At 72.5% G+C, this 56636-nt stretch carries 52 protein-coding genes (1 of these 52 cut by a window edge); 22 read left to right on the forward strand and 30 right to left on the reverse strand.

What is annotated here, in order from left to right:
• Nucleotides 1–93 precede the first annotated feature (93 nt).
• Complete coding sequence (locus tag AB0937_RS25410) at nt 94–552, reverse strand: DUF6299 family protein (protein WP_366714484.1); 459 nt, start codon at nt 550–552, stop codon at nt 94–96.
• Nucleotides 553–796: 244 nt separating this feature from the next.
• Here AB0937_RS25410 and AB0937_RS25415 point away from each other — a divergent pair, with 244 nt between their 5' ends.
• A complete protein-coding gene (locus tag AB0937_RS25415) occupies nt 797–988 on the forward strand; it encodes a DUF5999 family protein (protein ID WP_366714485.1) in 192 nt (63 codons plus the stop codon).
• Nucleotides 989–1069: 81 nt separating this feature from the next.
• On the opposite strand, the gene AB0937_RS25420 is transcribed toward AB0937_RS25415, so the two are convergent.
• Nucleotides 1070–1468: a RidA family protein gene (locus AB0937_RS25420; RefSeq protein ID WP_366714486.1), complete on the reverse strand. Its 399-nt coding sequence runs from the start codon at nt 1466–1468 to the stop codon at nt 1070–1072.
• A complete protein-coding gene (locus tag AB0937_RS25425) occupies nt 1465–2790 on the reverse strand; it encodes an acyl-CoA dehydrogenase family protein (RefSeq protein WP_366714487.1) in 1326 nt (441 codons plus the stop codon). Before AB0937_RS25425 ends, AB0937_RS25420 begins: the two co-directional genes overlap by 4 nt.
• A 128-nt stretch (nt 2791–2918) precedes the next feature.
• On the opposite strand from AB0937_RS25425, the gene AB0937_RS25430 reads away from it, so the two are divergent.
• The 6 genes from AB0937_RS25430 to AB0937_RS25455 all read left to right on the forward strand — a co-directional run bounded on the left by AB0937_RS25430 (nt 2919) and on the right by AB0937_RS25455 (nt 9264).
• A complete protein-coding gene (locus AB0937_RS25430; protein WP_366714488.1) occupies nt 2919–4529 on the forward strand; it encodes an AMP-binding protein in 1611 nt (536 codons plus the stop codon).
• Nucleotides 4530–4544: 15 nt separating this feature from the next.
• Nucleotides 4545–5357, forward strand: a complete 813-nt coding sequence (locus AB0937_RS25435) for a PaaX family transcriptional regulator C-terminal domain-containing protein (protein ID WP_366714489.1) — start codon at nt 4545–4547, stop codon at nt 5355–5357.
• 218 nt (nt 5358–5575) lie between these two features.
• Nucleotides 5576–6358: a ribonuclease BN gene (locus tag AB0937_RS25440; RefSeq protein WP_366714537.1), complete on the forward strand. Its 783-nt coding sequence runs from the start codon at nt 5576–5578 to the stop codon at nt 6356–6358.
• Between the two features lie 160 nt (nt 6359–6518).
• Nucleotides 6519–7337, forward strand: coding sequence for a molybdate ABC transporter substrate-binding protein (gene modA, locus AB0937_RS25445; protein WP_366714490.1), 819 nt, complete (start codon nt 6519–6521; stop codon nt 7335–7337).
• Nucleotides 7334–8185 carry a molybdate ABC transporter permease subunit gene (modB, locus tag AB0937_RS25450; protein WP_366714491.1) on the forward strand — a complete coding sequence of 284 codons (852 nt, stop codon included), beginning with the start codon at nt 7334–7336 and terminating at the stop codon, nt 8183–8185. The genes modA and modB overlap by 4 nt, the downstream gene beginning before the upstream one ends.
• Nucleotides 8182–9264: an ABC transporter ATP-binding protein gene (locus tag AB0937_RS25455; protein WP_366714492.1), complete on the forward strand. Its 1083-nt coding sequence runs from the start codon at nt 8182–8184 to the stop codon at nt 9262–9264. Before modB ends, AB0937_RS25455 begins: the two co-directional genes overlap by 4 nt.
• A 21-nt stretch (nt 9265–9285) precedes the next feature.
• Here AB0937_RS25455 and AB0937_RS25460 read toward each other — a convergent pair whose 3' ends face one another.
• The 4 genes from AB0937_RS25460 to AB0937_RS25475 all read right to left on the reverse strand — a co-directional run bounded on the left by AB0937_RS25460 (nt 9286) and on the right by AB0937_RS25475 (nt 14763).
• The gene (locus AB0937_RS25460; protein WP_366714493.1) at nt 9286–10500 is read right to left on the reverse strand and encodes an FAD-dependent oxidoreductase; all 1215 of its coding nucleotides are present in this window, start codon (nt 10498–10500) and stop codon (nt 9286–9288) included.
• 114 nt (nt 10501–10614) lie between these two features.
• The gene (sigJ, locus tag AB0937_RS25465) at nt 10615–11565 is read right to left on the reverse strand and encodes an RNA polymerase sigma factor SigJ (RefSeq protein ID WP_366714494.1); all 951 of its coding nucleotides are present in this window, start codon (nt 11563–11565) and stop codon (nt 10615–10617) included.
• Between the two features lie 10 nt (nt 11566–11575).
• Nucleotides 11576–13951, reverse strand: a complete 2376-nt coding sequence (locus AB0937_RS25470) for a bifunctional salicylyl-CoA 5-hydroxylase/oxidoreductase (protein ID WP_366714495.1) — start codon at nt 13949–13951, stop codon at nt 11576–11578.
• Nucleotides 13936–14763 carry an enoyl-CoA hydratase family protein gene (locus AB0937_RS25475; protein WP_366714496.1) on the reverse strand — a complete coding sequence of 276 codons (828 nt, stop codon included), beginning with the start codon at nt 14761–14763 and terminating at the stop codon, nt 13936–13938. Before AB0937_RS25475 ends, AB0937_RS25470 begins: the two co-directional genes overlap by 16 nt.
• Before the next feature lie 320 nt (nt 14764–15083).
• Between AB0937_RS25475 and AB0937_RS25480 the strand changes: the two genes are divergently transcribed.
• Nucleotides 15084–15539: an ATP-binding protein gene (locus AB0937_RS25480; RefSeq protein ID WP_366714497.1), complete on the forward strand. Its 456-nt coding sequence runs from the start codon at nt 15084–15086 to the stop codon at nt 15537–15539.
• A gap of 63 nt (nt 15540–15602) precedes the next feature.
• Here the strand turns inward: AB0937_RS25480 and argF are convergent, their stop codons facing one another.
• The 5 genes from argF to AB0937_RS25505 form a co-directional block, all read right to left on the reverse strand.
• The gene (gene argF, locus AB0937_RS25485; protein WP_366714498.1) at nt 15603–16610 is read right to left on the reverse strand and encodes an ornithine carbamoyltransferase; all 1008 of its coding nucleotides are present in this window, start codon (nt 16608–16610) and stop codon (nt 15603–15605) included.
• 95 nt (nt 16611–16705) lie between these two features.
• Nucleotides 16706–17929 carry an arginine deiminase gene (locus AB0937_RS25490; RefSeq protein WP_366714499.1) on the reverse strand — a complete coding sequence of 408 codons (1224 nt, stop codon included), beginning with the start codon at nt 17927–17929 and terminating at the stop codon, nt 16706–16708.
• 208 nt (nt 17930–18137) lie between these two features.
• A complete protein-coding gene (locus AB0937_RS25495; protein ID WP_366714500.1) occupies nt 18138–20678 on the reverse strand; it encodes a polynucleotide kinase-phosphatase in 2541 nt (846 codons plus the stop codon).
• Nucleotides 20675–22138, reverse strand: coding sequence for a 3' terminal RNA ribose 2'-O-methyltransferase Hen1 (locus tag AB0937_RS25500; protein ID WP_366714501.1), 1464 nt, complete (start codon nt 22136–22138; stop codon nt 20675–20677). The genes AB0937_RS25495 and AB0937_RS25500 overlap by 4 nt, the downstream gene beginning before the upstream one ends.
• 157 nt (nt 22139–22295) lie before the next feature.
• Complete coding sequence (locus AB0937_RS25505; RefSeq protein ID WP_366714502.1) at nt 22296–23219, reverse strand: LLM class F420-dependent oxidoreductase; 924 nt, start codon at nt 23217–23219, stop codon at nt 22296–22298.
• Between the two features lie 470 nt (nt 23220–23689).
• On the opposite strand from AB0937_RS25505, the gene AB0937_RS25510 reads away from it, so the two are divergent.
• Entirely contained in the window at nt 23690–24196 is a 507-nt protein-coding gene (locus AB0937_RS25510; RefSeq protein ID WP_366714503.1) for a DUF6624 domain-containing protein, read from the forward strand.
• A gap of 21 nt (nt 24197–24217) precedes the next feature.
• Here the strand turns inward: AB0937_RS25510 and AB0937_RS25515 are convergent, their stop codons facing one another.
• From AB0937_RS25515 to AB0937_RS25530, 4 genes are all read right to left on the reverse strand, one after another.
• Nucleotides 24218–24688: a DUF6099 family protein gene (locus tag AB0937_RS25515; protein ID WP_366714504.1), complete on the reverse strand. Its 471-nt coding sequence runs from the start codon at nt 24686–24688 to the stop codon at nt 24218–24220.
• Nucleotides 24689–24885: 197 nt separating this feature from the next.
• A complete protein-coding gene (locus AB0937_RS25520; protein WP_366714505.1) occupies nt 24886–25245 on the reverse strand; it encodes a nucleotide pyrophosphohydrolase in 360 nt (119 codons plus the stop codon).
• Entirely contained in the window at nt 25238–26407 is a 1170-nt protein-coding gene (locus tag AB0937_RS25525) for an ATP-binding protein (RefSeq protein WP_366714506.1), read from the reverse strand. Before AB0937_RS25525 ends, AB0937_RS25520 begins: the two co-directional genes overlap by 8 nt.
• A 72-nt stretch (nt 26408–26479) precedes the next feature.
• A complete protein-coding gene (locus tag AB0937_RS25530; protein WP_366714507.1) occupies nt 26480–26875 on the reverse strand; it encodes a cell division protein SepF in 396 nt (131 codons plus the stop codon).
• Between the two features lie 192 nt (nt 26876–27067).
• Here AB0937_RS25530 and AB0937_RS25535 point away from each other — a divergent pair, with 192 nt between their 5' ends.
• The 5 genes from AB0937_RS25535 to AB0937_RS25555 all read left to right on the forward strand — a co-directional run bounded on the left by AB0937_RS25535 (nt 27068) and on the right by AB0937_RS25555 (nt 35128).
• Nucleotides 27068–31108 carry a bifunctional nitrate reductase/sulfite reductase flavoprotein subunit alpha gene (locus AB0937_RS25535; RefSeq protein ID WP_366714508.1) on the forward strand — a complete coding sequence of 1347 codons (4041 nt, stop codon included), beginning with the start codon at nt 27068–27070 and terminating at the stop codon, nt 31106–31108.
• A gap of 478 nt (nt 31109–31586) precedes the next feature.
• Nucleotides 31587–32930, forward strand: a complete 1344-nt coding sequence (locus AB0937_RS25540) for a hemolysin family protein (protein WP_366714509.1) — start codon at nt 31587–31589, stop codon at nt 32928–32930.
• A complete protein-coding gene (locus AB0937_RS25545; protein WP_366714510.1) occupies nt 32927–33952 on the forward strand; it encodes a hemolysin family protein in 1026 nt (341 codons plus the stop codon). The genes AB0937_RS25540 and AB0937_RS25545 overlap by 4 nt, the downstream gene beginning before the upstream one ends.
• A gap of 553 nt (nt 33953–34505) precedes the next feature.
• Nucleotides 34506–34736 (forward strand): hypothetical protein, encoded by a 231-nt coding sequence (locus AB0937_RS25550; protein WP_366714511.1) that lies wholly within the window; start codon nt 34506–34508, stop codon nt 34734–34736.
• A gap of 221 nt (nt 34737–34957) precedes the next feature.
• Entirely contained in the window at nt 34958–35128 is a 171-nt protein-coding gene (locus tag AB0937_RS25555) for a hypothetical protein (protein WP_234849582.1), read from the forward strand.
• Nucleotides 35129–35170: 42 nt separating this feature from the next.
• On the opposite strand, the gene AB0937_RS25560 is transcribed toward AB0937_RS25555, so the two are convergent.
• The 5 genes from AB0937_RS25560 to AB0937_RS25580 form a co-directional block, all read right to left on the reverse strand.
• Entirely contained in the window at nt 35171–35506 is a 336-nt protein-coding gene (locus AB0937_RS25560) for a DUF3140 domain-containing protein (protein WP_366714538.1), read from the reverse strand.
• Between the two features lie 5 nt (nt 35507–35511).
• Complete coding sequence (locus AB0937_RS25565; protein WP_366714512.1) at nt 35512–35742, reverse strand: DUF2945 domain-containing protein; 231 nt, start codon at nt 35740–35742, stop codon at nt 35512–35514.
• 55 nt (nt 35743–35797) lie between these two features.
• The gene (locus AB0937_RS25570) at nt 35798–36919 is read right to left on the reverse strand and encodes an acyltransferase family protein (RefSeq protein ID WP_366714513.1); all 1122 of its coding nucleotides are present in this window, start codon (nt 36917–36919) and stop codon (nt 35798–35800) included.
• A 191-nt stretch (nt 36920–37110) separates the two neighbouring features.
• A complete protein-coding gene (locus AB0937_RS25575; RefSeq protein WP_366714514.1) occupies nt 37111–38172 on the reverse strand; it encodes an N-acetylmuramoyl-L-alanine amidase in 1062 nt (353 codons plus the stop codon).
• 254 nt (nt 38173–38426) lie between these two features.
• On the reverse strand, nt 38427–39317 hold the full coding sequence (locus AB0937_RS25580; protein WP_366714515.1) for an NAD(P)-binding domain-containing protein: 891 nt from the start codon (nt 39315–39317) through the stop codon (nt 38427–38429).
• Between the two features lie 250 nt (nt 39318–39567).
• Here AB0937_RS25580 and AB0937_RS25585 point away from each other — a divergent pair, with 250 nt between their 5' ends.
• From AB0937_RS25585 to AB0937_RS25600, 4 genes are all read left to right on the forward strand, one after another.
• The gene (locus AB0937_RS25585) at nt 39568–42807 is read left to right on the forward strand and encodes a BTAD domain-containing putative transcriptional regulator (RefSeq protein ID WP_366714516.1); all 3240 of its coding nucleotides are present in this window, start codon (nt 39568–39570) and stop codon (nt 42805–42807) included.
• 576 nt (nt 42808–43383) lie between these two features.
• Nucleotides 43384–43836 carry a hypothetical protein gene (locus AB0937_RS25590; protein WP_366714517.1) on the forward strand — a complete coding sequence of 151 codons (453 nt, stop codon included), beginning with the start codon at nt 43384–43386 and terminating at the stop codon, nt 43834–43836.
• 117 nt (nt 43837–43953) lie between these two features.
• Entirely contained in the window at nt 43954–44475 is a 522-nt protein-coding gene (locus tag AB0937_RS25595) for a regulator component (protein ID WP_366714518.1), read from the forward strand.
• Complete coding sequence (locus tag AB0937_RS25600; protein WP_366714519.1) at nt 44462–45637, forward strand: MAB_1171c family putative transporter; 1176 nt, start codon at nt 44462–44464, stop codon at nt 45635–45637. Before AB0937_RS25595 ends, AB0937_RS25600 begins: the two co-directional genes overlap by 14 nt.
• A gap of 37 nt (nt 45638–45674) precedes the next feature.
• Here AB0937_RS25600 and AB0937_RS25605 read toward each other — a convergent pair whose 3' ends face one another.
• On the reverse strand, nt 45675–46508 hold the full coding sequence (locus AB0937_RS25605; RefSeq protein WP_366714520.1) for an SDR family oxidoreductase: 834 nt from the start codon (nt 46506–46508) through the stop codon (nt 45675–45677).
• A gap of 587 nt (nt 46509–47095) precedes the next feature.
• Here AB0937_RS25605 and AB0937_RS25610 point away from each other — a divergent pair.
• Together AB0937_RS25610 and AB0937_RS25615 are read left to right on the forward strand one after the other, a co-directional pair.
• Nucleotides 47096–47371: a DUF3253 domain-containing protein gene (locus AB0937_RS25610; RefSeq protein ID WP_366714521.1), complete on the forward strand. Its 276-nt coding sequence runs from the start codon at nt 47096–47098 to the stop codon at nt 47369–47371.
• A gap of 218 nt (nt 47372–47589) precedes the next feature.
• A complete protein-coding gene (locus AB0937_RS25615) occupies nt 47590–48030 on the forward strand; it encodes a VOC family protein (RefSeq protein WP_366714522.1) in 441 nt (146 codons plus the stop codon).
• 29 nt (nt 48031–48059) lie between these two features.
• Here AB0937_RS25615 and AB0937_RS25620 read toward each other — a convergent pair whose 3' ends face one another.
• The 6 genes from AB0937_RS25620 to AB0937_RS25645 form a co-directional block, all read right to left on the reverse strand.
• Nucleotides 48060–48851: an ABC transporter permease gene (locus AB0937_RS25620; protein ID WP_366714523.1), complete on the reverse strand. Its 792-nt coding sequence runs from the start codon at nt 48849–48851 to the stop codon at nt 48060–48062.
• Complete coding sequence (locus tag AB0937_RS25625) at nt 48848–49861, reverse strand: ATP-binding cassette domain-containing protein (RefSeq protein WP_366714524.1); 1014 nt, start codon at nt 49859–49861, stop codon at nt 48848–48850. Before AB0937_RS25625 ends, AB0937_RS25620 begins: the two co-directional genes overlap by 4 nt.
• Nucleotides 49862–49919: 58 nt before the next feature.
• Complete coding sequence (locus tag AB0937_RS25630) at nt 49920–50762, reverse strand: DUF4097 family beta strand repeat-containing protein (RefSeq protein WP_366714525.1); 843 nt, start codon at nt 50760–50762, stop codon at nt 49920–49922.
• A 95-nt stretch (nt 50763–50857) separates the two neighbouring features.
• Entirely contained in the window at nt 50858–51370 is a 513-nt protein-coding gene (locus AB0937_RS25635; RefSeq protein WP_366714526.1) for a hypothetical protein, read from the reverse strand.
• Between the two features lie 431 nt (nt 51371–51801).
• Entirely contained in the window at nt 51802–52557 is a 756-nt protein-coding gene (locus AB0937_RS25640; protein ID WP_366714527.1) for an HAD-IB family hydrolase, read from the reverse strand.
• Nucleotides 52547–53794: an acyl-CoA dehydrogenase family protein gene (locus tag AB0937_RS25645; RefSeq protein ID WP_366714528.1), complete on the reverse strand. Its 1248-nt coding sequence runs from the start codon at nt 53792–53794 to the stop codon at nt 52547–52549. The genes AB0937_RS25640 and AB0937_RS25645 overlap by 11 nt, the downstream gene beginning before the upstream one ends.
• Nucleotides 53795–53892: 98 nt before the next feature.
• On the opposite strand from AB0937_RS25645, the gene AB0937_RS25650 reads away from it, so the two are divergent.
• Entirely contained in the window at nt 53893–54486 is a 594-nt protein-coding gene (locus tag AB0937_RS25650) for a TetR/AcrR family transcriptional regulator (protein WP_366714529.1), read from the forward strand.
• A 47-nt stretch (nt 54487–54533) separates the two neighbouring features.
• Here AB0937_RS25650 and AB0937_RS25655 read toward each other — a convergent pair whose 3' ends face one another.
• The gene (locus tag AB0937_RS25655) at nt 54534–55499 is read right to left on the reverse strand and encodes a ScbA/BarX family gamma-butyrolactone biosynthesis protein (RefSeq protein WP_366714530.1); all 966 of its coding nucleotides are present in this window, start codon (nt 55497–55499) and stop codon (nt 54534–54536) included.
• Between the two features lie 334 nt (nt 55500–55833).
• On the opposite strand from AB0937_RS25655, the gene AB0937_RS25660 reads away from it, so the two are divergent.
• Complete coding sequence (locus AB0937_RS25660) at nt 55834–56493, forward strand: ScbR family autoregulator-binding transcription factor (RefSeq protein WP_366714531.1); 660 nt, start codon at nt 55834–55836, stop codon at nt 56491–56493.
• A gap of 88 nt (nt 56494–56581) precedes the next feature.
• Here AB0937_RS25660 and AB0937_RS25665 read toward each other — a convergent pair whose 3' ends face one another.
• On the reverse strand, nt 56582–56636 hold the final stretch of the coding sequence (locus AB0937_RS25665) for an MmgE/PrpD family protein (protein ID WP_176726169.1). 1499 nt of this gene lie beyond the right edge of the window; 55 of the gene's 1554 nt are visible here — the last part of the coding sequence; its start codon lies off the right edge, out of view; the stop codon is at nt 56582–56584.

A 56636-nucleotide genomic window follows, 5' to 3' on the forward strand; every position in this document is an offset into this window, starting at 1 on the left:
TGGCCGGGGCGGCCCCCGCCCCGCGCCCCCCCCCCCGGGGGGGGGGGGCCCCCCGCCCCCGCCCCCCCCCGCCGAGGGGGTTCACCGCCGTGCTCAGGCCTGGGTCAGGGTGATGTCCTGGCCCTGGACCGCGTGGAAGGCCGGCAGCGGCAGGCCGCTGGAGTGCAGCTCCATCAGGCCGGCCTCGACATGGGCCGCCCCGGCCACCAGTGCACCGGGCATGGTCGGGCCCGTGTTCACCCAGCGGTGCTCGGCGCCGTCGCACACCGCCTGCGTGCCGCCGATGCCGTGACGGGTCGTGGACACGCCCTGGCTCACGGAGGAGCTGACGAAGACCGGGCCGCTGGAGCCTGCGCAGCGGTAGGTGCCGGACAGGGTGACGGTGCCGTCGACGGCGATCCGGCCCACGGCGTCGACCGTCACGGAGCCGGCCGGGGCGGGGGCGGGGGCGGTCGGGTCGGGGACGGACGTGGTGGCGGGCGCCGTACCCGCACCCGTGAGCAGCAGCAGCGCGGCCCCGGCCGCCGCGCCGAGAAGAGGTCGTACACGCATGAGGGAAACCTCCCGACAGGGATGAATTGCGGCCTCCACTCGTACCGGCCCCGCGGGCCTGCGCCCGTCATCCTCACCCCTTCGGTGGCGAGTCCGCACCGGCCGTCGTGGAACCGTCCCGGGAATGTCCGGGGCGTGTCACGCTTCCCGCCGGGCCGTTCCGATCATCCGGGGACGGCGGGATGGTCGGTCCGTACGAGTCATACGAACCCTTCGGATGGCCCTACCGACGTGGAGGTGCGCCATGTGTGCCCACCAGCCCCAGTGCCCCGCGACCGACTCCCCCGCCGCGCACGTCGTCGCGGCCCACCCCGAGCAGGGCTGGAGCCTGCTGTGCGACGGGACGGTCGTGTTCGACGACACCGGCGAACTGCTTCCGGACGGGCGCGTGGTGCAGCCCCGCCGGGTGGCGGCGGGACTGGCCGTCGCGGCCTGAACGCAGCGCCGCCCGAGGCGGCACGGGCATCGCGCCAGGGCCTGTCGTTCGGCGTCTGCGGCGTGATCCGAACGACAGGCCCTAGGGCAGGACCGCGAAGCCGTCCAGTTCCACCATCGCCTCGGTGTCCCACAGCCGGACGACCTGCACGACCGCCATGGCGGGGTAGTCCCGGCCGGCCAACTCGCGCCACAGGCGGCCCAGTTCGGACGCGTGCGCGCGGTACGCCTCGATGTCCGTGGCGTAGACGGTGACACGGGCCAGGTCGGACGGGGTGCCGCCGGCCGCGGCGAGGGCGCTCAGCAGGTTGGCGAGGGCCCTTCCGAACTGCTCGGGCAGGGTGCTGCCGACCACCTTGCCGTCGGTGTCGAGGGCGGTCTGGCCGGCCAGGAACACCACCCGCGACCCGGAGGCCACCACGGCGTGGGAGAAGCCGGCCGGCGGGGACAGCTCGGGCGGGTTGACGCGCTCGGTGCTCACCGGGCCTCCAGACGGGCGTACAACTCCTTGGCGATGATGCCGCGTTGCACCTCGCTGGCCCCTTCGTAGATACGCGGGGCGCGCACCTCTCGGTAGAGGTGTTCGAGCAGATGGCCGCGCTGCAGGGCCCGGGCGCCGTGCAGCTGGACGGCCGCGTCGACGACGTACTGCGCGGTTTCGGTGGCGAGGAGTTTCGCCATGGCGGAGCGCCGGGGCACATCCGGGGCGTCCGCGTCGTACGCCGAGGCCGCCGCGTGGACCATCAGGCGGGCCGCCTCCGTGCGCAGGGCCATCTCGGCGACCTGGTGCGCGACGGCTTGCAGGTCCTTGAGTTTGCCCCCGAAGGCGTCCCGTCCGGCGGTGTGGGCGAGGGTGGCGTCCAGGGCCGCCTGCGCCATGCCGACCGCGAACGCGCCGACGCTGGGCCGGAACAGGTTGAGCGTCCCCATGGCGACCCGGAAGCCCCGGTCGGTTTCGCCGAGCACGTCATCGGCCGTCACCGGCACGGCGTCGAAGTCGAGGGCTCCGATCGGGTGCGGCGAGAGCATGTCGAGACCGCGGCCCGTCAGGCCCGGGCGGTCGGCGGGCACGAGGAAGGCGGTGACGCCCCGGGCCCCGGCGCCCGGGGTGGTCCGGGCGAAGACGGTGTAGAAGTCGGCCTCGGGGGCGTTGGAGATCCAGCTCTTCGCACCGCTGAGCCGCCAGCGTGCGGAGCCGTCGGAGGCAGCGGCGAGCACGGCGTCCTGCGGCGACGGGTCCCTCAGCGGACCGGTGTCCGCCGCTGCTGACGACCCGTCTTGCGGCACGTCGTCCTCATCCACCCGCGACGAACGGCCACCCTGCGGATCCGCAGCCGCCGCACCGTGCGGCCCGAGCGCCGCCACCCCCGCCGGCCGGCCACCCCCCGGATCGGCCTCCGCCTCCGCCCGCAACGCCAGCCCCGCGGCGTCCGAGCCCGCGCCCGGCTCGCTCAGGGCGAAGGCCGCGATCGCCGTGCCGGCGGTCACCCGGGGGAGCCACCGCTCACGTTGGGTCTGTGTGCCGTACGCGTGGACCGGGTGGGCGCCGAGGCCCTGGAGGGCCAGGGCCGTCTCGGCCTCCGTGCAGGCGTAGGCCAGGGACTCGCGCATCAGACACAGGTCGAGCGCGCCCGAGGTGAACAGACGCCCGAGCAGTCCGAGGCTGCCGAGTTCGGCGACGAGCGCGCGGTTAACCCGCCCCGGTTCGCCCTTGTCGGCCAGCGGGCGGAGCCGCTCCGCCGCCAGGGCACGCAGCTCCGCACACCAGGCGAGTTGTGCCGGTTCGAGTGAGAATGCGGTCATCGCCGGTCCCTTCTCCGCCACCCTGCGTTCCGGCTGGGCCACTCCGAGGCTATCGCGGACCGTTGACTGTCGTCACCAACACGATACGCTCCAGGGGCGAGCCCACCACGCCATAGGGGGCGAACCGTATGAATCCACGGGGCACGGCCCACGTCGACACCTTCGCCCGGGACCACCTCCCACCCCCGGACCAATGGCCCGAGCTCCGCTTCGACCTGCCGGAGCTGCACTACCCCGAACGGCTCAACTGCGCCGCCGAACTGCTGAACGGCCCACCCGACGAGCGCCCGGCGTTCCTCACCGGCACCGGCGAGTCCTGGACGTACGGCGACCTGCGCGCCCGGGTGGACCGCGTCGCCCATCTGCTCACCGGCGAACTCGGTGTCGTCCCCGGCAACCGCGTGCTGCTGCGCGGCCCCACCACCCCCTGGCTCGCGGCCTGCTGGCTGGCGGTGCTGAAGGCGGGGGCCGTGGCGGTCACGGTGCTCGCCCAGCAACGCCCGCACGAACTGAGCACCATGTGCGAGATCGCCCGGGTGCGGCACGCCCTGTGCGACATCCGGGCCGTCGACGACCTCGCCAAGGCCGAGGTCCCGGGCCTGCGGATCACGACCTACGGCGGGGACGCCCCGGACGACCTCCTGAAGCGCCCGGCACCCGGCACCCCGTACGAGGCCGTCGCGACGGCGGCCGACGACGTGGCACTGATCGCCTTCACCTCCGGCACCACCGGCCGCCCCAAGGGCTGCATGCACGTCCACCGGGACGTCCTGGCGATCGCCGACACCTTCTCGCGGCACGTCCTGAAGCCCGTCCCCGGCGACGTGTTCACGGGCAGCCCCCCGCTGGGCTTCACCTTCGGCCTGGGCGGGCTGGTGGTCTTCCCGCTGCGGGCCGGGGCGAGCGCACTGCTCCTCGAACAGGCGGGCCCCCGGCAGTTGCTGCCCGCCATCGCCCGGCACCGGGTCTCCGTGCTGTTCACCGCCCCGACGGCGTACCGCGCGATGCTCGACGAACTCGACGGGCACGACATCTCCTCCCTGCGCCGCTGCGTCTCGGCCGGCGAGAACCTGCCCGCGGCGACCTGGCAGGCCTGGCACGAGCGCACGGGCCTGCGCGTCATCAACGGCATCGGCGCCACCGAGCTGCTGCACATCTTCATCTCCGCGGCCGACGACCGGATCCGGCCCGGGACCACGGGCGTTCCGGTGCCGGGCTGGCACGCGCGCGTGCAGGACGAGGACGGCGAACCCGTACCCGACGGGCAGCCGGGGCTGCTCGCCGTGCGCGGACCGGTCGGCTGCCGCTACCTCGCCGACCCTCGGCAGCGGGACTACGTGCGCGGCGGCTGGAACGTCACCGGCGACACCTACGTCCGCGACCCCGACGGCTACTTCCGCTACGTCGCCCGCGCCGACGACATGATCATCTCGGCCGGGTACAACATCGCCGGCCCCGAGGTGGAGGACGCGCTGCTGCGGCACCCGGACGTGGTGGAAGCGGCGGTCGTGGGCCGGCCCGACGAGGCACGCGGGCAGGTCGTGCTGGCCTTCGCCGTCCTCAAGGAGGGCGCGCGGCGCGACGCCGATGCGCTGCGCGCCTTCGTGAAGGGCGAACTGGCGCCGTACAAGTGCCCGCGGGAGATCGTCTTCCTGGACGCGCTGCCGCGCACGGCCACCGGCAAGCTGCAGCGGTTCAGACTGCGTGCCCCGGGGGTACCGGAACGCGACCGGGAATGATCCGTACGACCTAAGATGATCAACGTGTCCGACCAGCATGCACCACGGTCTCTCATCGTCACGCTCTACGGCGCGTACGGCCGCTTCGTGCCGGGCCCCGTGCCGGTGGCCGAACTGATCCGGCTCCTGGCCGCGGCCGGCGTCGACGCCCCCTCCGTACGCTCCTCGGTGTCGCGGCTGAAGAGACGCGGACTGCTCGTGCCGGCCCGCACCGCCCAGGGCGCGGCCGGTTACGAACTGTCCCCGGACGCGCGCCAGTTGCTCGACGACGGTGACCGCCGCATCTACGCCGCCGCCCCGCCCGAGGACGAGGGCTGGGTGCTCGCGGTGTTCTCGGTGCCGGAGTCGGAGCGGCAGAAGCGGCACGTGCTGCGCTCCCGGCTGGCCGGGCTCGGTTTCGGCACGGCCGCTCCGGGGGTGTGGATCGCGCCCGCGCGGCTGTACGAGGAGACCCGGCACACACTGCAGCGGCTGCGGCTCGACGGGTACGTCGACTTCTTCCGCGGTGACCACCTGGGTTTCGCCCCGACGGCCGAGGCCGCCGCCCGGTGGTGGGACCTGGCGGCCATCGCCAAGGAGCACGAGGCGTTCCTCGACCGCCACGCGCGCGTCCTGCACGACTGGGAGAAGCGCGAGGACACCCCGGCCGAGGAGGCCTACCGGGACTATCTGCTGGCCCTGGACTCCTGGCGCCACCTCCCCTACACCGACCCCGGTCTGCCGTCCGAGCTGCTTCCCGCGGACTGGCCCGGGGTCCGGTCGTCGGCGGTGTTCCGGGGGCTGCACGAGCGGTTGCGGGACGCTGGGGCGGAGTTCGTCGGACTCTGACCCGGCGGGCGCCGCTCGGGCCGCACAGCGGGTGCCGCCCGGTTTGAGTGTGTTTGCTCCGTCGCCGAACGGTCAACGATGTCCGCGAGCGGACGGAGCACGGAGCGGGAGGCGGGCCGAGGCATGACCGTCACCACACCACCGGGAGAGGCGGGCGTCCGCGCGGACCGGCTCCCGGGAGCGGCAGGCGTCCGCGCGGACCGGCTCCCGTGAGGCGGCTGGGGCGCTCGGTGCACAGCGGGTGGGAACGGGCCGGCGCCCACACCCTCGTCCGGCAGGGCCGTGACGTGGAGTTGCTGCACCGGGCCACCGGGTTCGCCACGCTCGCGCTGGTCACGCTGGCGCCGCTGCTGATCGTGGTCGCCGCCGCGGATCCCCTGGGGCGGGGCGGTTTCGCCTCATGGCTGGCCGACGGCATGGGGCTGTCGGGGCGGTCCGCGCGGCTGCTCACGGACATCATCAGCCCACCGCGCAAGGTCATCGGCACCACGAGCGTGCTCGGCGGGGTGGCGCTCGCCGTCTTCGGCATCGCCTTCGGCGGGAGCGTGCAGAACGGCTACGAGCGGATCTGGGGCCTGCCCTCGGGGCCCTGGCACCGCGTCTGGCGGCAGGCGGTGTGGATGATCGCGATGACGGCGTACCTGTACCAGGAGGTGCAGACGCGCAGCCTCGTCTCGGGGCCGCAGCGGATCGCGCTGAGTTCGGCGTCCGGTGTGCTGTTCTTCTGGTGGGGGCAGCGCTTCCTGCTGGGCGGGCAGGTCCGCTGGCGTGATCTGCTCCCGGGGGCGGCGGCGACCATGCTGGGGCTGGGCGGGCTGCGCATGTTCTCCTACTTCGTCTTCACCCCCCTCATCGTCACCAACGCGATCAGCTACGGGGCGATGGGCGTCGTCCTCGTCGTGGAGTCCTGGCTCATCGGCGTGGGCTACGTCGTCTACGGCGGGGCGCTCCTCGGCCGCTGGGCTCTCGAACACCACGGACGGCGCGGCCACGCCGAGTAGGCCGCCCGGCCCGCCCCTCCAGCATCCCGGCCCGCTTCTCCGTACGAACGCACATGCCACCCCTGAGGATCCCTGCCCCGGCTCATGCAAACCCACAGGGGTGTTTCCCCCCGCATCTGCGGCATTATCATCGGCGCATGCCACCAGAGGGAGAAGACCCGTGCCGACCCGTACCGTGCGCCCGACCCGCCGCCCGCTCCAGGTGGCCGCGGTGGGAGCCGCCGCCCTGCTGGCCCTGAGTGCCTGCTCGTCGTCCGGCTCGGACTCCTCGGCGAAGCCGGACTCCCCGGGGTCGGGCAGGCTCTCCGGCGAGGTGACCGTGTTCGCCGCCGCCTCGCTGAAGGAGAGCTTCACGACGCTGGGCGAGCGGTTCGAGAAGGAGCACCCCGGCACCAAGGTCACCTTCAGCTTCGGCGGCAGCGACTCCCTCGCCGCGAGCATCACCGGCGGCGCCCCGGCCGACGTCTTCGCCGCGGCCAGCCCCAAGACGATGAAGATCGTCACCGGCGCCGGTGACACCTCGGGGACGCCCGCGGCCTTCGTCCGCAACAAGCTGGAGATCGCCACCCTGCCGGGCAACCCGCACAAGGTCACCAGCCTCAAGGACCTCGCCGGGCCGGACCTGAAGGTCGTGCTCTGCGACAAGGAGGTGCCGTGCGGCGCCGCCGCCCGGAAGGCCCTGGACGCGAGCAGGCTGAAACTCACGCCCGTCTCCTACGAGCAGGACGTCAAGGCCGCGCTGACCAAGGTCGAGCTGAAGGAGGCCGACGCCGCACTCGTCTACCGGACGGATGTGCGGGCGGCGGGTGACAAGGTGGAGGGCGTGGAGTTCCCCGAGTCCGCCGACGCCGTCAACGACTACCCGATCGCCCTGCTCAAGGACGCGCCGAACGCCGAGGCCGCCAAGGCGTTCATCGCCCTGGTGCGGTCCGCAGAGGGCCGGAAGGTCCTGAGCGGAGCGGGATTCCTCAAGCCGTGACGTCCCCGCTCGACAAGCCACGCACCACGGCCGACACCCTCCGGGGCGGTCCGCGGCGCCGGGGTGTCCGGACGGGCGTGCCGCTGCCCCTGCTGGTCCCCGCGCTGCTCGGCCTTGCCTTCCTGACCGTGCCGCTGATCGCCCTGCTGGTGCGGGCCCCGTGGCAGAGCCTGCCCGAGCAGCTGACCAGTCCGGAGGTGTGGCAGGCCCTCAGGCTGTCGCTGCTGTGCGCCACGGCGGCGACCGCGGTGAGCCTGGTCCTCGGCGTGCCGCTGGCGTGGCTGCTGGCCCGCGTCGACTTCCCCGGCCGCGGCCTGGTGCGCGCCCTGGTCACCCTCCCGCTCGTCCTGCCGCCGGTCGTCGGCGGTGTCGCGCTGCTGATGGCACTCGGCCGCAACGGCATCGTCGGGCAGTGGCTGGACGCGTGGTTCGGGATCACGCTGCCGTTCACCACGACGGGGGTCGTGATCGCGGAGGCGTTCGTGGCGATGCCGTTCCTCGTCATCAGCGTCGAGGGCACCCTGCGGGCCGCCGACCCGCGCTACGAGGAGGCTGCCACCACCCTGGGAGCGTCCCGCTTCACGGCGTTCCGCCGGGTCACGCTGCCGCTGATCGCGCCGGGCATCGCGGCGGGCGCGGTGCTCGCCTGGGCGCGGGCGCTCGGCGAGTTCGGGGCGACGATCACCTTCGCCGGCAACTTCCCGGGGCGCACCCAGACCATGCCCCTGGCCGTCTACCTGGCCCTGCAGAGCGACCCGGAGGCCGCGATCGCCCTCAGCCTGGTGCTGCTGGCGGTCTCGATCGCGGTGCTGGCGGGGTTGCGCGACCGCTGGATGCGTGCCGGATGACACAGACTCACCACCAGGACACCCGCTCCGGCGCCGCGGCGGACGGGCTCGACGCCCGTCTCGTCGTGGACCGCGGCCCCTTCCGTCTCGACGTGGCGCTGACCGTCGCACCCGGCGAGGTCGTCGCCCTGCTCGGGCCGAACGGCGCCGGCAAGACCACGGCGTTGCGGGCGCTCGCCGGTCTGACCCCGCTCACCGACGGCCATCTGCGGCTGGACGGCGCAGCACTGGACCGTACGCCGCCGGAGGCACGGCCCGTGGGGGTCGTCTTCCAGGACTACCTGCTCTTCCCCCACCTCACGGCCCTCGACAACGTGGCCTTCGGCCCCCGTTGCCACGGCGCGACCAAGGCCGAGGCCCGTGCGCAGGCCGCGGAGTGGCTCGACCGGCTGGGCCTCGCGGCGCACGCCGGCGCCAAGCCGCGCCGGCTCTCCGGCGGGCAGGCCCAGCGCGTCGCCCTCGCCCGCGCCCTTGCGACCCGGCCCCGGCTGCTGCTGCTCGACGAGCCGCTGGCGGCGCTGGACGCCCGTACCCGCCTGGAGGTGCGCGCCCGGCTCCGGCGCCATCTGGCCGACTTCGAGGCGGTGGCCGTGCTCGTCACACACGATCCGCTCGACGCCATGGTGCTGGCCGACCGGCTGGTGGTCGTGGAGCACGGCCGGGTCGTCCAGGAGGGCACCCCGGCCGACATCGCCCGTCACCCCCGCACGGACTACATCGCCCGGCTGGTCGGCCTGAACCTCTACCGGGGCGAGGCCGACGGCCACACCGTACGGCTCGCCGACGGCCCGGCCCTCACCACGACCGAGCTCCTGTCCGGCCCGGTCTTCGTGGCGTTCCCGCCCAGCGCGGTCACCCTGCACCGCGAGCGGCCCACCGGCTCCAGCGCCCGCAACCTGTGGCGTTGCGAGGTGGCGGGTCTGGAGACCCACGGCGACCAGGTCCGGGCCGACCTCACCGGTGAACTGCCCCTCGCCGCCGACCTCACGACGGTGGCCGCGGCCGAACTCGGCCTCCACCCGGGCGCGGAGGTCTGGGCCACCGTGAAGGCGGCGCAGACCCACGCCTACCCGGTCTGAGACGGCCGGCGTCCCCACGGGTCAGGCCGCCGTCCTGACCGGCGCGGCCTCCGGGACGACGGCGGTCTCCTGCACGACGCGGCGGCGCCGGACCGGCAGGAGCGTCGGGTGGGCGACGCCCCAGGCCGCGCCCTTGCAGATGATCTCCTTGTAGAGGGCGGCGAGCCGGCCGGTCAGGGCCGCGGACTTCGCGCGGTCGTCCGCGGTGACGTACTGGATCAGGCCGTCCTTGCGTCCCAGCGAGATGCACTGGTTGAAGTAGCGCACCGGCACGGTGGGGACCTTGCCACCGGTCAGCCGGGCCGCGACGGCGTCGGCGGCCTGCCAGGCGCCGGGGACGCCCGAGGCGCACGACATCCGCAGCGGCTTGTCCCCGGGGCCCATCGCCAGGGCCGCGTCGCCGATGGCGTACACGTCCGGGTGCGACACCGAGCGCATGGTCCGGTCGACCAGGATCTGGCCGGTGCCGGAGACCTCCAGGGTGGTGGCCTGTGCGATCGGGTGGACGGCGAAGCCCGTGGTCCACACGGTGACCGCGGCCGGGAGGGTCGTGCCGTCGGCGGTGGTGAGGCGGTCGGCGCCGACGGCGGTGACGGCGGTGTGCTCGTGGACGGTGATGCCGAGCCGGTCGAAGGTCTTCCGCAGGTGCCCGACGCCCTTGGGCGAGAGCCAGTCGCCGAATCCGCCGCGGACGGCGAGGGCGACGTCGAGGTCCGGCCGGGCCTCGGCGATCTCGGTCGCGGCCTCCACTCCGGTGAGACCGCCGCCGACCACGACCACGGTCTCCCCGGCGGCCAGAGCGGCCAGGCGCTCACGCAGCCGGAGGGCTCCGGGGCGGCCGGCGATCTCGTGGGCGTACTCGGCGGTACCGGGCACACCCTGGTCGTTCCAGCCGCTGCCGAGGGCGTACACGAGCGTGTCGTAGGGCAGGACCTCGTCCGCCCGCTGCCCCGCGCTGTCCGGGGCGGCGACAGTGACGGTCCTGCGGTCCACGTCGACGGCGGTGACCTTCCCCTGCTTGAGTGCGACGCCGGTGCCCTCGAACATCTCGGCGAAGGGCCGGGGCGCGAGGTCCTGGCCGACGGCGAGCTGGTGCATCCGGACGCGCTCGACGAAGTCGGGCTCGGCGTCGACCAGGGTGATGGCGACGTCTTCGCGGTGCAGTCGCCTGGCGATGCGCCCGGCGGCGGTGGCTCCGGTGTAGCCGGCTCCGAGGACGACGATGCGGTGCTGCATGGCGTGGCTCCTGTCATGACGGCTGTCTTCAGCGGGTTCGCCTCTTGAACCGGGCGGCCCGCCGTTTCCTGACAGGAACGCGATGTGACCTGCGTCACGCCATGGTGGGTCGGGTCAGAAGACCCTGAGCAGGGGCTCTCCATGGTCGATGGCGGCCCACAGCCGGGTCGCGCGTTCGAGCTTGTCGGGGTTGACCTGGTTGCGGAACGCGGCGATGCCGTCGGCGGCGACCTCCAGGCACATGACGCCGATGACCCGGCCGTCGAGGACCACCACAAGGGCGGGATCGCCGTTGGCGGTCCAGGCGTAGACGTCGGGCGAGCCGCCGACCAGGGCTCGCTTGGCCGCACCGGGCTTGAACAGGCCCCGCATGAACTTGGCGACCGCGAGGGCACCCTCGAACGCCCTGGCGCGCGCCGGGACCTTCCCGCCGCCGTCGCCGACCGCGATGGCGTCCCCGGTGAGGAGTTGCACGAGCGGCTCGGTCCTGCCACTGGAGGCGGCCACGAGGAACTCGTCGATGATCCGCCGGGCGGCGGCCTCGTCGATCTCGGTGCGGGTGCGGGCCCTGCCGTCCGCGACGCGCTTCTTCGCGCGGTGGAAGATCTGCTGGCTGGAGGCTTCGGTGATGTCGAGGATCTCGGCGATCTCCCGGTGCGGATAGTCGAAGGCCTCCCGCAGGACGTACACCGCCCGCTCGTTCGGGGACAGGCGCTCCAGCAGGACGAGCACCGCGTACGAGACCGATTCCCGCTGCTCGGCGGTGTCGGCGGGCCCGAGCATCCGGTCCCCGTCGAGCAGCGGCTCGGGCAGCCACTGCCCCACGTAGGTCTCACGCCGGGCACGGGCCGAGGTGAGCTGGTTGAGGCACAGGTTGGTGAGCACCTTGGTCAGCCAGGCCTCGGGGACCTCGATGCGGTCGGTGTCGGCAGCCTGCCAGCGCAGGAACGTCTCCTGGACGGCGTCCTCGGCCTCACTCGCCGACCCGAGCATCCGGTAGGCCACGGCCTCGAGGCGCGGTCGGGAGGCTTCGAACCGGTCCACGTCGTCCAGCGTCAGGGGCATGCCACGGATCCTAACGTCCGCGGGCGTCACCGCCTCCGAGATCCAGTCGCGGTTTCGGGGCGTCCAGGCGGCCCGTCTGCGGGCGGCGGCTGCCCGCCCGGTACGGCGCCGGCCAGGGAGCGCCCGGGCCCGTGTAGCCCTGTTCGGCCGCCGCGTGCAGGGTCCAGTGGGGGTCGTAGAGGTGAGGGCGGGCGAGGGCGCAGAAGTCGGTGCGGCCCGCCAGGATCAGGGAGTTGACGTCGTCCCAGGAGGAGATCGCGCCGACCGCGATCACCGGGACGCCGGTGGTGTGGCGGATGCGGTCCGCGAAGGGCGTCTGGTACGACCGCCCGTACTCGGGCCGCTCGTCGGCCACGACCTGGCCCGTCGACACGTCGATCGCGTCGGCGCCGTGCGCGGCGAAGGCCCGGGCGATCTCGACGGCGTCGTGCGCGGTCGTCCCGCCCTCGGCCCAGTCGGTGGCGGAGACACGGACGGTCATGGGCCGTTCCCCCGGCCACACGTTCCGTACGGCGTCGAAGACCTCCAGCGGGAAGCGCAGCCGCTTCTCCAGGGAGCCGCCGTAGGCGTCGGTGCGACGGTTGGTCAGCGGGGAGAGGAAGCCGGACAGCAGGTAGCCGTGCGCGCAGTGCAGTTCGAGCAGGTCGAAGCCGGCCCGGGCGGCGCGGACCGCGGACGCCGTGAACTGCTCGCGGATGTCGGTCAGCTGGGCACGGGACAGCTCGCGGGGCGTCTGGCTGAACTCCTTGTAGGGGAGCGCGGAGGGGGCCACGAGCGGCCAGTTGCCCTCCTCCAGCGGCTCGTCCATGCCCTCCCACATCAGTTTCGTGGAGCCCTTGCGGCCGCTGTGGCCGAGCTGCACGCCGATGGCGGTGCCGGGTGCCTGAGCGTGCACGAAGTTCGTGATCCGCTTCCAGGCCTCGGCCTGCCGGCCGGTGTAGAGACCGGCACAGCCGGGCGTGATCCGGCCCTCCTCGCTGACGCACACCATCTCGGTCATCACCAGCCCGGCCCCGCCCAGCGCCCGGGCGCCCAGGTGCACGAGGTGGAAGTCGCCGGGGACGCCGTCGACGGCCGAGTACATGTCCATGGGCGAGACCACGACCCGGTTGCGCAGGGTCAGTCCGCGCAGCCGGAACGGCGTGAACATCGGGGGCGTGCCGGGCGGGCAGCCGAACTCGCGCTCCACCTTCTGCGTGAAGTGGGCGTCGCGCAACCGCAGGTTGTCGTGTGTGACGCGGCGGCTGCGGGTGAGCAGGTTGAAGGCGAACTGGCGGGGCGGCTGGTCCACGTACAGGGGGAGGTTCTCGAACCACTCCAGACTGGCCCGGGCCGCGCGCTGCGTGGAGGCGACGACGGGGCGCCGCTCCGCCTCGTAGGCGGCCAGGGCCTCGGGCAGCGAACCCTGCTCCTCCAGGCAGGCGGCCAGGGCGAGCGCGTCCTCGACGGCGAGCTTGGTGCCGGAGCCGATGGAGAAGTGGGCGGTGTGGGCGGCGTCCCCGAGGAGGACGACATTGCCGTGCGCCCAGCGGTCGTTGACCACCGTACGGAACGTCGTCCACGTGGAGTTGTTCGACTGCAGAGGGCGGCCGCGCAGCGCCTCCGCGAAGATCTTGGCGCAGCGCTCGATCGACTCCGCCGTGCCCAGCTCGTCGAAACCGGCGGTGCGCCAGACCTCTTCACGCATCTCGATGATCACCGTCGAGGCGTCGGGGGCGTAGGGGTAGCCGTGGAGCTGCATGACGCCGTGTTCGGTCTCGGCGATCTCGAAGCGGAAGGAGTCGAACGGGAAGTCGGCTGCGAGCCAGATGTAGCGGCAGCGGTGGGACGTCACCCGGGGGCGGAAGACGTCCGCGTGGGTCTCACGAGTGGTGCTGTGGACGCCGTCCGCGGCGATGACCAGGTCGTGGGTGCGGGGGAGGTCGTCCGGGGCCCCGGTGCGGAAGCGGAGGTCGACGCCGAGGTCACGGCAGCGGGTGTGGAGGATCTCGAGCAGCCGCTTGCGGCCCAGGGCCGCGAAACCGTGCCCTGAGGAGGTGTGCCGGCCGCCGCGGTGGACGATGTCGATGTCGTCCCAGCGGGTGAAGTGCCGCTGGAGGGCCTGGTAGACCTCCGGGTCGGCGTGTTCGATGCCGCCGAGGGTTTCGTCGGAGAGGACGACACCGAAGCCGAAGGTGTCGTCGGGGGCGTTGCGTTCCCAGACGGTGACCTCCCGTCCGGGGTCCAGGCGTTTGAGGAGGGCGGCCGCGTAGAGGCCGCCGGGGCCCCCGCCGATGATCGCGACGCGCAGTGGTTCATCCGGCTCGGTGTGCGGGTGCGGGTTGCCGGTGGCCGTTCGCGCAGTTCCCCGCGCACCTGAACGCGTCACGCTCACCGTCCGCTCCATTTGGGAGAGCGCTTTTCCGTGAACGCGGCATGGAACTCGGCGTAGTCCTCACCGGTCATCAACAGCGCCTGCGTCGAGGCGTCGAGTTCGATCGAGGCAGCCATGGGCATGTCCAGTTCGGACGTGAGCAAGGCCTTGGTCTGGGCGTACGCCAGGGCCGGGCCCTCTGCCAGGCGCCGGGCCAGCCGCTGTGCGGTCTCGTCGACGGCGCCCTCCTCCGTCAGTTCGCTGATCAGGCCGATGCGCTCGGCCTCCAGGGCGCGGACGGGGTCGCCCAGCATCAGCAGGCGGGTCGCGTGCCCCAGGCCGACGACCCGGGGCAGCAGGTAGGCCGCGCCCATGTCGCCGCCGGAGAGGCCGACGCGCGTGAAGAGGAAAGCGAAGCGGGCGGTCGGGTCGGCGACGCGGAAGTCCGCGGCCAGGGCGAGGACCGCTCCGGCGCCCGCCGCCACCCCGTGCAGCGACGCGATCACCGGGAACGGGCACTCCCGGACGGCGCGGACCACCTGGCCGGTCATCCGGTTGAAGTCCAGGAGCTGAGCGGTGTCCATGCCGAGGGTGGCGCCGATGATCTCGTCGACATCGCCGCCGGAGCAGAAGCCGCGCCCTTCGCCGGCCAGCACCAGGGCCCTGACGGACCGCTCCCGGGACAGCTCCGCGAGCAGGTCGCGCAGATCGGCGTAGGCGCCGAAGGTGAGCGCGTTGAGCTTCTCGGGGCGGGCCAGGGTGACGGTCGCGACGCCGTCGGCGACGTCGACGCGCAGATGCTCCCAGCCGGGGGTGCGGGCGGCGGAGCCGGTGAAGGGACTCATGACGTGCGGCCTCCTCGGGCGGGCACTGCCTCACTGAGCTCTACCCCTCGAAGCTATCACTCATCCGTGACTGTCGTCATGAGTGCGCGATAGACCGTTCGGGTAGGACTTCGGTGAGGGCCCGGCGCGACCCGGCCCGGTCACATCCGTCACAGATCGTCCACACCGGCGTAACGGCGGGAGCAGCTGTGCGCGGCGGCGCGTTCACCTGGGTAAGCCGTCCGACATGGAGGCAAGGGCGCCTCCGACGGTGCCCCTCGGACGCCTGCGAAGAGCGGCGCCGTACCATTCATCAGGTTGAAAGCAGGATCTCCTGCTCCATGAACGGACCCGCCTTGTACGAACTCCCCTCAGCCCCCGCCTCCTGGCGCATCGCGCTGCCGCACACCGCAGCGGCGGTGCCCGTGGCCCGCGCCCTGGTCCGTACGGCGCTGGCCGAGCTGGAACACGGGGCGGACTGCGACACCGCGGAGCTGCTGACGGCCGAGCTGGTGGCGAACGCCGTGGAGCACACCAGGGGCGAGACGCCGATAGAGCTGGTCGTGGAGCTGATGCCGTCGGGCTGCCAGGTGGAGGTGCACGACACCGACCCCTCCCCGCCCGGTGACCTCACCTGCCCGGCCGGCGGTCCGCCCGACCCCTGGCAGGAGCACGGGCGGGGGCTGCTGCTGATCCGCACCCTGAGCGCCTCCTGCGGGCACCGGCCGACCGAGTCCGGCAAGGCGGTCTGGTTCCGGCTGCCCGCGGTACCGGCTCAGCGACGCCGGTCGGCGTGAGCGCCGGCGCGGGGCCCGCTCAGGCCCGGCGCCGGTCGGTGGGGCCGTCGGCGCGGGGCCCGCTCAGGCCAGGGTCGCCACCATGACCGCCTTGATGGTGTGCATCCGGTTCTCCGCCTCGTCGAAGACGACCGAGTGGGCCGACTCGAAGACCTCGTCGGAGACCTCCAGGTGCTCCAGTCCGTAGGCCGCGTGGATCTCCTGGCCGACCCTGGTGCCGAGGTCGTGGAAGGCGGGGAGGCAGTGCAGGAACTTCACGTCCGGGTTGCCGGTGGCGCGCAGGACGTCCATGGTCACGGCATAGGGGGCGAGGGCGGTGATGCGCTCGGCCCAGACCTCCTTCGGCTCACCCATGGAGACCCAGACGTCCGTGGCGACGAAGTCGGCGCCGCGCACGCCCTCGTCCACGGTCTCGGTGAGCGTGATGCGGGCACCGCTGGCCTCGGCGAGCGCGCGGGCCCGGTCGACGATCCCCTCGGCCGGCCAGTACTCCTTCGGTGCGACGAGCCGCACATCCATGCCGAGCAGGGCACCGGTGACCAGGTAGGAGTTGCCCATGTTGAAGCGCGCGTCGCCGAGGTAGGCGAAGGAGACCTCGTTCAGCGGCTTGGCGCAGTGCTCGGTCACGGTCAGCACGTCGGCGAGCATCTGGGTGGGGTGCCAGTCGTCGGTGAGCCCGTTGTAGACGGGGACCCCCGCGTGCGCCGCCAGCTCCTCCACCTTCTGCTGACTGTCACCCCGGTACTCGATGGCGTCGTACATCCGGCCCAGCACCCGCGCGGTGTCCTTGACCGACTCCTTGTGCCCGATCTGGGAGCCGAAGGGGTCGAGGTAGGTGGTCGAGGCGCCCTGGTCGGCGGCCGCGACCTCGAACGCGCAGCGGGTGCGGGTGGAGGTCTTCTCGAAGATCAGCGCGATGTTCCGGCCCTGGAGGTACCGGGGCTCGATCCCGCCCTTCTTGGCGGCCTTCAGGTCGGCGGCCAGCTCGACCAGACCGAGGAACTCATCCGCGGTGAAGTCCAGCTCTTTGAGCAGATGGCGGCCGGCGAGGGCGGTCGGGACAGTCGCCATGGGGGCGCTCCAGGGATACAGGGGACACAGACTGCTGGAATACTATACGAAGAGCAGCATGTCTATACAGGGGGTCTCGGGGTCGCTGCTGCCTCCTACACCGGATCACGTTCGACCGGGCAGCTCATGCACCGCGGCCCGCCCCGGCCGCGACCCAGCTCGCTCCCCGGGATCTCTATCACCTCGATGCCCTGTTTGCGCAGGTGGGTGTTGGTGGTGGAGTTCCGCTCGTAGGCGACCACGACCCCCGGCTCGACGGCGAGGACGTTGCAGCCGTCGTCCCACTGCTCGCGTTCGGCCGCGTGCACGTCCTGGGTGGCGGTCAGCACGCGGATCTTGTTCAGGCCGAGGGCGGCGGCGATCGCACGGTGCATGTGCTCCGGCGGATGGTCGGTGACCTTCAGCTCCTTCTCGCCGACGCCCGGCTCAATGGTGTAGGAGCGGAGCATGCCCAGGCCCGCGTACTGGGTGAAGGTGTCGCCGTCGACCATCGTCATCACGGTGTCGAGGTGCATGAAGGCACGCCGCTTGGGCATGTCGAGGGCCACGATCGTCTCGGCGGAACCGGCCGCGAACAGCTTGTGCGCGAGCATCTCCACGGCCTGCGGGGTGGTGCGCTCGCTCATGCCGATGAGCACCGCCCCGTTGCCGATGACCAGCACGTCCCCGCCTTCGATGGTCGACGGGTAGTCGGCCTGCCCCTTGGACCACTCGTGGAAGGTCGCGTCGCGGAACAGCGGATGGTGCCGGTAGATCGCCTCGAAGTGCACGGTCTCGCGCTGCCGGGCGGGCCAGCGCATGGCGTTGATGGACACGCCGTCGTAGATCCAGGCGGAGGTGTCGCGGGTGAAGAGGTGGTTGGGCAGCGGGCCCAGCAGGAAGTCGTCCAGCTCCATGACATGGAAGCGCACCGAGGCGGGCTCCGGGTTCATGTCGAGGAACTCGCGTTTGGTCATGCCGCCGACCAGGACCTCGGCCAGCTCGCGCGCGGGCAGGTTCTCGAAGGCGGCTCTGAGCGGGTCGGTGGCCAGCGGGCCGTACTCCTTCTCGTCGAAGACCCGGTCCAGGACGAGGGATCTGGCCGCCGGGACCTCGAGTGTCTCGGCCAGCAGGTCACCGAAGAGGTGGACGGCGACACCGCGGTCGCGCAGCACGTCGGCGAAACCGTCGTGCTCGGCGCGGGCCCTGCGCACCCACAGCACGTCGTCGAAGAGCAGCGAGGTCTTGTTGCTGGGGGTGAGCCTTTTGAGCTCGAGATCGGGCCGGTGCAGGATGACACGGCGCAGGCGCCCGGCCTCGGAGTGGACGTGGTATGCCATGCATCCATCCTGACCGCCAGGGCCGCGGTTGACGCACTTCCGGCATGTTTCGACGCGCTTCTGTTCGCGTCCGGGTGACGACAACGGGGTCGCGGCGAAGCGGCTCCGCGGGCGGCGCACGTTGAAGACGCAGCCGCCCGCTCGGCCCCGGCCCTCCCCCACCCCGACCGGCCGGGCACCCGGCTCCGGGCGCTCGGCCGGGATCTCGCTACAGCCGCGGGTCCACCGGCTCCGACTCCAGCGCCAGTACTCCGAACACCGCCTCGTGCACCCGCCACAACGGCTCGCCCTCGGCCAGCCGGTCCAGGGCCTCGAGGCCCAGGGCGTACTCGCGGATCGCCAGGGACCGCTTGTGGTTGAGGAAGCGCGAGCGCAGCCGGGCGAGGTTCTCCGGGCGGGTGTACTCCGGACCGTAGATGATCCTCAGGTACTCGCGGCCGCGGCACTTGATGCCGGGCTGCACCAGGCGGCCCTGGCCGTCGCGGACCACCGCGCCGACCGGCTTGACGACCATGCCCTCGCCGCCGCGGCCGGTCATCTCCAGCCACCAGTCGACGCCGGCCCGGACCGACTCCGGGTCGGCGGTGTCGACGTAGAGCCGGCGGGTGGTCTGCAGCAGCCCGCTGCCGTCGTGCTCGACGAGCCGGTCGAGCAGGGCGAGCTGCTCGTCGTGCGGCAGGCCGGCGAGGCTGCGCCCCTGCACCGCGAGGATCTGGAACGGCGCCAGGCGCACGCCCTCGAGCCCGTCCGTGGTCCAGCAGTAGCGGCGGTACGCCTCGGTGAACGCCGCGGCGTCCGTGGCGCGTTCACCGGTGCGGGTCAGCAGGCTCGCCACGTCCACGCCCCGGGCCGCCGCGCCCCGCAGCGCGCCCAGCGCCTGCGGGAGCACCGCGCCGGACGCGGCGCCCACGGCGGCGTACTGGGACCGCAGGAGCCCGGACGCCTTCAGCGACCAGGGCATCAACTCGGCGTCCAGCAGCAGCCAGTCCGTCTCCAGTTCGCCCCAGAGACCGGCCTCGCCGATCGCCGTGCGCAGTCGGTCCAGGATCTCCTCGGTGAGGCCGGCGTCGTCGAGGAAGGGACGGCCGGTGCGGGTGTAGAGGGACCCCGTGGGGCCGTCCACACCGAACCGCTTGCGGGCCGCCTCCGCGTCGCGGCACACCAGGGCCACCGCACGCGAACCCATGTGCTTCTCCTCGCACACGACCCGCGCGACACCGTCGTCCTTGTACTGGGCGAAGGCCTCCGCCGGGTGCTCCAGGTAGCCCTCGACGTGACTCGTGGCCGTCGGGGCCATGGTCGGCGGGAGGTACGGCAGGAGCCGTGGATCCACCGCGAAACGGCTCATGACCTCCAGGGCGGCCGCCGCGTTCTCCTCGCGGATCGAGACGCGGCCCTGGTGCCGGGTCTCCACGACCCTGCGGCCCCGCACGTCCGCCAGGTCCAGCGGACGGCCGTCCTGCCCGCCGGGCGCCTCCGTGCGCAGCGGCTTCGTCGGCTCGTACCAGACCCGCTCAGCGGGGACGTCGGCCAGCTCGCGCTCCGGCCAGCGCAGCGCGGTGAGCTTGCCGCCGAACACCGCGCCCGTGTCCAGGCAGATGGTGTTGTTCAGCCAGGTCGCCTCCGGCACCGGGGTGTGACCGTAGACGACCGCGGCCCGGCCCCGGTAGTCCTCCGCCCACGGGTAGCGCACCGGCAGGCCGAACTCGTCGGTCTCCCCGGTGGTGTCGCCGTACAGGGCGTGGCTGCGGACCCGGCCGGAGGTGCGGCCGTGGTACTTCTCGGGCAGACCGGCGTGGCAGACCACCAGCCGGCCGCCGTCGAGGACGTAGTGGCTGACGAGACCGTCGAGGAACTCCCGCACCTCGGCGAGGAACTCCTCGCTCTCGCCCGCCATCTGCTCGATGGTCTCGGCGAGGCCGTGGGTGTGCCGGACGTTGCGGCCGCGCAGGTAACGGCCGTACTTGTTCTCGTGGTTGCCGGGCACGCACAGGGCGTTGCCGGACTTCACCATCGCCATGACGCGGCGCAGCACGCCGGGGCTGTCCGGGCCGCGGTCGACGAGGTCGCCGACGAAGACGGCCGTGCGGCCCTCCGGGTGGACCCCGTCGACGTAGCCCAGCTTGGCCAGCAGCGCCTCCAGTTCGGCGGCGCAGCCGTGGATGTCGCCGATGATGTCGAACGGGCCGGTCAGGTGGGTCAGGTCGTTGAAGCGCTTCTCGGTGACGACCGTGGCGTGCTCGACCTCTTCCACACCGCGCAGGACGTGCACCTTGCGGAAACCCTCGCGCTCCAGGTGCCGGAGAGAGCGGCGCAGTTCGCGGGTGTGCCGGTGGATGACCCGGCGGGGCATGTCGGCACGGTCGGTGCGGGCCGCGTTGCGCTCGGCGCACACCTCCTCGGGCACGTCGAGCACGATCGCGATCGGCAGCACGTCGTACTGCCTGGCCAGGTCGATCAGCTGACGGCGGGCGTCGGACTGCACGCTGGTGGCGTCCACGACCGTGCGGCGGCCCGCGGCCAGGCGCTTGCCCGCGATGTAGTGCAGGACGTCGAAGGCGTCCTTGGTGGCGCCCTGGTCGTTCTCGTCGTCCGAGACGAGGCCGCGGCAGAAGTCGGAGGAGATGACCTCGGTGGGCTTGAAGTGCCTGCGGGCGAAGGTGGATTTGCCGGAGCCGGACGCCCCGATCAGCACCACCAGGGACAGGTCGGTGACGGGCAGCACGCGCCCCTGCGTCTCGTCGGTCATGCCGCCTTCGCCTCCTTCGGGGTGGTCATCGTGAACACGGCCATCTGGGTGGGCGGACCCACCTCGGGGTCGTCGGGGCCCACCGCGACGAACTCGACGCCGTAGCCGTGCCGTTCGGCCACCGCCTCGGACCAGGCGCGGAACTCGGCGCGGGTCCACTCGAAGCGGTGGTCGCCGTGCCGGACGTGCCCGGCCGGGAGGGACTCCCAGCGCACGTTGTACTCGACGTTCGGGGTGGTCACGAGGATTGTCCTCGGACGCGCCGAGCCGAACACCGCGTACTCCAGGGCGGGCAGCCGCGGCAGGTCGAGGTGCTCGACGACCTCGCTGAGCACGGCGGCGTCGTAGCCCTTGAGCCGGGCGTCGGTGTATGCGAGGGAGCCCTGGAAGAGCTGGACGCGGGAGGCCTGCCGCTCGCCCATGCGGTCCAGCTTGAGCCGCCGGGAGGCGATGGTGAGGGCGCGCATCGACACGTCGACACCGACGATCTCGGTGAACGCCGGGTCCTGGAGCAGGGTCTGCACCAACTGGCCCTGGCCGCAGCCGAGGTCGAGCACCCGGGTGGCCCCGGCCTGCCGCAGCGCCGTGACGATCGCCTCGCGGCGCTGCACGGCCAGCGGGGTGGGCTTCTCCTCGGCCTCCGTCTCCGCCTCGACGGCGTTGTCGATCTCCTCGACCTCGCTGTCGTCGGTCTCGGCGAGCCGCACCAGCTCGAGGCGCTCGGTGGCCTGCCGGGTCAGCGACCAGCGGCGCGAGAGGTATCGGCTGGTGATCAGCCGCTGCTCCGGGTGGCCGGGCAGCCAGCCCTCGCCGACGCGCAGCAGTTTGTCGACCTCGTCGGGGGCGACCCAGTAGTGCTTGGCGTCGTCGAGGACCGGGAGCAGGACGTAGAGGTGGCGCAGGGACTCGGCGAGGGTGAGCGTGTCCGATTCCAGGACGAGGCTCACGTACCGCGAGTCGCCCCACTCGGGGAACGCGGTGTCCAGTGCCACCGGCTCGGCGGTGACGGCCCAGCCGAGCGGCTCGAAGAGCTTGCGTACGAGGCCGGGGCCGCCGCGGGCGGGCAGCGCGGGCACCTCGACGCGCAGCGGCCTGGCCTGGCCGGGCAGCTCCGGCCGGGCGTTGCAGACACCCTTCATCGCGCTGGAGAAGACGTTGCTCAGCGCCACGGCGAGCAGGGAAGAGGCCGCGTAGGGGCGGTCGTTGACGTACTGCGCGAGGACCGCGTCCGGGGCGCCGCCGCGGCCCTTGCCCTTGCCGCGCCTGACCAGTGCCACCGCGTCCACCTCCAGCAGCAGCGCCGCCGTGCAGCGTTCGGTTTCCGCCTCGGGGTAGAGGACGTGAGCCGTGCCGTAGGAGGTGGAGAACGCCTGCGCCTTGTCGGGATGCTTGTGCAGCAGGTAGCCGAGGTCGGTGGCGGGGCGTTCCGGCGTGCCGGTGGTCGTGATCGTCAGGAACATGCGGAGGGCCTCTCCGGCTGGGCGGATGTTTCGGTGCCGAACGCGCGAGAGCCCCCAGGAACGGTGATCCTGGGGGCTCGGCAGGACGACGTCCACAGCTTCGCACACCTGTGCCCACCAGCGCCTTCGGTTATCGAGGGCGGCCGGGAGGGCCCGGCTACGACAGCTGCGACTGCACCTGCGCGGAGATCAGTTCCAGGTGGTCGAGGTCGTCCAGGTCGAGGACCTGGAGGTAGATGCGGCTCGAGCCGATCTCGGCGTAGCGGCCGATCTTGTCGACGACCTCGGCCGGGGAGCCGGCCAGGCCGTTGCGCTTCAGCTCGTCGGCCTCGCGGCCGATCGCGGCGGCCCGGCGGGCGACTTCCGCCTCGTCCCGGCCGACGCAGACGACGAGGGCGTTGGAGTAGGTCAGTTCGTCGCCGCTGCGGCCCGCTTCCTCGGCGGCGGCACGGACCCGGCCGAACTGGCGCTCGCTGTCCTCGACCGAGGCGAACGGCATGTTGAACTCGTCGGCGTACTTCGCGGCCAGCCGCGGGGTGCGGGACGGGCCGTGGCCGCCGACGAGCACGGGGATCTTCTCCTGGGCCGGCTTGGGCAGGGCGGGAGAGTCCGTGAGGTCGTAGTAGGAGCCGTGGAAGTCGAAGGTCTTGCCCGCCTCCGTCGCCCACAGGCCGGTGACGATCTCCAGCTGCTCCTCGAGGCGGGCGAACTTCTCCTTGGGGAAGGGGATGCCGTAGGCCTTGTGCTCCTCCTCGAACCAGCCGGCGCCGAGCCCGAGTTCGACGCGGCCGCCGGACATCTGGTCGACCTGGGCGACCTGGATGGCGAGCACGCCGGGCAGCCGGAAGGTGCCGGCGGTCATCAGGGTGCCGAGCCGGATGCGCTTGGTCTCGCGGGCGAGTCCGGCCAGGGTGATCCAGGCGTCCGTGGGGCCGGGCAGGCCGTCCACGCTGCCCATGCGCAGGTAGTGGTCGGAACGGAAGAAGGCGTCGAAGCCGAGGTCCTCGGTGGCCTTGGCGACAGTGAGCAGAGTGTCGTAGGTGGCCCCCTGCTGGGGCTCGGTGAAGATGCGAAGATCCATGCTTCCATCCTGCCCGCCGGGGGGCGCGATCAGCATTTCGGTCCCCCGCACCGGCCGGTGCCCGGTCGGGTGAAATCACGTCAGTACCGCGGGGTCCGGGCGACCGGGCCGGCGACCGGCTCCGGCGCTGGCTGCCGGACGGCGGGGGCCGTGAGCCCCCGGGGCGGCGGGGAACGCCGAACGCGCGGCCGCTGGGCCCCGCCGGCGGATCATGTGGCTTCTCGCGTCCCGGCACGTTGGCACGCCCATGGGGCGGGGAGGTCCCACGAACGAGGAATGGGCCCGGCTGAAGCCGCATCCGCCAGGGCACCGTGACCTTCGTGGCGATCCGGTTCCGGCTTCGGGGGTGGATCCATTGTCCCGCTCCAGGGAGCCGTCTGTCACCGTTCTCCGGAATGATCTTTACACCCGATATGCGCCTCTAGGCTTGCGGGCGGATGCCGAGCACCGATCCGACCTGGGAGTTGAGAGTGGCGCACGACGTTGCCGCGCTGGCGGCGGAACTCACGGACATGGCCGCGGCCGATCACGACTGCGCAGTCCGGGCGAACAGCGACGACCCCGTTGAGCAGTTGGCGTGGCGGCGGCTGACCGCGCGGCACGGCGACCGGCTCGGCGAGATCATGGACGAATACGGCTGGCCGACGGCGGAACTGGTCGGCGAGGAGGCCGCACGCGCCGCATGGCTGATCGCCCAGCACGCCGACCGGCAGCTCGGCATCCAGCGACGCGCCCTCCAGCTGATGCAGCAGGCGGTGTCAGCAGGCTCGACCGGCCTGCGCGAGCTGGCCTTCCTCCGCGACCGCACGCTGGTCAATGAGGGCCGTCAGCAGATCTACGGCACTCAGATCGCCGGTGTGAAGGACGGGGCACCAGTTCCGTGGCCCTGCGAGGAACCCGAGCGGATGGACGAACTCCGTGCGGAAGTCGGCATCGAGCCCTTCGACGAGTACGTCGCCAAGTTCTCCATGACCTGACACCCCGCTCCCGGGCGCGCCCTACCCCGCCTCCCTCTCCGGCAGGGTCTGTTCCCGGTCAGCGAGTCTGCGGAGCATCTCCAGGACGCGGTCGCGGGACTCGTCCGCCGCGTCGATGGCCTCCATGCACTGCCAGTACGTGCCCTCGTCGTCGGCGGCGCTGGCCAGGGCGACGAGGGCGATACCGACCTCGCCGAGGAGGCCGCCGAGGTACATCAGGGTGTGGCGGGCGTCGCCCAACTCGGTGAGCTGACCCGCCCGCAGCTCACCGGGGGCGAGTTCCGGCGGGTCGAGGACACCGCACCCCCGGCCCGCCAGCTCCGTCAACCCCAGTGCCTCGCCGCGCAGTTCAGGCGGCCCGGCGACCGCCAGGCGGCTGCCGATCGCCTGCGCGAGGGCCTGCGCCTGCCATACCTCGGCCAGGGTCTCCCGCGCGTCGCCGCCCGCCGCCAGGGATCGCCTGCTCGTCACGATGAGCCGCACCGCGTCCATGCGCTGCCCCCGTCCGTCCGACGCGCCGCGCGCGTCCGTCTGCCCGCACTCCCTAGTTCACTACCCAGCGTGAGGGGGTGTGAGACGAAAAGCCAGAGGAAGGCGGAAATCTAGGGACAACAATTCGGATTCGGACCGCGATTCAACTACGGAGAGTACAAGTGGACGGCTTCGCTCCAGACGGCGGGGCACGCCCGCTAGATCGGGAACCTCCGTTCGTTCCGGTCGATCTTCGCGTTCAGCGCCGCCAGCGGGTCGATGCCCAGCACCTCGCACAGCTGGAGCAGATACGCGAGCACGTCGGCGACCTCGTCCGTGACGCGGTGCGCGGTGTCCGGGTCGGCCATCACCCGCGCCGACTCCTCGGGCGTCAGCCACTGGAAGATCTCGACCAGTTCGGACGCCTCGACGCTGAGGGCCGAGGCCAGGTTCTTGGGTGTGTGGTACGGCTGCCATTTCCGGGCGGCGGCGAACTCGGCGAGCCGCCGCTGCAGGGTCGCCACGTCCGGAGGTTCGCCGCTGGGGCCGGGCTGCGATGCGTCCAGTGGATCAGTCACGGTCCAGGTGTACCACCGTCGCCCCTGCCGTCCCCGCGGCGCACGAGCCGTCGCCGACCGCTCCGACGAGCCGGATGTGCCCCCGCTCGCACATCCGGGCCGCGAGGCCCAGCAACTGCCGTTGCTGCCGCGGGTCCAGACCCCGGTCGAATCCGTCGGCGAGGACCGTGAGTGTCTGGAGTGCGGCGGGCACCTCGCCTGCCGGATCGACCTCCAGCACACCGGGGCCGGTGAGGAGGACCAACGCGAAGGCGAGATAGCGGAGTTCGCCGTGCCCGAGCCGGCCCAGGTCCGTGTGGAGGCCGTGGCCCCGGTCGACCGCGGCGGCGACCGTTCCGTTGCCGTTCAGCCGGGCGAGCACGTCCGTCACCGGCCCGGTGCAGCCGGCCCGGGCCGCCGCCACGAACTGCGCGTGCCGCCGCCCGCACTCGGCGCGGGTGCGCCAGAGCACGTCTGCGAGGTTGCCGCAGCCGCCCAGGAGGCGACCGGACCCGGCCTGCACGGGGCCGCGCATGAGGGCGGGCTGAGGGTCGCAGGCGAAGGCGGAGCGCAGGGCCACGACCATCTGCTCGGCCGCGGCCAGCACCCTGCGCTGCCCGGGTGTCGTTCCGGCGACGCGCAGGGGCAGCATTGCCGTGCCGAGCCGGTCGTCCGGGAGCGGACCGCGGGTCACGGGCGTCGGCCCTGCCGTGTGCCAGGCGGCCTGCACGGCGCGCTTGCCCGGGTCGCGCAGGGCGGTCTCCAGGAGGACCAGGCTGTCGGCCGTCAACCGCTCACCCACGACGCGCAGTTCGGGTTCGGCCTGTACGGCCACGTCGAGGCGGACCGGACCGGCGGGGCCGTCGGCCGTGCAGCCGATGCGGAAGCCTCGCCGACGCTGCGCGTCGGGCCGGGCCCGCTCCGGTACGCAGGCGACGGGATCGGGGAACACCGCACCGAGTTCGGCACCGCCCCCCAGCCGGGCGAGGGCCTCGTACGCCCGCAGCGCGCTGGTCTTGCCGCAGCCGCTCCGACCGGCGAGGAGGGTGAGGGGCCCGAGCGGGAACGCGGCGCGGCGGTGGGTGGTGAAGGCCGCCAGCCGCAGTTCGGTGACGCAGGGGCGGTCGGGGCGGTCGAGACCGTCAGGGAGTACGGGCGGGGTGGGGAGAGCGGGCTGGGTCATGTCCGGACCGTAGGGTTCCGCGCACGGGACGAACCGTTCCGTCTTCGCGGGTTCCCCAGATCGGGTTACCGCCTACACCCCCGGAAGCCCGGCGCCCTCCATCAACCCCGTCACCTCGGTCCCCGCCGGCGTCAGCAGGAACACGTTGCGGTCCACCCGGTGCATCCCGCTGGCCAGGCCGAAGACCACGCCCGTGCTGAAGTCGAGGACCCGCTTGGCGACCTCCGTCTCCGCGGCGGTGAGGTCGAGGAGGACGGGGACGCCCGCCATCAGCCGCTCGGCGACGTCCCGGGCGTCGGCGAAGACATTCACCCGCAGGACGACGAAACGGCGGCGGGTCTCCGTCTCGGCCTCGGGTATGGACCGGTGGCCCACCGAGGACGGCCAGGCGTCCCGGCCCCGCAGCGGCACGACCTGGGCGAGCCCCTCCCACTGTTCGTCGGTGACATCGTGGCTGTTCACCGGCATGCTCCGTCCTGGCTCGCGCTCGCTGTCTGCATCGGGCAATTCTTGCGCAGAGTCACCCGTTCGGCCCAATGCGACACGCTCCGCGACCTCAATGCACCTCACAACGGCCAGAAGGCGGCTGTGTGACGGGCGTAACTCCCGATGATCAAGCCGTGTGACAGAGGCGTAACGGGCGATTCGTACCGTCGGGGTATGACCACGACCCCCGGAGACCGGCCGGACACGCGGCAGGTGCGCACCGTCTGTTCGTACTGCGGTGTCGGCTGCGGTCTCGTGCTCGACGTGGGGACGGGCCCGGACGGGCGGCGCACGGTACTGAAGGCGTCCGGTGACAAGGCGCACCCGGCGAACGCGGGGCGGCTGTGCACCAAGGGCGCGACCACGGCCGACCTGCTCGCCGCGCCCGGGCGGCTGACCGGCGCGCTGGTGCGGGACGGCCGGGGCGAGGAGGGGGTGCCGGTACCCGTGGCCGACGCCATCGCCGAGACGGCGGCGCGGCTGCGGGCGATCGTCGACGAGCACGGGCCCGACGCGGTCGCCTTCTACGTGTCCGGGCAGATGAGCCTGGAGGCGCAGTATCTGGCGAACAAGCTGGCCAAGGGGTTCGTGGGGACGAACCGGATCGAGTCGAACTCGCGACTGTGCATGGCGAGCGCGGGCACCGGATACAAGCTGTCGCTGGGCGCGGACGGGCCGCCCGGGTCGTACGAGGACTTCGACCGGGCGGACGCCTTCCTCGTCATCGGGTCGAACATGGCCGACTGCCATCCGATCCTGTTCCTGCGGATGATGGAGCGGGTCAAGACGGGCGCCAAGCTGATCGTCGTCGACCCCCGGCGGACCGCGACCGCGGCCAAGGCGGATCTGTTCCTCCAGGTCAGGCCGGGGACGGACCTCGCGTTGCTGAACGGTCTGCTGCACCTGCTGCACCAGGACGGGCACACCGACCCGGACTTCGTCGCGGCCCACACCGAGGGCTGGGAGGCCCTGCCCGAATTCCTCGCCGACTACCACCCGGGCGCCGTCGCGGGGATCACCGGCCTGGCCGAGGACGACCTGCGCGAGGCGGCCCGGATCATCGGCGCGGCGGGCAGGCGGTGGATGAGCTGCTGGACCATGGGGCTCAACCAGTCCACCCACGGCACCTGGAACACCAACGCCCTGGTCAATCTGCATCTGGCGACGGGGGCGATCTGCCGTCCGGGCGCCGGTCCGTTCTCCCTGACCGGGCAGCCCAACGCGATGGGCGGGCGCGAGATGGGCTACATGGGGCCGGGGCTTCCCGGTCAGCGGTCGGTGCTCGTCGAGGAGGAGCGGGCGTTCACCGAGGAGGTGTGGGAGCTGCCGCCGGGGACGCTGCGGGCCGACGGGGCCGGGCAGGGCACCGTCGACATGTTCCGGCGGATGGCCGACGGGGAGATCAAGGCCTGCTGGATCATCTGCACCAACCCGGTCGCCTCGGTCGCCAACCGCCGTACGGTCATCGAGGGTCTTGAGGCCGCCGAGTTCGTCGTCACGCAGGACGTGTTCACGGACACCGAGACAAACGCGTACGCCGACGTCGTCCTGCCCGGCGCGATGTGGACGGAGGCCGAGGGGGTGTTCGTCAACAGCGAGCGCAACCTCACGCTGACCCAGCAGGCGGCGGACCCGCCCGGGGAGGCGATGGCCGACTGGCGGATCATCGCCGAGGTGGCGCGCGCGATGGGGTACGAGAAGGGCTTCTCGTACGACAGCGCCGAGCAGGTCTTCGACGAGATCAGGCGGTTCTGGAACCCGAAGACCGGCTGGGACCTGCGCGGGGTGACCTACGAGCGGCTGCGGGAGACACCCGTGCAGTGGCCGGCCGCGCGGCAGGACGGGCCGGATCGCAATCCGGTCCGGTACGTGGGTGAAGAGGGGCTGCGTTTCCCCACGGCTTCCGGGCGGGCCGTGTTCTTCGCGCGGCCGCACCTGCCCGCCGCCGAACTGCCGGACGACGACTATCCGTTCGTGCTCAACACCGGGCGGGTGCAGCACCAGTGGCACACGCTCACCAAGACCGGGAAGGTCGCTAAGCTCAGCAAGCTGAATCCCAGGCCGTTCGTGGAGCTGCATCCCGAGGACGCCGCGGCGCTCGGGGCCGATGAGGGCGACCTCGTCGAGGTGGCCTCGCGGCGCGGGCGTGCCGTGCTGCCTGCCGTGGTGACCGACCGGGTGCGGCAGGGCTGCTGCTTCGCGCCCTTCCACTGGAACGACCTGTTCGGGGAGTACTTGAGCATCAACGCGGTGACGAACGACGCGGTCGATCCGCTGTCGTTCCAGCCGGAGTTCAAGGCGTGTGCGGTGTCGCTGGCGAAGGTGGCGGCCCCTGCGCCTCTGGCAGCGGCGCCCGCGCCGGAGGCACCGGCCCTGATGCCCACGACGGTGGCGCCGGGCCCCGTGAACCCCTTCGGCCTCGAACCCTCCCCTCCCCCGGTGCTCTCCGCGCAGGAGCGCCGGTACCTCACCGGCTTCCTCGCCGGGCTCGGCTCGGGCGCCCCCGGCGTGCCGGTGCTGCCGCCCGACGCGCCCTTCTCCCCCGAGCACGCGCTGTGGGTGAACGGCGTCCTGGCCGGCATGTACTCACGGACCGGGACGGCCGCGCCGCAGGAGCGGCCCGGCCGTGAGGTCGTGGTGCTGTGGGCCTCGCAGACCGGCAACGCGGAGGAGTTCGCCACGGCCACGGCCGAGCGGCTGACCTCGACGGGGCACCGTACGACCCTGGTCGGCATGGACGACGCCGACGTCGGGACACTCGCGCGCACGGCCGATCTGCTCTTCATCACCAGCACGTTCGGGGACGGCGACGCTCCCGACAACGGCTCAGGCTTCTGGGACGCGCTCTCCGGGGAGCGGGCCCCGCGGCTGGACGGGGTGCGGTACGCCGTTCTGGCCTTCGGCGACTCCTCGTACGACGACTTCTGCGGGCACGGGCGGCGGCTGGACGCGCGGCTCGACGAGCTCGGCGGGGTGCGGCTGGCCCCGCGCACGGACTGCGAGCCGGACTTCGAGCCGTCCGCCGGACAGTGGCTCGACCAGGTGCTGTCGGCGCTGGGCGGCACGGCTGCCGCCCCCGCCGCCGAGCCACGGCCGAGGGCGAAACCCGTCACCACGGCCCGGCTCGTCGGCAACCGGCTGCTGAGCGGGGCCGGGGCGGGCAAGGAGGTCCGGCGGTTCACCTTCGACACGAGCGGGACGGACCTGGCGTACGAGGCCGGGGACGCGCTGGGGGTGCGGCCGGTCAACGCGCCCTCGCTGGTGGCGGAGTGGCTTGCGGTGACGGGGGTGGACGCCGAGGCGGCCGTGACGGTCGACGGGGTCGGCGAGGTGCCGTTCGGCGAGGCGCTGCACCGGCATCTCGACATCACCCGGATCAGCCCCGACCTGCTCCGCTTCGTCGCCGAACGTGCCCGGGACAGGCACGAGTTGCGCCGGTTGCTGCGACCGGACAACAAGGACGGGCTGGCGCAGTGGAGTTGGGGGCGGCAGGCCGTGGACGTGCTCGCCGAGTACGCGGTGCGGGCGGGCGCACAGGAGTGGGCCGGGGTCCTGCGCAGGCTCCAGCCGCGGCTGTACTCCATATCCTCGAGCCCGCTGGCCGACCCCCGCCGGGTGGCGCTGACGGTGTCCGTGGTCCGGTACGAGAACCTGCACGGCCGGGCGCGCGGCGGGGTCTGCTCGCCGTACCTCGCGGACGCCGAACCGGACACGGAGGTGCCGGTGTTCGTGCAGCGCTCTCCGCACTTCCGGCCGCCTGCCGACGCCTCGACCCCGATGATCATGGTCGGGCCGGGCACCGGCGTGGCGCCCTTCGTCGGTTTCCTCCAGGAGCGGCGGGCGCTCGGTCACCGGGCCCCCAACTGGCTGTTCTTCGGGGAGCAGCACCGGGCGACGGACTTCTACTACGAGGACGAACTGACGGCGCTGCTCGGCGAGGGCACGCTCACGCGGCTGGACACCGCCTTCTCCCGGGACCAGCGCAACAAGGTGTACGTGCAGGACCGGATGCGCGAACACGGGCCGGAGCTGTGGCACTGGCTGCGCGACGGGGCCCGCTTCTACGTCTGCGGTGACGCCTCCCGGATGGCGAAGGACGTGGACCGCGCGCTGCGGGACATCGCGGTGGCGCACGGGGGGCTGGGCGAGGCCGAGGCCACCGCGTACGTCAAGCAGCTGGCGGCGGACAAGCGGTACGTGCGGGACGTGTACTGACCCGGTGGGCCCTCACCCGCCCTCGCCCCGTTGCCGGCCGTGCCGCTGCTGTGGCCGGGACACGGCGGTGCACCGGTGACGGGGGTGAGCGCGTCGCCGCAGACCCTGTCGGGCGCGGATGTGGCCCGCCACCTGCTGAAGGGGCCTCGGCCCCGCTCTCCGAGACGGTCACCGAGGCCCTGGCCCGCTTCATGGGGCCCGGCCGATGTGCGGCGACGCGGGGGCTCGTACCGGATCTCACGGGGGGACTCCGGCGAGGAGTGAACCGTGCACGGGGGCCCCGCGCACCCGGGCGGCCTCATCTACACGGTCGCAGAAATCCGGGAACACCGGCGCGACGGCGAGCGTTGTACCGCAGACACACCACCCGTCCAAGGAGCACCTTCTTGTCCGCCAGACCGACGGACCCTCCGGGGCACAGTCCCCGACCATCCCGCCACGGCACCAGTGATCGCGGCACACGGCGGGGTGGTGTCGGGTGAGTGCCGCAGAAGCCCTTCTGGGCCTGCTCGCCGTGTTCGTGCTGACCGCCGGCACCGGCTACTTCGTCGCCCAGGAGTTCGCCTACGTCTCCGCCGACCGGCTCACCCTCGCGCGTGAGGCCGAGGCCGGGGACCACAGGGCCGCCCGTGCCCTCAAGGTGCTGGAGCGGCTGTCGTTCATGCTGTCCGGCGCGCAGCTCGGCATCACCGTCACCGGCCTGGTGGTCGGCTTCATCGCCGAGCCGTCGGTGTCCGCGCTGCTCAGGCCCGCCCTTTCAGGCCTCGGCCTGCCCGACGCGGCCGTCGGCACGCTCGCCGTGGCGCTCGCCTTCGTGCTGGCCACGGTCGTGCAGATGGTCCTCGGCGAACTCGCCCCGAAGAACCTCGCGATCGCCGTGCCCGAGCGGCTGGCGAAGGCGCTGGCTCCGTCCACCCTGGCGTATCTGAAGATCGTCGGCCCCGTCGTACGGATCTTCGACGCAGCGGCCGACCGGCTGCTGCGCAAGGCCGGGATCGAGCCCGTCGAGGAGCTGCACCACGGCGCCACGCTGGAGGAGCTCGGACATCTGATCGGCGAGTCCCACGAGCAGGGCGAACTGCCCGGTGACACCGCCGCGCTGCTGGACCACGCGCTGGAATTCTCCGAGCGCACCCTGCACGAGGTGATGGTGCCGCGTGCCGACGCCGTGTTCGTCCGCAAGGACGCCGGTGCCGAGGAGGCGGTCGGCCTGATCGCACGGCACGGCCACTCCAACTACCCGGTGCTCGGCGACCATCCGGACGACATCGTCGGCGTGCTGGGCGTGCGCGAGCTGATGGCGCTGCCCGCCGCGCGTCTGGCCGGCGCACGGGCCGGTGACGTGGCCCGGCGGCCGCTGCTGCTGCCGGACACGCTCGCACTGCCCGACGCGGTGGCGCGGATGCGGGAGCACGACGACGAGTTCGCGGTCGTCCTGGACGAGCACGGCGGTGTCGCGGGCGTCGTCACGTACGAGGACATCGCCGAGGAGCTCGTCGGTGACATCGCCGACGAGTCCGACGAGGTCACCCTGCTCGCCGTCGCGGACGGCGACGGCTGGCTGGTCGACGCCGGCCGCCGGGTGGACGAGGTGGCCGAGGCGACCGGTCTCCGGCTCCCGGAGGACGACGACTACGACACCGTGGCCGGCCTGGTCGTGGACCGGCTGGGCCGCTTCCCGACGGTCGGTGACCGCGTCACGGTCGAGCTGGCCGAGGGCGGGCGGGCCGTGATCGACGTCCGCACGCTGGACCGGCACGTGGCCGACCGCGTCCGGATCGGTCTGCCGGCGGAGGCCGTGGAAGCCGAGGAGATGGCGTGAGTTTCCCGATGGCGGTCTTCGTGACCGTACTGCTGCTGATCGGCAGCGGATTCTTCGTCGCGGCCGAGTTCGCCCTCGTCGCCGCCAAACGGCACCGGATGGAGAAGGCGGCGGCCGAGGGCAGGCGCGGTGCCGGGGCGGCCCTGGCCGGCATGCGCGAGCTGTCACTGATGCTGGCCGGCGCCCAGCTGGGCATCACCGTGTGCACGCTGGGCCTGGGCTCGGTGTCCAAGCCGGCGATCTCGCACGAACTCGACCCGCTGCTGCACGCCCTGGGCCTGCCCGGCGCCGTGAGCTACGGAGTGGCGTTCGCCGTGGCGATGGTCGTGGTGGTGTTCCTGCACATGGTGGTCGGCGAGATGGCGCCCAAGTCGTGGGCGATCGCCCACCCCGAGCGGTCGGCGATGCTGCTGTCGCCGCCCTTCCGGGCGGTGGTGCGGACCGTGCGTCCGCTGATCCGGCTGCTCAACCGGGCGAGCAACGCCCTGGTACGGCTGTGCCGGGTGGCTCCGCGCGACGAGCTGGCCTCGGTGCACAACCGGGAGCAGCTCACCCGCCTGGTGGAGGAGTCGGAGCGGCTGGGCCTGATCAGCGCTACCGACTCGGAGCTGCTGACCCGTTCGCTGACCGAGCCGGAGACGCCGGTCATGGCGTTGCGCATCCCGGCCGCCGAGATCAGCTGGATCGAGGGCGCAGCGGACCTGGACGCGCTGCTGCGTTTCGCCGCCGAGCACGACCGCACCCGGCTGCTGGTCCGGGAGAACGGCACCGCCCTCGGCTCGGTGCACGCCCGGGACGCGCTGGTGGCCCGGGCCCGCGGCGGCCGGGCCACGACCGCGCGGGACCTCGCCCGGCCGGTGCCCGAGCTGACGGAGACCACCACGGTCGCCGAGGCGATCGAGGTGCTGCGCCGCCGCCGGTCGTCCCTGGCCGTGGTCCGCGACCGCTCCGGCCGCCTGTCCGGCCTGGTCACCCTGGACGACCTGCTGGCCCGGCTGCTCCAGCCGGCCGCCCTGGGCTGAGCAGGCAGGGGCGTGGCCTGGCGGCAGGGCGAGAATTCGGTCACCTGCCGTCGCCTGATGGCGCCTGATGGCGACGAGGCCGTGCCCTGAAGGCGGCCGGCGGGGCGGGGCCCGTCGGCCGCCTTCAGGGTCCGGCAGGGCAGGGCCCGTCGGCCCCATGGCCCGGTATCGGCCGGGGACCGAACATCCCGCACATCTGCACACCTCGTGCCGGGAGGCGGCGCGGCCGCCGGGCCGCCGATGAGCCCCGGTGGCGACCTGGGAATTTGGCGGTGAAGTGCCCGCTTCGGGAACCGGAGCGCAATACTCCCGCGCCTGGACGGGCGACGGGCCGTGTGAAGAAGTGGGCGTATCGCGTGACCCCGCCGTCACAGCGATGAAGGCGGTGGTCACGAGGAGGCGCGCAGGGCCGGCCGGCGGTTGGATCTCTCCTTCGCGGGGTGCTTTGATCCTCCGCACGGCGGGAGCAACCGGGGAGGGATCCCGGTCCCGGATTCCAGCGACCCCCTGCTCACCGCCACTGCGAGACATTCACGCGAAGGGAAACACCCCCATGAACCTCACTCCTCGGGTCGACACCGCCGAGCTCACCGACGCCGACCTGGACGCCGTCGCCGGCGGCAACGCGGGCGGCGTCGATGTCTCCGCGGGCCTCGTCGGCGGCCTCTCCGCCGGCCTGGTCGGCCCCCTGGCCGGCGAGGCCTGCGCCGCCGTGCAGGCGGCCGTCTCGCCGGAGGGCGCGGCCGCGGGCGGGAACGCGGGCCTGCACACGACGTCGCTCTGACGCACTGCGCGCAAAGGGCCCCGGGAAGCGCTTCCCGGGGCCCTTTCGCATGCCGCCGTGTGGCGGACCCGCGCACGGACCACCGCACGGCAACGTGAGGAATTTGCAAAACACGTGACGGAAATCTGGACACCCCGGGGGTGGGTAACGCGGTGGAAGGGCGTGACGCAGACTTACTCGGACCCCTCAGATCCCGCCTGCAAAGCGATAGGAACACCACTGTGAAGACCGACTCGATCTCGACCGGAGAGCTGCCGATCTACGAGAGCCTCATACGCGAACGCGGTGACGTCGTGGAGGAGGCCCGTGCGGTGGCCGAAGAGACCCAGCACCAGATGACCCAGGCGCTGAACGGCGTCGCCGCGGCCCCGCAGGAGACCGCCGCGCAGTGATCCCGGGGCCGTCGAGCCGGGATCCCTGCGGGCGCCGGGCCGTCACCCGCCGAGCGGGTCGTGGCCCCAGTTCATCAGGGAGTACCGCCACCGGGAGTCCTTCACGTCCCCGGAGGGCCGCTGGGCCAGGTGGCGGCGGACGTAGCCGACGACCTTGCGCATGTGCCGGTAGTCGTCGTCCGAGAGGTCACCCTTCCCGGCCCGCAGGATCGCCACGATCCGACGGCCGGAGGCATGTCCGGTGGACTCGCCCCCGTCCTGGTGCTGCCCGGCGTTCTGCGAGTCGTCGGACTCCAGCCACTTCTCCAGCTCGGCCGGTGTCATGTTCACCAGCTCACGGAAGTCGTTCCAGGTCTCCTCGCGCTCCCCGTCGTCCACGCCGCTCACTTCTTCTTCTTGAGCGCGGACGGCTTGTGCACCACGGTTCTGCCGGACTTGTCGCTGCGCACCTCGTACTGCGGGTCGTCCGGCGAGGCGTCGACCGTACGGCCGGACGCCTCGGTGCGTTCGGTGATCTTCCGCTCCACCTCTCCCTCGGTGCGGCTGCCGTGACTGCTCCAGGTGACCTTGTCGCCCTTCTTCGGCTTCCCGCCCTCGCTGCGGACCTTCGCCATGCCGGTGCTCCCTCGCCGAGACGGGTGATGTCCCTCCAGCGTGCCGCCCGGGCGGTCAGGGCGCAGCTCGGCGGGCACCGGCCCGGGTGGTGGTGGCGTCGCCGAAGGCCCACGCCAGCCGGGGCTCCGTCACACAGCGGAAGACCCGCCGTACGGACGGCGTGCACAGCGCGGTGACGACCGCCGCGGCGATCAGTGCGGCGGCGAGCACCCCGACGGGCCCGCGGACCCAGGCCGGCTCGTACCAGCCCCAGTGCTTCGCGGCCTGTGCGACGAAACCATGCAGCAGATAGCCGGACAGGGTGCCGGCGCCCAGCGCCGTGAACCAGGTCCGGCGCCCGGGCACCCAGGCGAGGAAGCAGCCGACCAGGACGAGGGAGCAGCCGAAGAGGGCCGCCGTCATCAGCGGCCCGTACCAGAGGGGGACGCCCAGTCCACGGGCGCTGTCCGCGTGGAAGAACCAGGCGTAGTCCATCCGCGGCACGGCCCAGTACGCGATGCCCAGGGCGCCGACGGTCACCGGCACGGCGAGGATCCGCACCTCCCGCCGGCGCACCAGCCGGAAGTGCTCCGGCCGCAACAGCAGGCCGAAGACGAAGTACGGCAGGAACTGCAGGGTGCGCTGCAGATCGAGGTCGGGTCCGATGGACGGCGCGGCCGTCGCGGCCATGGCGGTGACCAGGGCGAGCGGGAGCGGCCACCGCACCAGCCGCCAGAGCGGCGTGGTCAGCCGCCAGACGAACAGCGCCGCGAGGAACCACGTGAGGTACAGGGGGTCCAGCAGGCTGACCGGACGGTCGGGGTCCTGGCTGGACCAGCGGGTGAACAGGGTGTACGCCGTCTCGAACACCACATAGGGGACGGCGACCCCGGTGATCAGGCGCTTGAGGCGGGCCGGGCTGCCGTCGAAGGAGCGCGAGAAGTAGCCGGAGACGATGATGAACGCCGGCATGTGGAACGCGTAGACGAGCGTGTAGAGGGCGGTGACGGTCCTGCTGCCCTGGCGCAGTGGCTCCCAGGCGTGCCCCACGGCCACGAGCACGATCGCGAGGTACTTGGCGTTGTCGAAGAACGCGTCCCGCCGCCGTACCGGGCGGGGCGCGGTGTCCTGCTCCACCGTCTGCGGCACCGGGGCCGCTTGCGCGCCCGGGTGGACCGCGGTCACCGTGTCACTCATGGGCCCTCCCGAAGCGACGCGAGGCGGGGACGCCTCTTCCGGCAGGGAGTAAAGGAGTGAGGGGTGCGCAGAACATCGCCCGCACCCTAATCACAGGGCCCGTCCTTCGTTCAACTCGTAACGAGCAGGCCTCGCTTCGGTTCATGCCCGGGTATACGTGCCGGGAGGGGCGATCGTCTCCCGCCCGGCGCTCAGTCCTCCTTCCACACCAGCACGGTCAGTACGGCGCCGGCGACGGTGACCGGCACGTCGGCCTGGTTCAGCAGCCGCACCCGCATGCTCCGGCCGGACGCGAGGCGCTTCGCCAGGGGCAGGACCGCGAAGGTGCCGCCGCCGGTCCCGACGATCTCGTGGATGGGGTGGTCCACTTGCTGCTGGTCCCCCTCGTACTCCGACATGCGCGCCTGGACGATCCCGCCGGCCGGCAGTCCTTCGATGTGGAGGCTGATGGTTCCGCCGAAGCGGGCCGGGCCGCGGGCGAAGACACTTCCGCCGGTGGCGTGGTCGCCGGTCTCGTCGGTCCACTCCTCGGTGAACTCGACCGAGTTCCAGGCGCCGGGCGTGAGTTGGTACTGCGCGGCGACACCGAGGTTGACGTACTGGGGCATGGGGTCCTCTCCTTCCCACCGGCCCGCCGGGTGGGCCAGGGCGTCGGCGACGTCACGGCGGAAGCCGGCCATGTCGAATCCGCGCGGGTCGACCTTCCAGTCGCTCCATTCCAGGTGGCCGACGGCGCTCTTGTGGCCCCAGCCGTGCGCGCGGCAGATCGCGGCGGTGGCCTTGACCATCGCGAGGTACTGGGCGGGTGGCCACGGGTCCCTGCCGTCGCCCTCGTTCTCGCACTCCCAGCCGTAGAACCGGGCGTTGCCGTCGACCGCACCGGCGGAGCCGTCGTGCTCGTGTGTCGGGGGCGGATACGTGCCGTAGGACTCGCCGATGACGGCGTCGAGCACGTCGCCGTCCCCGCCGCCGGCGTGATTGGCCCGGCCGTTCCCGGTGAGGTGGACGACGCCGTCCTTGGTGATGCATCCGGTGGCGAGCGGGCCGGGCAGGGCGCTGTGGCCGTGGAAGATCAGCCCGACGACGTCCGTGTCGGGGCCGGTGACGGTGTGGTGGATGACCACGCCGTGCACCGGTCCCCAAGGGCCTTTGTGGTTGCGGTTGTTGGTGCGCCATCCGGAGACTTCGCGAACGGAGCAGCCCTCGGCCTTCAACGCGGCGACGAGCCGGGCGGCGGTGAGCGGGGTGGCCATGAGTCAGTCCTCCGTTCCGGCGCGTCCACGCCGGTCTGAAGACGGTCCGATCACATGTGGGGGGTGTGCTTGATCTCGGAGCGTGCCTGATCTCGGAGCATGCTGATTCTCGGAGCGTGCCTGATGTCGGGGCATGCCGAATCGCGTGAGTTCGCCTGATCTCGCGGTTCGCCAGCTGTCAGGCCCTCACCATTCTCGCGCCGCTCACCCCGTCGCTCACCTCGCCGTGCACCACGTGGGCAAAATCGGCGCGATTACGACGCCGCAGGTCGGCGGTATGCCTTCACGACACTGGCGTAGCTGTTCCCGGCGTGCCCCTGCGCGATCACTCCCTCCATCAACGCCTTTGAATACTTGGGCAGTTGGCTGTCCACGCCGAGCGCCTCGCTTTCCTCGACGAGGTGTTCGAGCGCGCCCAGGTGCGTCGCCAGAGTGGCGTCGTTGGCCGGGAACCTCTCGTCGCCGGCGTCGATCTGTGCGGCGTAGTCGGCCGTGAACATCTTGATGGCGTCGAGCCACATGTGCGCCCAGGGCAGGAACTCCTGGGCCCTGACGCCGCCGGTCTCCACGATGGCGACCCCGTGCAGGAAGCTGTTCAGGGCGCCCCACATCAGGCCGAGCAGCGACACGTCGAACAGGGCGGGCTTGCCGTGGTCGGTGCCGAGGTAGGTGGTACCGCCGCCGAGGAGCTTGAGCACGGGCTCATGGGCGTCGAAGACGGCCTGCTCACCGGCGTAGAAGAGGACGGAGGTCTCGGCGCCGATGCCGGGCGGCGTGATCATGATGGCGCCGTCGAGGTACCGCACGCCGTTCTTCTCGGCCCATGCCGCGGCCTGCCGGGCCTGCTCGGAGGAGCCCGTGGTCAGGTTGACGACGGTCTTGCCGCGCAGGGCGTCACCGAGCGGGCCGATGACGTCGTGCACCACGTCGTACGTCGACACGCACACGACCACGAGGCCGCTCGCGGCCACGGCGCCTGCGGGGTCCGCGGCGAGGACCGCGCCGTCCGCGACGAGTGAGTCGGCCTTGTCCGCCGAGCGGTTCCACACGGTGGTGGCATGTCCCGCTCTCAGGAAGGCGGCGGCCAGGGCCTGCCCCATCAGGCCGAGGCCGAGCACCGACACCGAGGTGTGGTTGTCACCCATGAATCAGTTCCTCCAGTACGCAGTTCCGTGCTGTACGAGCACCGGTACGCGGGGACACGTACCGGGCGGGGGAAGGCGGTTCGCACATCCCTCGGACCACCCTGGCCAAGGCCCCTTCGGGTGCGCCTCGGACCGCTTCGGAATCGCTTCGGACACGCCTCGGGCAGGTCCGGGAGAGGCCCTTCGGGGCCGGTGGCCGGGCCCGCTTCACCGCCGGTGGCGCCGGTCGTCACCCGGTTACGCTGAGATCATGGAATTCGGGGTGCTGGGGCCGCTGGAGGTGCGCACGGACGGCGGTCGCGGCGTGCGGATACCCGAAGTCAAGGTGCGCCTGCTCCTCGCCGGTCTGCTCGCCCGTCACGGACAGGTCGTCCCGGCGGCGCGGCTCGTCGAGGACCTCTGGGGCGGCTCGGTGTTCACGGCCCGGCCGACGGCTTCGCTCCAGGCCAAAGTCTCCCAGCTGCGGCGGGCGTTGGAGGACGCCGAGGCAGGTGGCCGCGCCCTGGTCGCCCACCGGCCGCCCGGATACGTCCTGGACGTCCCGGCCGTAGCGCTCGACGCCGGGCGCTTCCGGGAGCTGGTCGCACGGGCCCGCTCCGCAGGGGAGCCGGCGGAGCGGGCGGCGCTGTACACCGGGGCGCTGGCGCTGTGGCGCGGTCCGGCCTTCGCCGAGTTCGCGGACCGGCAGTCCGTGCGGCCGACGGCGGCCGGGCTGGAGGAGGAGCGCCTGACGGCGCTGGAGGAACACGCCGGGCTGCGCCTGGAGCTGGGTGAACACGCCTTGCTGGTGGGAGAGTTGACGGAGCTGGTGGAGCAGTATCCGCTGCGCGAGGGGCTGCGGGGTGCGCTGATGCGGGCGCTGTACCGGGCGGGGCGCACCTCCGACGCGCTCGACTGCTTCACCGACCTGCGGCGCCGGCTCGACGAGGAGCTGGGACTGACCCCCGGACCGTCGCTTGCGGCCCTGCAGCAGGCCATCCTGCGCCACGACCCGGCGCTGGCCCGGCCCGAGCGGCCGGCGCCGTCCGTCGCAGGAGTACGCCGGACGGAGCCGGGTCCGGACGGTGCGACATCGCCCCTGGTGGGCCGTGACGAGGACGTCCGGTCGGTCCGGGCCCTGCTCGCACGGCATCGTCTGGTGACGCTCACCGGTCCGGGAGGCGTCGGCAAGACCCGCCTGGCCCGTGCCACGGCGGAGTGCCTGGCGGACGACTTCGGTGAGGGCATCCGCCTGGTGGAGCTCGCCGACGCCGGAGGTCTGGAGCGGTTCGCCGGACCGGAGGCACTGGCCGAGCGGCTGATGGCGGCGCTGGGCATCCGGGAGAACGCCGCGGACGACGGTGCCGAGGGGCCGGCGGACCGGCTGGCGCACGCGCTGGCCGGCCGGCGCCTGCTGCTGGTGCTGGACAACTGCGAGCACGTCGTGGAGGCCGTGGCGCGGCTGACCGGACCGCTGCTGGAGCGGGCACCCCACCTCAGTATTCTGACGACCAGTCAGGAGCCTCTGCGTATCCGGGACGAGAGGGTGTACCCGGTGGCGCCGCTGTCGCTGCCCCCGGAGGACCGGCCGGGCCTCGACGCGGTCACGAGCGCGGGCGCGGTACGCCTCTTCATGGACAGGACCCGGGCGGCGGACCCGGGGTTCGTGCTCGACGCCACCACCGCCCCCCTGGTCGCCGACGTGTGCCGGCGCCTCGACGGCATCCCGCTCGCCCTGGAACTGGCCGCGACCCGCGTGAGGTCGCTCGGCATCAGGGAACTGCACGACCGGCTCGACGACCGTTTCCAGGTGCTCAGCAGCGGTTACCGTGACGCCCCCGCACGTCACCGGACGCTGCAGGCCACGCTCGACTGGAGCTGGAGCCTGCTCCACGACCGGGAACGGACGGTGCTGCGCAGGCTGTCGGTGTTCGGCGAAGGGTGCGGGCTGCGGGCCGCCGAGGACGTGTGCTCCGGCGGCGGCCTGACCCCGGCCGATGTCGTCGACGCGTTGAGCCTGCTCGTGGAACGCTCCCTGGTCGTGCGCGCCGAGGGGCCCCGGGGTCCGCGCTACCGGCTGCCCGAGTCCGTCGCGGTCTACGCACGCGTGCGGCTCCGCGAGTCCGGTGAGCACGCCGGAACCGCCGCCCGCCACCTGGGCCACTGCGTGCGCCTCGCCGAGCGGGCCCGTCCGCATCTGCACGAGCGGGAGCAGTCCGGCTGGTTGCGGATCCTGGACGTGGAGGCGGCGAACGTGCAGCGCGCGCTGGCCGAGGCGGCCCGCTCCGGAGCGGCCCGGGAAGCACTGCGCCTGGTCAACTCGCTGACCTGGTACTGGTACGTGCGTGGCCGGCTGGGCGAGGCCCGCAGGGCGCTGGCGACGGCCCTGGACACACCCGGCGAGGCGGCGCCCGGGGAACGCGCACAGGCGGCGTACTGGTACGCGGGCGTCCGTCTGCTGCTCGGCGAGCACGACCGGGAGTGCGACATCCCTCGGGACCACCCGGCCGATGCCACCCCGGAGCCGGTCCGGGCCCAGTGGTTCCTGGCGCACGCGCAGTGGACGGTGGGGACGCTGGCGGAGGGCGAGCAGCGGGTCGACCGCGTCCTGGTCCGCTTCCGCGCCCTGCGGGACGCCTGGGGCACGGCTGCCGCGCTGACCACGCGCGCCTGCTTCGCCCTGGCCCGAGGAGACCTGGGGTCGGTGCGCGAGAACGCCGAGGAGGCCCATGCCCGTTTCACCGAACTGGGCGACCCGTGGGGCCGGTTGAAGACGGCCGACCTGCTCGGCCGGCTCGCCGAGATCAACGGCGACTACGACCGGGCGGCCCGGCTGCACCGGGAGAGTCTCCGGATCACCCAGGCGCTGGAGACATGGCCGGAGATGTCCGCGAAGCTGTCCGGTCTCGGCAGGATCGCCCTGCTCACCCGGCGCCACGACGAGGCCGACGACCTGCACACGCGCGCCCTGCGGATCGCGGTGGAGCAGGGCAACCGGCCGGCCGAGCAGTTCGCCGCGCTGGGTCTCGCCCTGAGCGCCCGCCGTCGGGGCCGCCTCGATGACGCGGAGGAGTGGCTGCGTCCCTGGCTCGCCTGGAACCGCCGTCGCGGCGACGGCCCGGGCCTCGCGCTGGTCCTGGCCGAACTGGGCTTCGTCGCCGAACAACGCGGCGACGCGGAGCGGGCCCTCGCCCACCACCGGGACGGCCTGGCAGCCGCCGTGACGACCGGGGACCCCCGCTCGGTCGCCCTGGCCCTCGAAGGCCTGGCCGGCGCGTACTCCCTGGCCGGCGCCCCGGAACGGGCGGCCCGCCTCCTCGGTACGGCGGCGGCGGCCCGGGAACGGGCGGGCGCCCCGCATCCCCCGGCGGAACGGGGCGACGTGGACCGCATCGAGGCCCGTCTGCTCGCCGCGCTGGACGAGGAGAGGTACCGGGACGAGTTCACGGCCGGCACCCGACGCACCCACGAGACACAAGCCGCGGCGGAGACACACGCGCGGACGCCGTGAGCCGGACGCCCCCGTGGGGGTGCGCCGCCGTCCTGGCCGTGCGGGGGGCGGGTCAGTTTGTGCTCCGACGGCGGACGCGCCCCACCGGGGCCGGTCAGTCCTTCCGTCCGGGTACCGCCTCGCCGAGATGGGTCAGGCGGTACCTTCCGGACGTGTGACGAGATGGCGGAGCGGATGCGTCGGGTCCGCCGGATCGGCCCCGCCGACGGGGTGCCGGTGCGGCGCCGGCTCTGCTGTGTGACGGTTCCGGATCTGGATCGGATGCCGCCGGCTCCGGTACGGATGTCATGCGTCAGGGAGAACCCGATCGGACACCCGTACGCCAAGACCGACGCAAGCACTCGGGGACCGTACTCAGCGGATGAGAGGGGGTCAACTGATCCGCCGGGCCTCCCGGTACGGCCGCCCGCCCACCCTCTGGTCCACCCCTCCCCCCTGCCTGGCGCAGGGCAGATTTGAGCCAAAGGCGAGCGGGCGACCGTCGCGGGCGTGCAAGGCGGCGGTCCGCTGCGTAAGTTGTGTGTCCTATCCTGTCCGCTGGACTCAGACGTGATATCGGGCCCGGGAGTTGGAGACTTGGCCAGCAGCAGCAGCGGCGACAGCGCCATGACAGGCCCGTCATCCCTGGCCCGGCGGCTCGAAGACATCGTCAACGCCTACTACCGGGGCAACCGTCCTCCCTACAGCAAGATCGCGGAGGAGATCCGGCAGAGCACCGGGCGGACGTTCTCGGCCACCTACCTCTGGGAACTGGCGACGGGACGGAAGCGGAACGTGACGCGCGACCACCTTCGCGTACTGGCGGAGCATTTCGGCGTCACACCGGACTACTTCACCGACGAGGAGGTCTCCGAGCGGGTGCGGCGCCAGATGGAGTTCGCCGTCGCCCTGGGGAACAGCAAGGTCCGGACATTGGCCTTCCGGGCCGACGGCCTGTCGGAAGCAGGACTCGACGCGCTGCTCGCGCTCGTGAACGCGATGTCCGACGAGTCCGACTCCACGGGAAGACAACAGCGTCCCGGCCGATAGGAACCATGCGGAAAGTCGGGGCAGCGAGACCAGTGAGAGCCAGAGGGCCGAAGCCCGCTCATGCACACGCTCAACCGCCTTCCGCGTTCCTGCCGTCCGGGGACGGGGGTGACAGCAGTGAGAAGAACGGGCGAGTACGCCAAGTTACAGCGGAAGTGTGCGGCGATCCTGCGTGATCTCGGGGTGCGGCGGTCGCTGTCCCTGGACGCGATCCGGGAGCGGGTGGAGGAGCTCAGAGGCCGCCCACTCGTCCTGAAGGAACTGCCCGAGCAGGCGGCGGTCGCCGGAGCCTGCGGCCTCTGGCTGGGCACGGACGAGGCCGACTACGTCTTCTACGAGGCCCAGACCGCGCCCCTCCACCGGGAACACATCATCCTGCACGAGATCGGCCACGTCCTGTGCGACCACCACCGGGGCATCACGCTGCGCGGCGATGAGCTGACGGGCGGACTCCTCAGCGGCCTGGAGCCCCATCTCGTCAAGCGGCTGATGGCCCGGACCAGTTACACCACCGCCGAGGAGCAGGAAGCGGAAATGATCGCCAGCCTGATACAGAGCGCCGGGAAGACCGGCCCGGTGTCCGGCTCCCTCGGCCGGCTCGGCGCGTTCCTGGGAGTGACGGACGATGTCGGCACCTGAACTGGCGAGTCAGGCGGGGCTCTACAGCATCGTCACCATGTGGTTCGCCCTCGTCGTCCGTGCACGGCCGGCGCTGCGCCAGCCACGCCAACGGGGGTTGTGGCTCTCGGTCCTGGCCGCGGCCATCGCCATCGCCCTCTTCCAGCCCCCGATCATCGGCCGGCTCACGAACGGCTTCGTGGACCTCCACACCGTCGCCCTCGCGCGGAACCTGATCGGCGTCCTCAGCGCGGGGCTGGTCCTTCTCTTCATGGTCGACCCCACCCGGGCCCGGCGCCTGTGCGTCACCGTGACGCTGGGACTGCTGGCGGTCATGGGCGCGCTGGTCGTCCTGGACCTGTCGCAGACGCAGCACCCGGGCGAGAGTGTCGCGTCCGTGCAGGGGCCGGCCGACCCGGCGTTCGCCTACTGGCTGATCCTCATCGTCGCCCACCTGGTCGGTGACGCCGTCGCCCTGGTGGTCTGCTGGGCATACAGCCTGCGTACCGACGACCGCGATCTCGTCTGGTCGCTGCGGCTGTTCGCGGTGGGAAGCGTCCTCGCGCTCGTCTTCTGGTGCGGCTATCTCTGGCACCTGTACGGCGGCACCTCCGCGATGCTCCCCTACCTGTCCCTGGTCATCGGCGTGCACGGCTGCATCAGGGCGGCATCACTGCTGGTCCCGACCGCGACCGCCGTGGTCCGGTCGTGGACCGCCCTGCGTGTCACCTGGCGCCTGTGGCCACTGTGGCGCGATCTCGTTCTGGCGGTGCCCCAGGTGGCGCTCGCCAGCCCCCAGCGGACCAGGCTGCGGGAGGTGCTGCGACCGCGTTCGCCGCTGGCGCTGCAGGCGCACAGGCAGACGATCGAGACCTATGACGCCTTCCTGGACCTGCAGCGGTACGTCCGGCCCGGCGCCTACGAAGAAGCGCACCGGCATGCCCGGCGGGCAGGGGTGCCGGACCGGCGACTCGCCGCCGCCGCGCTCGCCGGGACGCTGGGCCAGGCCCGACGGGCAAAACTCGTCGGTGCACCCCCGTCGGTCCCCCGCCCCCTGCCCGGCGTGGTGCACGGCAGCCCCGCGACGCTGCTCGGGATCGCCCGGATGTGGCCGACCATGACGGATGCGCTGCCCTGCCACGACCGGCCCGTCGACGCGGTGGCCCCGGCCCGCCGCGAGTAGCGCGAGGGGGCCGGGGACGGTCACAGGCCCGGGCTCCTCAGCGAGGAGTGCCGGGCACCTCGTCGTGGCGGGGCGCGACGTGGAAGTCGAACGCCAGCGTCCCGGGATCCAGGGCCGTCGCCCCGCCGTCGACGGTGAGCACGGCACCGTTCACATAGGAGGCCGCCGGGGACAGCAGCCAGCCGATGGTCTCCGCGACCTCACGCGGTTCACCCGGACGCCCCAGGGGCAGAAGTCCGGTCACCTCCGCGTAGGCGCCGTCCACGCCCTCGCCCCGCAGGTCCGCTTCCTCGGCGAAACGCGCCATGCGGCGGTCGGCCATCTCGCTTCTCACCCAACTCGGGCACACGATGTTGGCCCGCACTCCCCGGCGCCCGTAGTCGACGGCGACCGAACGGCACAGCTGGAGCAGGGCCGCCTTGGACGTGGCGTAGGGGGCGTTGCTCGTACCGTTGCGCAGGGCGGACACCGAAGCGACGGCCACCACCGCCCCCCTCGCCTCCAGCAGGTGCGGGATCGCCGCACGCAGGAGCAGCAGCGGACCGGTGACGTTGGTGCGCATCACCTCGTCCCAGTCCTCCAACGACAGGTCGCCCACGGCCCCGCCGCGCCCGATGCCCGCGTTGAGCACGAGTCCGTCGAGTCGTCCGTACGCGGTCAGGGCCGCCTGGACGAGACTGTCCGCGGCGTCGGGGTCCCGCACGTCGCAGGGGTGTGCGAGCGCCCCGGTCTCCTGCTCGAGACGTCGCAGCGGCTCGCTCCGCCGGCCCGAGACGACCACCTGGTGACCGGCTTCGCACAACAGCCGGGCCGTGGCCTCCCCGATGCCCGAACCCCCACCGGTCACGACAACAACTCGCTTGTCAGTCACAGTCTGTTCCGGCTCCTTCGCGATCAATGACGTGTCCGAGCCTAGAACCCGCTGATCCCCTGCTGATGACTTTGAGACATGACGGGGTGCTGGGGTAACCCGCGCCCGACTCTCCTGCCAGGTCCACTGCCTCATCCCGGGGGCTGGACACCATGGACGACCAGGAGCTCACGGACCTCCGGGGTCTCTTCGTCCCGCAACGGCCCGGGGGGCTCCCCGCGGAAACGGGTCGCCGTCGCCGGAACCCTGGTCGCGGGCCCCAGGCTCCTGTTCATCGACGAACCGGCGGACTCACTCGACGCCGGTGCGCGCCGGACTCTCGACCTGGCCGTCATGGCCTGCCCCGACGCCGAAGACGCAATGGGCGGGTGCTGATGCGACGGGCTCAACTTCGCTTGAAAAACCGGACATTGTGGTGCGGCGGCAGCCGGGGGGGGCCGCTGTCTTCCCGGTCACCACGGCATCCCACGACGTCCTTCCGCCTCCGCCATGTCGCGCAGGCCCGTCTGCTGTCGCCGCCGAGCTGACGCGCCCGGGCGGCCGGCGGCAGGGCCCGGCCCCGCGCCGACGGTGCGACACTGGACAGCGTGGCGGAGACGGAGCGGCAGCTCACTCAGCGGCTGGAGCGGGTCATCTTGGACCTGCTGGACCGGCGTGCGGCCACTGCCTCGATCTGTCCGTCCGACGCCGCACGCGAGGCCTACGAAGGCGACGACGACGGCTGGCGGGCCCTGATGGAACCGACCCGCCGGGCCGCGTGGCGCCTGGTGGACGGCGGTCAGGTCGAGGTGACCCAGTCCGGCCGGCCCGTCACGGAGACGGAGGCCCGCGGCCCCCTCCGCATCCGCCGCCCGGCCCGGTAGCGTCCCGGCTCCGGCCGAACCCGTCCGGACGAGCAGCCCCCGGCGCCGGCCGCGTACTGCCGCACCCTTGCCGGTGCCGCGCCGAGGTCGATCCGCCGCCGGCCGTCTGGAAGGGTGTCGCCCGAGAGGTCGGCGCGATGTCGAGAACGTGCCGCCGGCTCCGTCCCGGGGACGCCATCGGCCACCACCGGCCGCACGAGGAAGAAGGAGAGATCACCATGGCGATTCAGCGGATGGACAACGTCGGGATCGTCGTCGAGGACCTGGATGCCGCCGTCGCGTTCTTCGTGGAACTCGGTCTGGAGCTGGAAGGCAGGGCGGAGATCGAGGGCCCCTTCGCCGACCAGTGCACCGGGCTCGACGGCGTCCGCTGTGACATCGCGATGCTCCGGACGCCGGACGGTCACAGCCGGCTCGAACTGGCGAAGTACCGCAGCCCCGCGGTGATCACCGCGGGGCCGCGCGACCGGCCGCACAACGTTCTGGGCACGCACCGCGTCATGTTCGCCGTCGACGACATCGAGGACACCGTTGCCCGCCTGCGCGCCCACGGCGCCGGACTCCTCGGCGGGATCGCCCGGTTCGAGGACAGCTATCTGCTCTGCTACGTCCGCGGCCCGGAGGGCATCATCGTCGGACTGGCCGAGCAACTGCGCTGAGTGAGGAACCCGGCGTGCGCCCCGGGGAGCTACTTCGGGTCGCGGGCGAACAGCGACCTGGACCAGACGTAGCCGAGTGCGCTCAGCCCCAGGCACCAGGCGACGGCCAGCCAGCCGTTGTGGCCGATCCCGGTGCCGAGGAGCAGGCCCCGGAGGGTCTCGATCGCCGGGGTGAAGGGCTGGTACTCGGCGACCGGCTGGAACCAGCCCGGCATCGTGTCGACCGGGACGAAGGCGCTGGACAGCAGCGGCAGGATCATCAGCGGCATGGCGTTGTTGCTGGCCGCCTCGGCGTTCGGGCTGGACAGGCCCATCCCCACGGCGATCCAGGTGAGCGCCAGGGACATGAGGACCACGAGTGCGAAGGCCAGGATCCACTCCACGGCGGTGGCGTCGGTGGAGCGGAAGCCGATGGCCACGGCCACGGCACCGACGAGGGCCACGCTCATCGCGCACTGGATCACGCTGCCGACGACGTGCCCCACGAGCACCGAGCCGCGGTGGATCGCCATCGTGCGGAAGCGGGCGATGACGCCCTCGTTCATGTCCATGGAGACGGACACCGCGCTGCCGATCGTCGTGCCGCCGATGGTCAGCATCAGGATCCCCGGGAAGAGATACGCGAGGTACTCGGACCGGTCCCCGCCTCCGCCCCCCATGCCGGCGCTCATGGTGTCGCCGAAGATGTAGACGAAGAGCAGCAGCAGCACGATCGGGCTGAGCAGCAGGTTCAGGGTGAGGGAGGGATAGCGGCGCACATGCAGGAGGTTGCGGCGCAGCATGGTGGACGAGTCGCGCAGGGCGAGGGAGAGGGAGCTCATCGGGCAGCCTCCTCGGGCTGGTCGGTCCGGTTCGGCTGGTCGGTCCGGTCGGGCCGGTCCGCGGTCAGGGCGAAGAACACGTCGTCGAGGTCGGGGGTGTGCACGGTCAGCTCGTCCGCCTCGACGCCGGCCGCGTCCAGCCAGTCGAGGATGGAGCGCAGTTCGCGCTGGCTGCCGTCGCTGGGGATCTGCAGGGCGAGCAACTCGTCGTCCCGGGCGACCTCGCGCAGGGCCCCGGCCGCGCTCCGGTAGGCGGCCGGGTCGTCGAAGCGCAGGCGGACGTGTCCGCCCGGGACGATCCGCTTGAGCTCGTCGGCGGTGCCCTCGGCGGCGATGACGCCGTCGTGCAGGACGGCGATCCGGTCGGCGAGTTCGTCGGCCTCCTCCAGGTACTGGGTGGTGAGGAAGACGGTGACGCCGCCGGTGACCAGTTCGCGGATGATCTGCCACATGTTGTGCCGGGAGCGCGGGTCCAGGCCGGTGGTCGGCTCGTCGAGGAAGATGATCCGCGGATCGCCGACCAGGGTCATGGCGATGTCCAGGCGCCGCTTCATGCCGCCGGAGTAGGTGGAGGCGGGCTTCTTCGCCGCCTCGGTGAGGTCGAAGCGCTCCAGCAGCTCGGCGGTCACCCGCCGCCCCTCGCGCTTGGACAGGTGGTGCAGGTCCGCCATGAGGAGCATGTTCTCCTCGCCGGTGATCAGGCCGTCGACGGCGGAGAACTGACCGGTGACACCGATCGCGGCGCGCACGCCCTGCGGGTCGGCGGCCAGGTCGTGGCCGGCCACCTGGGCCTGTCCTTCGTCGGCGCTGATGAGCGTGGAGAGGATCTTCACGGCGGTGGTCTTGCCGGCGCCGTTCGGCCCCAGCAGGGCGAATACCGACCCGGCCGGAATGTGCAGATCGATGCCGTCGAGGACGGTCTTGTCGCCGTACGACTTGCGCAGGCCGGTTACGGAGACGGCTGTCGACGAGCCGTGCGAAATGGATGTGGGCATGACAGATGAAGGCATGAGGCCCTCCGTGAGAAGCCTGAATGGAGTGAGGTGAGATCGGCCGGAACGGGCGCCGCTAGCCCTTGGCGCGGAAGACGTCGATGTTGCCCCAGTTGGTCCGCGCGCGGACCTTGACCGTGTCCTCGGTCCGCTCGGGGGCGTCGGAGGCGGTGAGCGTGTTGCGCACGAGCCCACGGTTGGAGCTGACGTCCAGCCAGGCGGCGGCGCCCTCGCGGATGCCGATCTCGATGGAGCCGTTGGAGGTCTCCAACTGGACGTCGCCGCGGGCGACTTCCGAGACCCGGAGGACACCGTTGGTGGCGGTGCCGGTGACGGACGCCTCGGCACACGCGATGTCGATGGCGCCGTTGGCACCACTCACCCGCAGCTCGCCCGACACGACGCCGACGGTGGTGTTGCCGTTGGAGTTCTTCAGGACGGCGGGGCCGTCGATGGTGCCGACGCGCAGATTGCCGGAGCTGGTGGTGATCTCGGCCTTGCCCTCGACCCGGTCGACGACGATCGAGCCGTGGGAGGCGGTCAGCTGGACCGGCCCGGCGGCGTCGAGGCGGACGTCGCCGACCGAGGTCTTCACCCGGACCTCGCCGAGCCGGCCGTCGCCGAGCACCTGGGCCCACGCGCCGGTCACTTCGACATGTGACCCCGCGGGCAGTTCGACGGTCACGTCGACGACACCGGAGGGACCGATCATGCGGCGCTCCTTGGTCCTGACGGTCAGGACACCGCTCGCGAAGCCCACCTCGGTCTGCTCGGCCGCCCGCACGTCCTTGTCCCGCTCCGGGTCACGGGGGCGCGCCTCGACGACCGTGTCGAGGCGGTCGCCCGCGGTGAGCCGGAGGGAGCCGGCGCCCACGTGGGCGACGACCGAGATCGCTTCGGGAGTGTCGTAAGAAGGCATGGCTGTCCCGTCCTCTTGAGTCTTCGGGGCGTCCCTGCTGGTGGGACGTGATGCACGTGCGGTGCTGGTATCTCCGGGGTGCGGGCGGGGCGCGGCTAGCGCACCCAGCCCGTGAAGCTCTGTCCGACGTTCTGGGTCCTGCCCGGCGTACGCGGCCGGGTTCCGCCGTCGACCGCGGCCGACACGGCGCGGACCAGCCACGCGTTGACCGACAGCCCCTCGCGGTTCGCGGCCTCCTCGGCGCGAGCCTTGAGGTGGGCCGGCAGGCGCAGATTGACGCGGGCGGTGCCGCCTTCGTCGCCCTCGGCCGGGGTCTTGAGCGGTTCGAGGGGTGCGGCCGGCTCCGCGGGGGTGCCGCTCTGGGCGGGCGGCGGTGTCACGACGAAGTCGGGGTCGAGCCCGCGCAGCCGTACGTCGACCGAGCCGGGGGCGAGTTCGCGGGTGATCTCGTCCATCGCGACGGAGAGCACGTTGAGCATGACCAGCCGGGTCGCCGACTCCAGGGGAGCGGTAAGCCGCTCGGCCAGCTCACGGGCGTCGTCGCCTCCGGCTTCCGCAGCCACCGCGAGTTCGCGGCGGAGGTTGTCGACATACGGGGTGAGATCCATGACGCCATCATGGCACCACTATGGCGCCATGCGCAACCCTCACAGGCATCACATCGGAAGCGCGACCACCTTGGGCGCCCCCACCTGCACAAACATGGAATGGCGCCGGATGGCACCACCTGGCACCACCCGGCGCCATGTGACGCCAGACTGTTTTGCCGTCGGCTATACCGCCGACGCACGAGCGCATAGCGCGGGACGGACCGGCACGCGGTGGCCGGCGCGGCGCGAGAGGAAGAGTTCTTCGACCGGCCTGCCGCCATCGGCCTCCGTGAGAGCGTGGCGCCATCGGGCGACCTGCTCGGCTGCGACTTTCCGACAAGCAGGGGTGAGCAGCCCTGCCGTCACGGCATCAGCGCGATCAGCACAGGTCACGGTGATCCGCATCGGCAACCGCACCGCTCCCGGCCGGAGCCGGCGGTCCGCCGCGGTCACCCGCCTCCGTCGGTCCCGGCGGCGTACGGTGACACGGTGGTGTGGGTCCCGTCCGGGGCGACCATCACCGCGTGCCCCACGCTGTGCAGCATGGGCAGGTCGGAGGGATGGTCGCCGTAGGCCCAGCAGTCGGCCGGGTCGATGTCGGGGTGGCGGGCGAGGAGTTGGCGCACCAGGGTGCGCTTGCCCTCGCCGATGGCCGGGGGGCCGATCAGTTCGCCGGTGAGCAGCGGCCCGCAGCGTTCGAGTCTCGCGCCGAGAGCGAACCGCGCCCCGACCGCCTCGGCGATGACGGCCAGCAGCGGCGGGAAGGTGCCGGAGACCAGGGCGACGGACGCACCCTCGGCCCGGTGCCGGCGCAGTGCGGCCAGTGTGGTGGGGAGATAGAAGCCGTCGGCCCGGCTGTGCTCCCGGTACCACCGGCGGGCCGCGGCCTCGGCCTCCGCGGCCGGGCAGCCCCGGAAGGCACGGTGGAAGCGGCGGTTGGCCTCCGCGCGGGGCAGACCGGCCAGCGCTCCGAGCAGTTCGCCGGCCCGGCGCACTCCGTCCGCGCCGTGCATCCGCGCGAAGTGGTCGCGGAGGAAGTCCGGGCCGCTCTTGCGGCCGATCAGCGTCTCGTCCACGTCGAAGAACACCAGCCGGCGAGGGCCCTCGGAGCGTGCCCGCGCAGCGGGCCGGGAGGGTGTGGGGCGGGGAGGCGGCGCCGCGGGTCGCGGGGACCGGTTGCGCCCGCTGCGGGTGTCAGTGGACACCGGCGACCACCTCCGCCGGCGACGAGTGCGCCATGAACCGGGGCTCGGCCGCCGGCCCGGCCGCCTGCTCGGGAGGGTCTTCGAAGTCGGCGAACACCGAGTCGGCGTACAGGGCCGCCGCGGTCTCCCGGCGCACGGCCTGGTGCGCGGCCAGCACGTGGACGTCGCGCCAGGTGCGCTCCAGCGGCCCGGGGCCGCCGCACGCGTGGGTTCCGGCCGCGCGGAACAGCCGCTCGACGGCGGTGACCAGGTGCTGTGCGGCGGCCGCCGCGACCCGGCGGTTGCGGGCCACGTCCCGCTCGGCGCGGGTGCCCGAGTCGGCCCGCAGCGCCGCGTCCCCGAGCAGCAGTTCGGCGGCCTCGATGTCGTCAGCCGACTGCGCCAGCGTCAGCTCGAGCGTGGCACGCTCCGAGGGCCGGCCGGCTCCCCTGCGCGCGGCCCACGCGGTCCACTCCCGCAGGGCGTGGCGGGCCGCCCCGAGGGCGGGCGCGCACAGCAGCAGTCCCGTCCCCAGGTGCGCCGGGGCGGTGTGGCAGCGGGACCGTCCGGGCCCGGGAGAGCCCGCCAGCACGTCCGGCAGCGAGCAAGTACGGTGATCGGGGACCACCACCGGGCCGTCGAGGACCGCGGTGTGGCTGCCGGTGCCGCGCATTCCGGTGCTGCGCCACGTCTCCCGTTGGTGGATCTCGGCGGCGGGGACGGCGAAGAGCCGGCTCCGGCCGCCGGGTAACCGCGGTTCGTCCGGTTCCGGGGCCGCGAGCAGCAGCCAGTCCGCGTCCGCGATCCCGCTGACGCACTCCCAGGTGCCGCTGAGCAGCCATCCTCCGGAGCAGCGGGCTGCCGAGCCGGAGGGCCGCAGTCCGGCGGCGATCCGCACATCGGGCGATCGGCCCCAGAGGTCGAGCTGCCCTTCGAGGGGCAGGTGGGCGGCGTATCTGCCGTGGGTCGCCCACAGGGCGGCGCACCACGCGGCGGACGCGCACCCCTCGCCGACGGCCGCCACCTCGGCGAGGAGGTCGCTGAACGTTCCCTCGGTACCGTGCCAGACCCCGGGCACGAAGTGACGGGCGAAACCGGCGCGGGTCAGCAGCGTGACGGTCTCCGCGGACAGCCGGCCGGTGGCGTCCGCCGCCGACGCGTGTGCCGCGGCGGAGGCCACGGCGCCCGCCAGCTGTACGCGCGCCCGTGGCGCGCCACCCTGTGCCCCCTGGCCTGTGCAGATTTGACTCCGGTTCACCTATCGCTCTCCTTTGCTCCACGACTAGAATTCGTTCGGGAACGAATCTTTCTCGGCCGGTCCTTCACCACCGGGCCGGGGTGAAGGAGGTGATCAGCGTGGTCAAGCAGGCGCGTGCCCTTCGGACGCACGATCGCGTCCTCGACGCCGCCGCGTACGAGTTCGCACGCTACGGCTACGTCAACGCGAACCTGCAGCGCATCGCCGACCGGATCGGGTTGACCAAGGGCGCCCTGTACGGGCACTTCTCCAGCAAGGAGAAGCTGGCCGCCGCGCTGACGGAACATCTGTCCCGGAGCGTGCGGACGCTGCTGGACGAGGCCAGGACCTCGCCCGAGCCGGCCACGAGCCGGCTGGAGGCGCTGGTGCTCGGACTCGGCCGGCTCTTCGAGACCGACCACAGGGCGCAGGCGGCCCTGCGGCTGGAGGTGGAGGCGGCTCGGGCGGCCGACACGGTGGCTCCTCTCCTGAGCGACACCCATGGCATCGCGCTCGAACTCGTGGGCGAGGTGCAGCGCGGACGGCACTGGGACGAGGCACCGCCGGCCGACGCCCTGGCCGATCTCATCGTCGCTGCGTTCTGCACCGCGCTGTGGACCGGCGCCTGCGCGGGCCCGGACCGGCCCGGGCCCAGCGTCGCCGCGATGTGGGGCGTGCTGACGCGCGTGGTGGGGACACGCGCATCAGCCTGAGCCCCGACGACCCGTGCGCCCCCGGGGCCCGGGCTGGTGGGCCGCCGCTACCAGGAGGCCGGGACGGCCGCCGCCGGGCGGGTGCCCACGCAGGCCCAGGCGGTCCGTGCGCGGGCCAGTACGGTGTCACCCTGAACCGCCGAGACGGACAGCTGAAACGTTTCCTGCGGACGGGCGCCTGACGCGCACTCATCGACCACCAGCCGGGTGGGCCGGTCGAACTCGCCGAAGGCCAGGCACTGCACCGTGGTCCGGGCCAGCGCGAAGGACAGGTCGGCGAACGGGCCGTCGCACGCCTCGTGCACCTTGAGGTGGCCGAGCTGGCGGAAGCCCTCCAGCATCACCATCATCGGGATGTGGTCGGTGGGGTGGTCGAAGAGCACCGCGTGGTCGCGGTCCACGCGCAACCGCCACTCGCCGGACCTAGCGGCCTCTTCCAGGACGCAGTCCCGCCAGCGCAACCGCCCCACCCGGTGCGGGGGCGTGCGCGGCGCCCCGGAGGCGGCCGTCCGCGCCGGTACGGTGGCCGGCGTGTCCGCGGCACCGCCGCCGAGCCGGCGCAGCAGGCGGTAGCGCCGTTCGTCCACCATCAGCATGCTGATGGTGCCCCAGCCGCACGCGCGGCCGCCGACGACGAGCCGGAAGTCCATCCGGGCCCCGTTCCTGCCCCGCGCGTCGTCGCCGTCCCAGGTCCACTCGCCCACCAGGAACACCGAGAGCGGTACGCCCTCGACCCGCAGGGCGGCGGGGTCGGTGATCTCGAAGTCGATGTCGCGGCCGATGAAGCGCCGGCCGAGCGGCACACCGCAGTGCCGGTGGGCGACGTAGACCATCCCCTGACGCAGGGTCTCCGCGAACAGCAGGGGATCGCTCAGACCGTTCTCGTCCGGGTGGTAGAGCGCATGGTCGCGCGGCCACTGGGCGGCGACGACGAACTCGCGGTCACCGGCACGGGCGCCGTCGGTGACGAACACCTCCGCGACGGAGCTGCGGTGCACCAGCTCACGCGTCACCGGACGTGCAAAGCTCAACGAATCACAGGCGTGGGCCATTGCTGACGCCTGAGGGATGCTGGGATGATTGAGCACGACTGACATCTGGGATTCGCCTCCCCCGTACTGGAAGAACCAGGACCATGCGAACTAACAGACGTGCGGCGCCCTTCGGCACGAAATTAATATACCTTCGGGAAGGTATCTTGCAAGGCTCGGGCGGAGCACAGCGGATGATCGGTCATTTCTGCTGGTCAGAGGGGCGAAACCCGCGAAGTGTCCGCACCTGCCCCGGCCCCATCCCCCCACGAACCGGCCACCGAAAGCAGCGGACGGCACGGCACGAATGGACGTCATGAGCGAACACAGCGACGCGACACAGAGCTCGCCCATCTCCGGCGGCACCTCGGTCGACGACACCTCGCACCTCAAGCAGGAGCGCGCCATCCGCACCCGGCGCACCATCCTCGACGCGGCCGCGGAGGTCTTCGCCCGGCACGGCTACCCGAACGTCACCATCAAGGACATCGCCGACGGCGCGGAGATGACCAAGGGCGCGGTGTACTTCCACTTCTCCAACAAGGAGGCCCTCGCGGTCGCCGTGACGGAGGAGTTCTACCGCAGGCTCAACGAGATCGTCTCCCCCGCGCTCGAGGGCGACCACTCCTCGCCCTCGACGGTGGTGGACGTGCTGCTGCGCACCGCGTGCGGGTTCCGCGACGACGTCTACGTCAAGGCGGGGGCGCGCCTGCAGATCGAACGTCCCTACATCAAGGCGGAGATGCCGGTCCCGTACGTCGGTTTCACGTCACTGATCGTAGAACTCCTCCAGGAGTGCCGGGCCGCGGGCCGGCTGCCGGAGAGCGCGGTGCCCGAGGCCCTGGCCAGGGTCCTGGTCTCCGCCCTGTTCGGCGCCCAGCACATCTCCTGGGTGCAGAACGACCGGGCCGACATCGTGGAGCGGGTCGAGGAGATCCTCGACGCCTTCGCCCTGCTGTCGGTGCCGGCGCGGTAGGGCCGTGTGGCCGGGAAGGTGCGGCCTGAGCCGGTGAACCGCTCCGGTCGCCGCGCCCGCCGCGCCGTCCGGCGGCGGGCCGGACGGTTCAGTCCAGGAAGGCGGCCTCTATCCAGCGACGCAGGGCGCCCGGACGCATGCGG

It is taken from the genome of Streptomyces sp. NPDC047880, assembly GCF_040706515.1.
Classification (GTDB): domain Bacteria; phylum Actinomycetota; class Actinomycetes; order Streptomycetales; family Streptomycetaceae; genus Streptomyces.

Bases quoted from the DNA above. Each gene is read 5' to 3' on its own strand.
- AB0937_RS25410 (WP_366714484.1), bottom strand. From the start codon at position 552: ATGCGTGTACGACCTCTTCTCGGCGCGGCGGCCGGGGCCGCGCTGCTG.
- AB0937_RS25415 (WP_366714485.1), top strand. From the start codon at position 797: ATGTGTGCCCACCAGCCCCAGTGCCCCGCGACCGACTCCCCCGCCGCG.
- AB0937_RS25425 (WP_366714487.1), bottom strand. From the start codon at position 2,790: ATGACCGCATTCTCACTCGAACCGGCACAACTCGCCTGGTGTGCGGAG.
- AB0937_RS25430 (WP_366714488.1), top strand. From the start codon at position 2,919: ATGAATCCACGGGGCACGGCCCACGTCGACACCTTCGCCCGGGACCAC.
- AB0937_RS25435 (WP_366714489.1), top strand. From the start codon at position 4,545: ATGATCAACGTGTCCGACCAGCATGCACCACGGTCTCTCATCGTCACG.
- AB0937_RS25455 (WP_366714492.1), top strand. From the start codon at position 8,182: ATGACACAGACTCACCACCAGGACACCCGCTCCGGCGCCGCGGCGGAC.
- AB0937_RS25460 (WP_366714493.1), bottom strand. From the start codon at position 10,500: ATGCAGCACCGCATCGTCGTCCTCGGAGCCGGCTACACCGGAGCCACC.
- sigJ (WP_366714494.1), bottom strand. From the start codon at position 11,565: ATGCCCCTGACGCTGGACGACGTGGACCGGTTCGAAGCCTCCCGACCG.
- AB0937_RS25470 (WP_366714495.1), bottom strand. From the start codon at position 13,951: ATGGAGCGGACGGTGAGCGTGACGCGTTCAGGTGCGCGGGGAACTGCG.
- AB0937_RS25475 (WP_366714496.1), bottom strand. From the start codon at position 14,763: ATGAGTCCCTTCACCGGCTCCGCCGCCCGCACCCCCGGCTGGGAGCAT.
- AB0937_RS25480 (WP_366714497.1), top strand. From the start codon at position 15,084: ATGAACGGACCCGCCTTGTACGAACTCCCCTCAGCCCCCGCCTCCTGG.
- argF (WP_366714498.1), bottom strand. From the start codon at position 16,610: ATGGCGACTGTCCCGACCGCCCTCGCCGGCCGCCATCTGCTCAAAGAG.
- AB0937_RS25490 (WP_366714499.1), bottom strand. From the start codon at position 17,929: ATGGCATACCACGTCCACTCCGAGGCCGGGCGCCTGCGCCGTGTCATC.
- AB0937_RS25495 (WP_366714500.1), bottom strand. From the start codon at position 20,678: ATGACCGACGAGACGCAGGGGCGCGTGCTGCCCGTCACCGACCTGTCC.
- AB0937_RS25500 (WP_366714501.1), bottom strand. From the start codon at position 22,138: ATGTTCCTGACGATCACGACCACCGGCACGCCGGAACGCCCCGCCACC.
- AB0937_RS25505 (WP_366714502.1), bottom strand. From the start codon at position 23,219: ATGGATCTTCGCATCTTCACCGAGCCCCAGCAGGGGGCCACCTACGAC.
- AB0937_RS25515 (WP_366714504.1), bottom strand. From the start codon at position 24,688: ATGGACGCGGTGCGGCTCATCGTGACGAGCAGGCGATCCCTGGCGGCG.
- AB0937_RS25525 (WP_366714506.1), bottom strand. From the start codon at position 26,407: ATGACCCAGCCCGCTCTCCCCACCCCGCCCGTACTCCCTGACGGTCTC.
- AB0937_RS25530 (WP_366714507.1), bottom strand. From the start codon at position 26,875: ATGCCGGTGAACAGCCACGATGTCACCGACGAACAGTGGGAGGGGCTC.
- AB0937_RS25535 (WP_366714508.1), top strand. From the start codon at position 27,068: ATGACCACGACCCCCGGAGACCGGCCGGACACGCGGCAGGTGCGCACC.
- AB0937_RS25550 (WP_366714511.1), top strand. From the start codon at position 34,506: ATGAACCTCACTCCTCGGGTCGACACCGCCGAGCTCACCGACGCCGAC.
- AB0937_RS25565 (WP_366714512.1), bottom strand. From the start codon at position 35,742: ATGGCGAAGGTCCGCAGCGAGGGCGGGAAGCCGAAGAAGGGCGACAAG.
- AB0937_RS25570 (WP_366714513.1), bottom strand. From the start codon at position 36,919: ATGAGTGACACGGTGACCGCGGTCCACCCGGGCGCGCAAGCGGCCCCG.
- AB0937_RS25575 (WP_366714514.1), bottom strand. From the start codon at position 38,172: ATGGCCACCCCGCTCACCGCCGCCCGGCTCGTCGCCGCGTTGAAGGCC.
- AB0937_RS25580 (WP_366714515.1), bottom strand. From the start codon at position 39,317: ATGGGTGACAACCACACCTCGGTGTCGGTGCTCGGCCTCGGCCTGATG.
- AB0937_RS25585 (WP_366714516.1), top strand. From the start codon at position 39,568: ATGGAATTCGGGGTGCTGGGGCCGCTGGAGGTGCGCACGGACGGCGGT.
- AB0937_RS25600 (WP_366714519.1), top strand. From the start codon at position 44,462: ATGTCGGCACCTGAACTGGCGAGTCAGGCGGGGCTCTACAGCATCGTC.
- AB0937_RS25615 (WP_366714522.1), top strand. From the start codon at position 47,590: ATGGCGATTCAGCGGATGGACAACGTCGGGATCGTCGTCGAGGACCTG.
- AB0937_RS25620 (WP_366714523.1), bottom strand. From the start codon at position 48,851: ATGAGCTCCCTCTCCCTCGCCCTGCGCGACTCGTCCACCATGCTGCGC.
- AB0937_RS25625 (WP_366714524.1), bottom strand. From the start codon at position 49,861: ATGCCTTCATCTGTCATGCCCACATCCATTTCGCACGGCTCGTCGACA.
- AB0937_RS25630 (WP_366714525.1), bottom strand. From the start codon at position 50,762: ATGCCTTCTTACGACACTCCCGAAGCGATCTCGGTCGTCGCCCACGTG.
- AB0937_RS25635 (WP_366714526.1), bottom strand. From the start codon at position 51,370: ATGGATCTCACCCCGTATGTCGACAACCTCCGCCGCGAACTCGCGGTG.
- AB0937_RS25660 (WP_366714531.1), top strand. From the start codon at position 55,834: ATGAGCGAACACAGCGACGCGACACAGAGCTCGCCCATCTCCGGCGGC.